The following is a 53,732-nucleotide window of genomic DNA, read 5'->3' as shown; positions in this document are numbered from 1 at the left end:
CTCGACCGGCGACAGCGCCTTGCCGCGCGGCCTGCTCCTTCCGCCGCCGAGCCGCAGCGCCCCGGCGAGCAACACCAGGCACCACGCCACGCCGGTCGCCACTCCACCCGTCAACGCCATGCGAACCACCCCCTGCCCTTACCTTCCCCGCCCCTGCGCGTCAGACGCCGCTAGCGGCCAGCCGCTGCGGCCAGGAGCGCCTCAGCGGCCCCGGTGCGTGTGTAGAGCACGTAGCGGCCGGCCCGGTGGCCGTCGACCAGCCCGGCGGAGCGCAGCGCGGTCAGGTGCTGGGAGACGCCACCCGGGGTCATGGCGGTGCGGCGGGCCAGCTCGATGGTGGAGGCGGGAGTGTCGAGTTCGGCCAGGAGCCTGGCCCTGGTGCGGCCGATGACCGCGGCCAGCGGCTCGGTGACCGTCGTCCGCCGCTCCCAGAGCGTGGCCACTCCGAGAGGCGGGTAGCGCAGCGTCGGCTGCCATCCGGGCGTGGTGATCGTGAAAACGTGCGGCCAGGCGAAGACCGACGGTACGAGCAGCAGTCCGCGTCCGTGGAGGCGTCGTGTTCCCCGGGCGTAGTGGTGCCCGACGCGCAGCGTGTCCTCGTCCCAGCCGACCGCGGGGTCCAGATCACCGAGCAGTCGGTCCGCGCCCCCTTCGGCGAGCAGACGTGCCCGGCGCAGTACGTCGCCTTCGAGCAGCGAGCGCATCCGCGGCCAGTACGGGGCGAGCGCGATCTCCCAGTAGGCCCCGATCAGTTCGGCGAGTCGTCCCAGCCCTCGTTCCGGGTCCTCGCGCAGTGCGTCCAGGCGTGCGGAACGCGGCGCGAGCCTGCCGTCGAGGCCCGCGCGGACCTGTTCGGCGGGCGTGGCACGGAGCACCGCCAGCTCCGTCCCGAGATCGGCCAGCGGAGTCGTGGGCGGGGGAGCGACGAAGAGCGGGATGCCGCGCGGCGGGTCAGGAACGAGGTCGGCCAGCAGCGACCAGTCCAGCCGCTCCGCCGCGAGCCGTCGTCCCGTCGGCTCGGACCACGGCCGGAAGACCGCGTGCCTGCCGGGATCCCGCAGGATCCGGACACTGGCCACGACCTCCCACAGCGGGGACAGCGCGAACCGGGTCCGGGCGAGGTCCCGGGCCGTGAACCGCAGCTCCAGCACGCCGCCCGCCGCCCTTCCCGTACATCCGATGCCCCCATGGATTCAGTCCACCCTAAATCCATTCCGGGATGCGGGGTGCGCTGGCCAAGCTCACCCCCATGACCACGACCCACTTCGGCGAGCCCCGTAGCGCGCCCACACGCCACCCGCTGCACCACGCCGGCTACCGGCATCTGCTCGCCGCCACGGCGGTGAGCAAGCTGGGCAGTTCGATCAGCGCCCTGGCGATTCCTCTGGTTGCCATCGTGGCACTGCGGAGCAGCGCGGGCGAGGTCGGCCTGCTGGCGATGCTCGGCACACTGGCGTTCCTGCTCGTCGGACTTCCCTGCGGTGCCTGGGTGGACCGGATGAGGCGGCGCCCGGTGATGATCGCGGCCGATCTGTTCCGGGCCGCCCTGCTGCTTTCCGTTCCGGTCACCTGGGCCTTCGGCGCCCTGACGATCGGGCAGCTGTATGCCGTGGTCCTGCTGGCGGGCACGGCCACCGTCTTCTACGACGTCGCCGCGCAGAGCCACTTGCCGGAACTGGCCGGCCGTGACGGGCTCACCCGCGCCAACTCGCTGCTGGTGACGATCGACGCCGTGGCTCAGATCGGCGGCCGGAGCGCGGCCGGATTCCTCATCGCCCTGTTGTCGGCACCGGCGGCGATCCTGCTCGATGCGGTCAGCTACCTCGGCTCGGCGCTGTGCCTGGCGCGGATACGCCGGCCGGAGCCGGCGCCCGGGGCCGCCGAGCGCGGCCGTCTGCTCGCGGACGTGCGCGAAGGCGTACGGTTCGTCTTCGGCCATCCGCTGCTGCGGGCGGTTGCGGCCGCGGGCGCCTGCACCAACGTGTCGATCCAGGTGTGCCAGACCGTACTTCCCCTCGTGCTGGTCCGGGAGCTGGCTCTTCCCGGCTTCGCCGTCGGCTTGTTCCTCGCCACGGGCGGAGTGGGGATACTGCTCGGCTCGCTCGCGGCCCGCCCGCTGTGCGGACGGCTCGGCCCCGGGCGCGTCCTCGGCTTCCTCGGGCTGGCCATCGCCCCCGCAGGGGTGACGATCGCGCTGGTCGACCGGGGGCCGGCCCTCTGGGTGGCCGCCGTCGGCTGGCTGCTCACCACGTTCAAGGTGGGCGTCGACAACGTGCTCAAGGTCAGTCTGCGCCAAAGCCTCACCCCCGACCGGCTGCTCGGCCGGATGAACGCCACCCTGCGCATGGTCCTGACCGGCTCCCTGGCCGTCGGAGCCGCCCTGGCCGGCGTGCTCGGCGAACTGGTCTCCACCCGCGCCGCCCTGTGGGCCGGGGCCGTCGGTCTTGCTCTCGCCTGGCTGCCGATCATGTGCTCGCCCGTGCGCAGACTGCGCGAGATGCCGGCGCCGCTACCGCAATGAACGACCGCCCCGGCCGCTCCCACCGCCCCGCGACGACGTGCGGAGCGCCTCACTCCGCCGTTCCGGCGACTGCGTCATCATGAAATCCCGTCAGCACCTGCGGAAAGGACCGGACATGTCGAGGCCGCGGATGGGAGAGGGCGTACTGCGCCGCAAGCCGATCGAGCACATCGACGAGACCGAGGGCGCCCCCAGCGAGCAGCTCACGCGGACCCTCGGCCTGTGGCAGCTCACCGCGATCGGCGTCGGCGGCATCATCGGCGCAGGCATCTTCACGCTCGCCGGCACGGTCGCCAACGGCATCGCGGGGCCGGCCGTACTGGTCTCCTTCCTCATCGCCGGCGTGGCCAGCGCCGCGGCCGCCTTCTCGTACGCGGAGTTCGCCGGCCTGATCCCGAAGGCAGGCTCCGCCTACACCTACGGGTACGCGGTTCTCGGTGAGCTGGCGGGCTGGTTCATCGGCTGGGACCTGCTGCTGGAATACACGGCCATCGTCGCCGTCGTCGCCATCGGCATCTCCGGCTACTTCAACTTCCTCCTCACGGACACCGGCGCGGGCCTGCCGACCTGGATGCTCGGCGCACCGGGGACGGGGGAGGGCCACCGCTTCGACCTCATCGCCGCCGCGCTCTGTCTGTTCACCGCCTACCTGCTCAACCTCGGCATGAAGAACGCCGCGCGCTTCGAGACGGTCGTCGTCGTGCTCAAGGTGCTGGTCGTCCTGCTCGTCATCATCGTCGGCTTCTTCCACATCAACACCGACAACTACACCCCCTTCTTCCCGTTCGGAGTGGGAGGCGCCTTCACCGGGGCGGCCACCGTCTTCTTCGCCGTCTTCGGATACGACGCGATGAGCACGGCGGCGGAGGAGTCCAAGGACGCGCAGCGCCACATGCCCAGGGCGATCATCTACTCGCTCGCCATCGCCATGGTGCTGTACGTCCTCGCGTGCCTGGTCCTGACAGGTATGCAGCACTACACGGAGATCGACCCGGAGAGCGGGTTCTCCAGCGCCTTCAAGTCCGTGGGGCTCGGCGCGTTCGCCGATGTGATCGCCGTCGGGGCGATCATCGGCATCCTCACGGTGATGTTCACGTTCATGCTCGGTGTCACGCGCGTGTGGTTCTCCATGAGCCGCGACGGACTGCTGCCCCACTGGTTCGCCAAGACGCACCCGACCCGGCACGTCCCGACCCGCGTCACCTGGATCGTAGGCGCAGCATCGGCCGCCATCGCGGGCTTCGTGCCGATCGGCGCGGCCGCGGAGCTGACCAACATCGGCATCCTGCTCGCTTTCGCGGTCGTGTGCACTGCCGTCATCGTGCTCCGGTACCGCCGTCCCGACCTGCCGCGGCAGTTCCGCGCACCCTTCATGCCCGTCACGCCCGCCATCGGTGTGGTCGCCTCCATCTGGCTCATCACCTATCTCCAGGTGCAGACGTGGATCCGGTTCGTGGTCTGGTTCCTGATCGGGCTGGTCATCTACTTCGGCTATTCCTACCGGAACTCGGGCCTCGCCAAGGCCGCCCGCGAGGGCTCTGCGAACGGGCCGGCCGGCACCGTCTGAACCCAGGGAGGCGGCACGTCCGCGCCGGACACGCGCACGGCGCCACCCGGAGGACCGGGCGGCGCCGTGCGCGACGGCGGTGAGCCGTCCGGTGGTCAGTAGTGTCGGCTCTCCCGCGCCAGGGCCGGCACGAAGCGTGCGGCGTCGATGGTGCCGAGACCGGTCGCCATGTCGTAGCCGTTGACCGCGGTGTAGCCGGTCACGCCCGCATAGCTGTTGTTCGTGCCGTCGTTGACGTCGACGAGGCCGCTCGACGGCTTGTAGCGCTCGTCCTTGTAGAGGGAGTACAGGGCTTCGTTGAGGTTTCCGATCCGGCGGCCGGCCGCCTGGTCGGCGAGGGCGACGATGCCGGAGAACAGCGGCGCGGCCTCGCTGGTGCCGCCGGACACGTCCCAGCCGACCGCGGTCGGGTCGTAGCTGGAGTACACCCACGCCCCGCCGTTGACGGCGGCGGCCATCGAGATGTCGGGGGTGCCGCGCCGATTGCCGACGACGCCGCGGACGCCGTTTTGGAACGCGGGCCGCTCGAAGACGTGCGACTGGCCGCCGCCGCCCGCTCCGTTGTCGTTGTAGACGCTCTCGGGGCTGAGGCGGTTGCCCTTGTCGTCGAGGTGCAGCTGGGTGCCGCCGATCGAGGTGACCAGCGGGTCGGAGGAGGGCCAGGAGTTGACGCGCTCGTGGTAGTAGCCGCTGCCGTCCGCCGTGCTGTCCGTGGCGCCGCCGTCGCCGGAGGAAGCCAGCACGGTGACCCCGTGCGCCGCTGCGGCCTTGAAGGCGTACCGCAGGTCCTTCAGGCTGGAGAAGTCACCCTTGTCGAAGCCCGGGAAGGTGTTCTCGGTCGCGCCGAAGCTCTGGGTGATGACGTCGCCGATGCCCCGGTCGATCAGGGACTTCTCGGCCGACATCATCTCGGGGAAGCCGGTGACGCCCTCGGTCTCCGCCACCGCCGTCTCCACCAGCACGATCTTGGCGTCCGGCGCCATGGCGTGGGCCATTTCGACGTCGAGCGTGGACTCGCCGGCCCAGCCGGTCATGTCGGCGTTCTTCGGGTCCCAGGCCGGGACGTTGCCCCACTTGACCACCTGGACCTTGCTGCTGGGTATGCCGAACTGCTTGCTGTACACGTCGAGGTCGTGCTGGATCGTCGGTGAGCCGAACGAGTCCACGATCACGATGGTCCGGCCCTTGCCGGTGATGCCGGCCTTGTAGAGCGGGTCCAGGTGGTACGCCTGGCGGTACTGCAGCGGTCCGTAGCAGGCGATCTTCCACTTCGCCTGGCACTGCTCCGTGGACAGCGGGCTGCCGACGGCGCGGACCAACTGGTGTCCGGCCACGGCCGGAACGGGCTTGACCTGCCGGCCGGCGACGGGGGCGGCCGAGGCGGCCCCGCTCACAGGAGTGGCGACCAGGGCCGCGGAGGCGAGGGCGGTGGCCCCTGCCGCGGCGGCCACGGCGCGGAGCCGGGGGCGAGGTATGCGCATGAGTGCTCCTTGTGTGGGGTGGAGCCGCATTGACGGCTCCCGTGATCCCATCGGGAGGTCATGCACAGGACAAGGAGCTTTGTCGCTTGATGCCGAACGCTTTGCCTGCCCGGCAATCCTTTGTCGCTTCCTGACCGAATCATGGGCGGTGTCCCACGACGGATCTGCGACGGGGGCACCGCCTGCCGCCATTCCGACGCGTGCGCCCCACTCGACGACAGCCCCCGCTAGCCGGGCCTCACGCAGAACTCGTTGCCGTCGGGGTCGAGCATCAGTACCCGGGCGCCGTCGTCCTCACCGGTGTGCCTCGCGCCGAGGGAGATCAGACGGTCGACCTCCGCCGCCCGGTCCGCGCCGGCGGGGAGCGCCAGTTCGAAGAACAGCCTGTTCGTGCCCGCCTTCGGTGCGACCGGCGGGCCACCCCAGGTGATCTTGCTACCGCCGTCCGGCGATTGGATCGCGGTCTCCTGGTCCTGGTCCCAGACCAGCGGCCACCCCAGCGCCTCGCTCCAGAAGTAACCGACCTCTTGCGTACCGTCGCAGGCCAGCGCTCCGATGAAGCCGGTTCCGGCGAGGAACTTGTTGCCCGCCGCGATGACGCAGAACTCGTTGCCGTCCGGGTCCGCGAGCACGACGTGCCCCTCTTCCGGGAGTTGGCCCACGTCGACGTGTTTCCCGCCGAGCTCCAGCGCCCTGGCCACCGTCTGCCCCTGATCCTCCGGGGAGGTGCTCGTCAGGTCGAAGTGGGCCCGGTTCCGGACGGTCTTCGGCTCCTCGCTCGGCAGGAAACGGATGCGGAACCCGGTGGCGTCGGGGGGCAGGATCGTGACGCCGCCGTCCGGACCGTGGGCCGGCTCCCAGCCGAGGACCCCGGACCAGAACCGAGCCAGGTCCGACGGGCGGGTCGCATGGAAACAGATCGCGAACAGCTGACTGGTCATACCCCGTGCATCTCCGATCCACTGACGGTCGCCACGGGACCTCGCCCCCGCGGCGACCGCAGCCTAGGGGTGGCCGTGCGGCGCCCGCATCCGAATTCCCGGCGCCGGGCGGTGCGCCCGGCGGGAGGAATGAACACGCTCGGACGTGGGCAGCCGCCGACCGTGACCTCGAAACCCGGGCCGCCCACCACCCGCGACGGGCACTACGTCGTCATCGACGGCCGCCGCTGGCGAGCCACCGACCCCGCCGTCCCCGCCGAGGCCGGTGCACGCCTGCGCGCCCACCTGATGGACGCCCGGCGCGCGGTCGCCGCCGCCCGTCGTGCCGAAGACCCCCGGGCCGAGCGCGCCGCCCGGGACCGGGTCCAGGTGGCGAAGACGGCGCTGGGGGAGCGTGGCGTCCCGTGGTGGGAGCAGAGCGACGAGGAACGGCGTGCCCGATGGGAGCAGGGCTTGGCCTCGCTCGACGCGTGAACCGGGGTCCGACGTGGCACACGCCGTGTTGCGGGCCGGGCGGCGCCCGGCCATGGCGTGAGGTGGAAAGCCCGCTCTACGTGTTGAGCCACCAGATGGCCGCATTGAGCGCCGCGGCGAAGGCCACCCATGCCACGTACGGGCCGAGCAGGAGCGCCGCCGCGCGATCGAGCCGGTGGAAGAGCACCGACGTGACCCCGACCGCGCCCAGCAGCAGCCCGATGTCCAGGAGGGCGAGCCCGAACTGCCCGGCGCCGAAGAAGAGCGGGGTCCAGGCAAGGTTCAGAACCAACTGCACCCACCACCAGACGAGTGCCGATCGCACCCTCGGGCGGTTGGGGTGGCGCCAGACCAGCCAGGCCCCCACCGCGATCAAGGCGTACAAGAGCGTCCACACCGGACCGAAGAGCCACGCCGGCGGTGCCCACGAGGGCTTCTCCAGCGACGAGTAGACCTGACCCGCGTCGGCCGCGGCGAGCGCGCCGAGGGCCGCCACGCCGTACGTCACGACGAGGAAGGCGGCGAGCGCCCCCCAGCTGCCGGCGCCCCTTCCTCGTTTCGGTGTCGCGGTTGCTGCCACGGCTTACTCCCCGACGGTCTCGACGGCCTCTGGCGTGCGGAACGGCAGGGCGGACGGGCCCACCGCACCGCTCGTGTCCCACGCCTTGTCTTCCGTTCCCCCACGGCCTTCGGATGCACCGTCGTCCTTCGTCCCGCAGCCCTGGTGCGGCCGGGGTGGTGCTCAGGGCATCAGCGTGGCCGTGCCCAGCGCGAGGAGGGTGAGGGCCTTGGCCACCTCGCAGGCCACGTAGAGCAGGTGTGCCCGCGAAAGGGGGACCTCTTCCCCGGCCAGCACCCGGTCGGAACGGCGGTCGAGGGCGGGCCTGACACCGGCCAGCTGGACCACCAGCAGTGCGGCGGCGAGAGAAGTCAGGACCACCACGGCCGTCGACGGGGCGCCGACGGTGACCGCCGCGATAACGACCACGGCCAGCACGGCCTCGACCCGGTTGAGCGCACGGAAGACGAGACGGCCGATGCCGAGGCCGATGCGCACGCTCACGTCGGGGGCCCGGAATTTGAGCGGCGCCTCAAGGAAGGAGATGGCCAGCACCATCCCGAGCCAGACGAAGACGGCCGCGGCGGCCACGGCCGCCCAAGCGGTGTTCACGCGTTCCTCCTTCTCGGTCCGGCCCCGTCAGGGGTGCGAGCCCCTTCCACGGCAACGGTCGCGGTTCTCACCGACCCAGCCAGAGGTCCGGGCCGAAGACCTCGTAGTGGATCCGCTCCGCAGGCACACCTCGCCGCAGGAGGTCACCACGTACCGCACGCATGAACGGCAGCGGCCCGCACAGGTAGGCGGTCACGTCCCCGGGAAGTTCCAGCCCGCTCACGTCGGCGTGGCCGGCCGTCGCCTCGGGTGCCCGGTCACCGGGGACCTCGTACCACAGGTGCAGGCGGGCGTCCGGCAGCGCCCGCAACAGGCGGAGCTGCTCCTCGCGGTGCGCGTGGTCGGCGGGGGAGCGGTCGGCGTGGACCGCGATGACGCGGCGGCCGGAACCGGTGGAGGCCAGGTGGCCGAGTACCGCCAGCATGGGTGTGTTGCCGATCCCCGCCGACGCCAGCAGCAGGGGGCCGTCGCCTTCCGGCAGGGTCATGTCGCCGAACGGCGCCGACACGGTCAGCGCGTCGCCCGGCCGGGCGTGCGCGTGGAGCCGGGACGAGACCTCGCCGTCCGGCCCCGCCCCGCCGCGGACGCGCTTGACGCTGATCCGCCAGAGGGGCCGTCCGGGGGCGGCGGAGAGGCTGTACTGGCGTATCTGCCGGGCCCCGTCGGGGAGTTCGGTCCGGACGCTGACGTACTGCCCGGGCTTGAACGGTGCGGCCGGCCGGCCGTCCCCGGGGCGGAGGAGGAAGGAGACGACATCGGGCGTCTCCTGCCGCCGCTCGGCGATCTCCATGCGCTGCCAGACCTCGCCCTCAGCGGTGCCGGCCTCCTGGTAGAGGCGGGCCTCGACGGCGATCAGCGCGTTGGCCATCAGCCAGTAGACCTCGTCCCATGCCGAGGCGACCTCGTCGGTGACCGCGTCACCGAGCACCTCGGCGATCGCCGCGAAGAGGTGCCGGTGGACGGTCTTGTACTGGTCGGAGGCGATGCCCAGCGAGGCGTGCTTGTGCGCGATCCGGGCGAGCATCGCGTCGGGGCGGGCGTCCGGCTCCTCCAGCAGCATGCCCGCGAACGCCGCGATGGAGCCGGCCAGCGCCTTCTGCTGCTCCCCGCTCGCCTGGTTGCCCCGGTTGAACACGTCGTGCAGGAGCTCGGGACGGGCGGCGAAGAGGTTCCGGTAGAACAGCTCGGTGATGTCACCGATCGCGGCTCCGACCGCCGGGAGGGTGGCCCGGACGACGGGGGTGGACTGCGCGGAGAGCACTGCGACTCCTCAGTGGTATTTCATCTTCGTGTTTACGGGTGCGACTCGCCCCGGCCGCGGCGGGTGCTTGAGGGCGGGGCTACTTCGGCGGCGGTCCGACCAGGGCCATCAGTACCGGCCCGGTGGGCGAGGTGACGAGCTCGGCCACGGTGATCGGGTCGAGCGCGGCGTAGAACGCCTTCTGGGCCTCGCGCAGCGCGTGCCGCAGCCGGCAGGCCCCGCGCAGGGGGCAGGGCGGGTCGTCGCAGGACACCACCTCGTCCTCCCCTTCGAGCTGCCGCACCAGCCAGCCCACCGATGCGTGCCGGCCCATGGCGGTCAGGGCGAGCCCTCCGCCCCGGCCGCGCCGGGCCTCGACCACACCGAGGTGCTGCAGGCGTGTGATCGCCTTCGCCGCGTGCGTGTGCCGCACGTCCATGGCCTCGGCCACCTCGCGGGTGGTGAGCACCTCATCGGTGGCACAGACCGCCAGACGCATCACGGATCGCAGCGCCAGGTCGGTGAACTTCGTCAGTCGCACACCGGGACGCTAACAAACTCGCATCTTGGAGTCGTATTTGGGGGGTAGGTGGGGGCGCCCGGGCGGGGTTCCCAAGGGCGGGGCAAGGCGACCGGGCCTTCGGCGGGGGTCAGAGGGTCTCGCTCAGCGAGTCCGCCGGCCTTCGCCGAGCCGTCCGCGTGGCCGGCAGGGTCGCCGCCGCCACCGCACCCAGCACCGCTGCGACGATCACGGCCAGCAGCACCGGCAGTGACGGCGGATGGGCGATTCCGGCGCCGATCCCGCTCGATGCGCCTTGCGCGTCCACGAGCCAGCTGCCGGACAGTGCGCCCACCACTGTTGCGGCCACGGCGGAGACCAGCGCCGTCAGTCCGGCGGCCGCCACGATCATCGAGCCGATCTGCCGGGGCGTCAGCCCCATCGCCTTGAGTGCGAGCAGGTCCCGGCCCCGTTCGCGCACCCCCGCACTGATCAGCGTCAGCAGCTCGATCAGGCCGATCAGCGCCAGAACCGCGACCAGGGCGGCGATCACCGCGCGGGCCGGTTCGAGCCGGTCGGCGGGGTTGGGCGTCTCCCGGATCTCCAGCGCGCCCCCGGCTGTCGCGGCGAGCGCGCTCCTCACGGCCCGGACGTCCGCACCCTCGCGCAGCACCAGGGCGTGGAAGTCGGGCCGCAGCTGCGGATCACGCTCGCGCAGCGCGTCGAGGGTGGTGGTGATGACGCGGCCACCGGACTCGGGCTCGATCGTGCGTCCGACGAGGTGCAGTATCTGCGGCCGTCCCTCGACGGTCATGCGTACCCAGTCACCGACCCGCACGCCGAGGAGGTCCAGCAGTCCCTGCCCGGCGACCGCCTCGTCCGGGCCGCCGACCGCTCGCCCCTCCACCACCGCGGAGGGGTACGGGCGTGCGGTCGTGCCGAGGCCCCGGAGGGTGATGGTGCCGGTCTGCCCCGGCACCAGGGCCGCCATCTCCGCACCGGGATGCACCGCGGTGATGCCGGGGACCGCCGCCAGGCTCTTCTCCAGCTCCGCGTCCGAGGGCCCGGCGGACCGTTCGGCCCGTACGGTCAGGGCCGCGGGCAGCCCCATCAGCGCGGGCCGGCTGCGGAACTGGTCCAGCGTCGACCACGCGACGAGCGCGACCGTGATCAGCAGGAGCGGCAGGGCCAGCCTGCCCACCGACACCAGCGTCCGGGCGCGGCGCGGGAACGCGGCGCGCCACCCGAGCACCAGGGCGGCAGGCACCCGTATCCCCAGCGCCCGCCTGCCCAGTGCGGTCATCGGCGCGGCGGTCGGCAACGCCGCGCGGGCCGCGGGCACCGGTGGCACCCGCCCGGCGCGCCAGGCCGAGATGCCCGTGGCCGCCGCGATCAGCAGCACTGCGCCGCAGGGGACGCCGATCATCAGCGCCGTGTGGCCGGGCAGGTCCTGCCAGACCGCCGCCGCTTCCCCGATGCGTCCCGGTATCCGGCCGCCCAGCAGGGCGATCGCCGCCGTGCCGAGGGTCACCCCGAGCAGCGCGAAGGCCAGGTGCTGTACGAGGAAGCCGCGGGCCACCTGGCCGGGAGTGAAGCCGACGGCCTTGAGGATGGCGATGTCCCGAAGCTGGCCCCGCACCCGCGCGCCGATCGCTCCGGAAGCGGCGAGCGCCGCCGCGAGCAGCGCACCGAGACCGAACACGGCGAACATCTGTCCGAGGAGCCGGTCGTCACCGCCGGCCTCCGCCCGCGCCTGCTGCCACTTCGTCACCTGGGCGACCCGGTCGGCGCCGAGGACGGTCACGGCGCGCTGGACCATGAAGTCGGTGTCCGCCGGGTCCTTGAGGCGCAGCCCCACGCTCTGCCCGGTGCCCGTGGGGGCGATCGTGTCGAGGGTGGGGGAGAGCACCCAGCCGATGCCCGGTGCGCCGCCCGGTTGGTAGCGGGGCTCGGCCGCCTCGGCGATGCCGGCCACCCGCAGTTCGCGCGCAGTGCCGTCCGGTCCGGTGACCCGCACGGTCTCGCCCGGCTCCGCCCACAGGGCCCGCGCGACGGAAGTCTCCAGTACGACGGTCCCGTCCCCGCCGCCGGCCCCGCTGTCCGCCGCGGTGAGCCAGCTGCCCGCGGTGAGGAGCGGCCGCCCGGTCTCGGGTGGCTGCGCCGAGGTCGCCCGTAGTGTCACTCCGGCCCGCGCGCCGCGCGACTCGACCGTCGTCGCCGCGGTGCGGTAGGGGCCGGAGAGGGCCGCGACCCCGTCCAGGCGGCCCAGGGCGTCCACGTCGGCGGCCCCGGCACGGGTGTGCAGCCAGATGTGCGCGCCATGGGACTGGTTGAAGATCCGCTGCCACGGGTTCGCGGCGTAGCTGAACATCGCGCCGGCGAGCAGGAGCGAGGCGATGATCCCGGCGCTGGCCAGGACGACGAAGAGGGCTTCTCCGCGGTGTGCGCGGAAATCGGCGTGCGCCCAGCGCAGAGTGGCCCGCACCCTCACTCCTTCAGTTCGAGTACGCGGGACACGCCGCCGGCCGGTCCGCGGCGTCCGTCACCGAGCCGGGCGTCGTCGGCGATGCGGCCGTCGAAGAAGCTGATGACCCGGTCGGCGGCGCTGGCCATCCGGGCGTCGTGGGTGACCATCATGATCGTCTGGCCGCGCTGGTGGAAGCGGGAGAGCAGCCGCAGCACCTCCCGCGTGCCCTTGCTGTCGAGGCTGCCGGCCGGCTCGTCGGCGAGCAGCAACGCGGGATGGTTGACCAGGGCCCGCGCGAGCGCGACCCGCTGCTGTTCGCCGCCCGAGAGCTCACCGGGCATCGAGCGTTCGCGGCCTTCGAGCCCCAGTTCGGCGAGCAGTTCGGCGCGGGAGGCGCGCGCGGACTTCGGGGAGGCGCCGGCGAGCAGGGCGGGCAGTTCGACGTTGTCGGCGACGGTGAGGTTCGAGACCAGGTTGAAGAACTGGAAGACGACTCCGATGCTGCGGCGGCGGAGCACCGCCCAGCGGGCCTCCCGGTACTCGTCGACGCGCTCCCCGCCGATCCACAGCTTCCCGCCGTCGGGCCGCTGGAGGCCGCCGATCAGATGCAGCAGTGTGGACTTCCCGGCTCCCGAGGGCCCGGTCACCGCGACGAACTCGCCGGGCTGGACCATCAGGTCCACCCCGCGCACGGCGTGCACCGGCGTGCCCTCGCCGTGGTGGGTCTTGGTCAGGCCCTCGGCCCGCACGATGGGCACGGCAGGAGCGGTCGCGGCGTCCTCGCTCATTCCAGCTCCTCCTGACAGCGTTCCAGCCAGTCGAGGTCGGCCTGCAGGTGCAGCATGGCGCCCTCGATCAGCAGTTGGGAGATCTTGTTGTCGCGGTCCTCGGCCGCGGCCAGCTTCGACAGGTCCCGCATGGTGTTGAGGTACTGCCGCCGCTGCTTGTTGATCAATGCGATCGGGTCGGCCAGACCCGACTGGGGCGCGAGGGCGAGTTTCATGAAGAACTCGTCCCGTACCCGGGGCTCCTCGGCGGTGTCGTCGAACCAGGCCAGCACGGCCTCGCGTCCGGCGTCGGTCAGCCTGTACGTGCGCTTGTTGGGCCGGCCCGACTGCTCGACGTCCTCGCCCTCGATCAGACCGCTCTTCTCCAGCCGGCCGAGGGTGACGTAGATCTGGCCCACGTTGGGCTGAGGGTACGCGGCGCCCAAGAGCTTCTCAAGGTCCTGCTTGAGCTCGTATCCATGGGCGGGGCCACGGGTGAGGAGTGCCAGGAGCGGCAGCCGCACTCGCTCCTCCTCCCTCCCGCTCGGTAGTCACCTGTTCACCTGGCAACGGGCCGGGTGGCGCCGCCATCCCGCCCGTCTGCCTGGACGTCTAGTATCGCCCATGCCTAACGGGTATATATAGGCCCCGATGGTCGGCGGCGCAGCCGGATCGTGCACTGGGAGGAACCTATGCGGTGGACGCGTGCCGCGGGTAGGGCTCTCCTGGTCGTGGCGGTGGTGCTGGCGGGGTACGCCGGGTTCGGTGTCGGTGCGCCCGACGGCGTGGCCTCCGGCGGCCGCGGTCCCATGACGCTCGCCACTGCGGGCGACCTCACCGGTTACCTCTCCCCGCTGCTCGACGACTGGAACGCCGGGCACCCCGGCGAGCGCGTCACGCTGGTCGAACTGCCCGACTCGGCCGACGAGACGCGCGCCCAGATGATCAGCGAACTGCGGTCGGGCGGCAACCGCTTCGACCTGCTGAACATCGACGTCGCCTGGACGTCCGAGTTCGCCGCGGCCGGATGGATCTCCCCGCTCGACCGCGCCCGCTTCCCGCTGGACGCGTTCTTGCGGCCGGTGGTCGACACCGCCACCTTCGACGGCAGGCTGTACGCGGTCCCGTACGTCACCAACGCGGGACTGCTCTACTACCGCAAGGACGTGCTGGACGAGGAAGGCGAACAGCCACCGCGCACCTGGGCCGACCTGATCCGCCAGGCGCGCACGATCGCCCCGAAGCACGGACTGGACGGGTACGCCGGCCAGTTCCTGCCGTACGAGGGGCTCACCGTCAACGTCACCGAGGCGGTCAACTCGGCGGGCGGTTCGATCCTGCGCGACGACGGGGCCCGCGTAACGGTCGACTCCGGCGCGGCACGCGTCGGGCTGCGGTTCCTCGCGGACGGCGTCCGGGACGGCTGGATCTCCCGGGACGCGCTCGGCTACAAGGAGGAGGAGTCCCGGCAGGCGTTCCAGGACGGCCGTCTGCTCTTCCTGCGGAACTGGCCCTACGTCTACGCCGACGCCGGCGCGGCGGGGTCGAAGGTCGCGGGCAGGTTCGGCGTGGTGCCGCTGCCCGGGCCGGACGGGCCCGGCTCCAGTGTGCTGGGCGGCTCCAACCTGGCCGTCAGCAGCCGCTCCCGGCATCCGGCCTCGGCGGCCGATCTGATCTCCTACCTGACGAGCGAACGGGTCCAGCGCAAGGTGCTGACCGAGGGCTCGCTCCCACCGGTGCGCGCCGCGCTCTACGAGGACCCCGAGCTGCTCCGCGCCTATCCCTACCTGGCCACGCTCCGCCAGAGCGTGCTGTCGGCGGTGCCGCGCCCGAAGAGCGCCCGCTACGACCAGGTGAGCCTGGCCGTACAGGCCGTGGCGCAGGACCTGATGGCGCGGCGCGAGACGCCTGACCAGGCGGCGGCGAGGCTTGCGCGCGAGCTCGACGGCGTTTCCCGGACCGGCTGATCCCGCACGACCGTCTCTCAGGGCGCCTACTTACATGTTAAGTAGGCGCCTTCTTTGCGTGTTGTGCTCATTCGTGGACATATCACCCCAACTTCCTGCAGTTTTCGGACACATCGTTGACATCTTCCGGTCGCTCCTACTTAACATGCATGCATAACAGCGCACCTGAACCAGGGCGCTCTCGCATTCAGCAGAAACAGGTCGACGCGAGATGCTCAGCACCCTTCCGGCCGACACCGGCCGCCCCTCCCGCACTGCCACCACCCCCGACTCCTGGTGGCGCGACGCGGTGATCTACCAGGTCTACGTCCGCAGCTTCCTCGACAGCACCGGGGACGGGATCGGCGACCTGGCCGGCGTACGGGCCGGACTTCCCTACCTCCGGAAGCTCGGTGTCGACGGCATCTGGCTCAGCCCCTTCTACCCGTCGCCGCAGCACGACCACGGCTACGACGTGGCCGACTACTGCGGCGTCGACCCCGTGTACGGCGACCTCGCCGAATTCGACCGGCTGGTGGCCGATGCCCGCCGCCTCGGCCTCAAGCTCCTGCTCGACATCGTCCCCAACCACTGCTCCAGCGAGCACCCGTGGTTCCGCGAGGCCCTCGCCGCGGAACCCGGCAGCCCCATGCGTTCGCGTTTCCACTTCGCGCCCGGCCGCGGCCCGGACGGTGAGCGGCCGCCCAACAACTGGCGCGCCATGTTCGGAGGCCCCGCCTGGAGCCGGACCACCGGGCGCGACGGCACCCCGGGGGAGTGGTACCTGCACCTGTTCACCCCCGAGCAGCCCGACTGGAACTGGCGCGACCCGGCCGTGGGCGACGAGTTCGAGCGCGTGCTGCGCTTCTGGCTGGACCGCGGTGTCGACGGCTTCCGCATCGACGTCGCCGCAGGGCTGTTCAAGCACCCCGACCTGCCCGACTCGGACGACCCCGGGGCCGACGAGCGGGCCCGCGACTCCGTCAACCAGCTCGCCTGGAACCGGCCCGAGGTCCACGGCGTGTGGCGCCGCTGGCGCTCGGTGTGCGAGGAGTACACCGCCTTGGACGGCCGCGAGCGGCTGCTGGTCGGCGAGGTGTCCGTCCCGACGGCGCGCGAACACGCCGAGTACGTCCGGCCCGACGAACTCCACCAGGCGTTCTTCTTCGACCTGCTCAGCGCCCCGTGGGACGCGGACGCCTTCCGTTCGACGATCACCGAGGCGATGCGCGACATCGCCGGCACCGGCTCCACCGTCACCTGGGTGCTCAACAACCACGACCAGGTCCGCACCGTCACCCGCTACGCGGGCGAGCCCGGGGTGGAAGGCAGTGGGCTGGGAGCCGCCCGTGCCCGCGCCGCCGCCCTGCTGATGCTCGCCCTGCCCGGCGCGGCCTACGTCTACCAGGGGGAGGAGCTCGGCCTGCCCGAGGTCCTCGACCTGCCCGACGAGGTCCTGACCGACCCGATCTGGCGCCGTACCGGCAGCCGCAAGCGGGTCCGGGACGGCTGCCGGGTGCCACTGCCCTGGTCGGGTCACGCCTCCCCGTTCGGCTTCAGCCAGGGTGCGGCCGGCGCCAAGCCGTGGCTGCCGCAACCGGAGTGGTTCGCCGAGCACGCCACCGACCGCGCCCTGGCGGACACCCGTTCCTTCTGGCACCTCTACCGCGACGGCCTCCAGCTGCGGCGCAGCCTGCCGCAGCTCGGCGACGGCACCCTGCGCTGGCTCGACACGCCCCCGCAGATGCTGGCCATCGCCCGGGGCGACGGCCTGGTCTGCGCGGTCAACTTCGGCACGCAGGCGATGCCCGCCCCCGTCCCGGGGACCCCGTTGCTCGCCAGCGGACCCTGCCCGGACGGAGTGCTCCCGGCGGCGACGGCCGCCTGGTGGACGTCGGAGTGCCCAGCCCCGTGAACCCGCCCGGCAACCCGTGAACCGCCGTAACAGCCCCAGCGGTGACGGCGGATGCGAGCCCGCAGCCCCGGACCGACCTCCTCGAAAGGACCCTGTCATGCGACGACCCGGCAAGACGACCCGACGGACCGCCGCCACCGCGTCGGCGGCCCTCGCCCTCGCCCTCGGAGCCACCGCCTGCGGCGGCACCACCGCACCCGCGAGCGGCGGCGAACTCAGCGGCCAGACCGTGACCGTGGCGGGTGTCTGGACGGGCAGCGAACAGAAGAACTTCAAGAAGGTCCTGGACGCCTTCACCGAGAAGACGGGCGCCAAGACGGTCTTCGTCCCCTCCGGCGACAACGTCTCCACCTTCGTCGGAAGCAAGATCGAGGGCGGAAACGCGCCCGACGTGGTGATGATCCCCCAGGTGGGCGTGCTCCAGCAGTTCGCGAAGGCCGGCTGGCTCCAGCCCTTGTCCGACCAGGCCGCCCGGACGGCCGGCTCCACCCTTCCCCCGGTCTGGAAGGACTACGGAACCGTCGACGGCACGTACTACGGCCTCTACTTCAAGGCCGCCCACAAGTCCACCGTCTGGTACGCCCCCGACGCCTTCACCCAGGCCGGAGTCAGTGAGCCCAAGAGCTACGCCGATCTGCTGAAGGCCGGCCGTACCCTCGCCGACTCCGGCCGCCCGGCCTTCGCCGTGGCAGGCGAGGACGGATGGACCCTCACCGACTGGTTCGAGAACATATACCTCTCCCAGGCAGGTCCGGAGAAGTACGACCAGCTCGCCCAGCACAAGCTCAAGTGGACCGACGACAGCGTCGTGAAGGCCCTCACCACCCTCGGCGAACTGTTCAAGGACAAGCAACTCGTCGCCGGCGGCGCCGAGACGGCGCTGCGCACCGACTTCCCCTCCTCGGTCGAGCAGGTATTCGGGCCCCAGCCCAAGGCCGGCATGGTGTACGAGGGCGACTTCGTCGGGGGCGTGGCCAAGGACCAGTTCGGCAAGAAGCCGGGGCAGGACGCCAAGTTCTTCCCGTTCCCGGCGGTCGACGGAGGCAAGGCACCCGTCGTCAGCGGCGGTGACGCCGCAGTCGTCCTCAAGGCGGGGAAGAACGGCAAGGCGGGCATGAGCCTGCTCGAGTTCCTGGCGGGCCCCGAGGCCGCCGAGGTCTGGGCCGGCGCGGGCGGCTTCCTGTCCCCCAACACCAAGGTCGACTTCGGCGCGTACGGCGACGACACCACCCGCAGCACCGCCCGGTCGCTCGTCGCGGCGGGCAACACGGTCCGCTTCGACATGTCCGACCAGGCCCCGGCGGCGTTCGGCGGCACCAAGGGGGCGGGCGAGTGGAAGCTCCTCCAGGACTTCCTGCGCGACCCTTCCGACCCGCAGGGCACGGCCGCGAAGCTCGAGACCGAAGCCGCCAAGGCGTACGGGAACTGAGGCCGCCCCCCATGGCTGACACCCTGACCGCCCGCGCCGCGGCCGATCCCCGGCGCCGGGCCCACAACAGGAGGCGCCGCCTCGCGGTCGTCTTCGTACTGCCGGCCCTGCTCCTGCTCGGCGCGCTGGTCGTCTACCCGGTCGTCTTCTCCTTCTGCCGCAGTCTCTTCGACGCCAGCGGCAACCATTTCGTCGGAGCCGGGAACTACGTGGCGATCGTCCACGATCCGGCCACCCTCAAAGCGATCCGCAACAGCGCCCTATGGGTCGTCGTCGCTCCGACCCTGCTGACCGGACTCGGTCTGATGCTCGCCGTGCTCACCGAGAAGGTGCGCTGGGCGACCGCGTTCAAACTGACGCTCTTCCTGCCGATGGCCGTCTCCTTCCTCGCCGCGGGCATCGTCTTCAGGCTCGCCTACGAGCAGGATCCGGGCCGGGGTGTGCTCAACGCGGTCGTCGTCGGCGTACACGACACCTTCGAGGACCCCGCCGCCTATCCGACGGCCCGTGTACGCGAGGGCCAGGCCCTGACGGGGAACGCGGGCGGCCCCTACAGCACGGCGAGAGCGGTGCGCCCCGGAGGCTCGGTCAACCTCGGCCTCGTCGGTGTGGCACCCGACGCGGTGCCCGCCGCAGCGGAGCCGGCTGCTGCCGCGGCGCCCGGCCCCGACGGCATCGGGGGCGTGGTCTACCTCGACTTCGCCCCCGGCGGCTCCGGAGCGCCGGGCCAGGTGGACCCGGGCGAGAAGGGCCTGCCCGGCGTGACGGTCGAGGCTGTACGGGACGGCCGCACGGCCGCGACCGCCACCTCCGCCGCCGACGGCTCCTTCCGCTTCACCGGGCTGGCCGACGGCGAGTACGTCCTGCGCCTGCCCGCGGCCAATTTCGCGGCCCCGTACCAAGGAGTGAACTGGCTCGGGCCGGCGCTGGTGACGCCGGCCATCATCGGCTCCTACCTATGGGTGTGGACCGGTTTCGCCATGGTTCTGATCGGGGCCGGGCTCGCCGCCATCCCGCGCGACGCGCTGGAGGCCGCGCGGATGGACGGCGCCACGGAGGGCCAGATCTTCCGCAAGATCACCGTGCCGCTCCTCGCGCCGGTGCTCACCGTCGTCTTCGTCACGCTCGTGATCAACGTGATGAAGGTCTTCGACCTCGTGTACATCATCGCGCCCGGACCCGTGCAGGAAGAAGCGAACGTGCTGGCCACGCGCATGTGGCTGGTCTCCTTCGGCGGTGGCAACAACCAGGGCCTCGGAAGCGCGCTCAGCGTGGTGCTCCTCCTGCTGGTCGTCCCGGCGATGGTCTTCAACATCCGGCGCTTCCGAAGGAGTGCGGCATGAGCAGTCACGGCACGATCGAACGCCGGTCCCCCGGGCGTACGACCGGGGCCCGGCCCGCCCCTGCCACGCCCGCCCGCAGACCGCCCCGCAAGAGCCGGCTGTCGCGCCTCATGAGCAGCTCGGCCGTCCAGGTAGTGCTGCTCCTGGTCGCCCTGGTGTGGATCACCCCGCTGGCCGGTCTGTTCCTGTCCTCGCTGCGCTCGGAACGTGACAACGCCTCCGACGGCTGGTGGAACGTGTTCGCCGACCCGTCCCAGCTGTCCCTGGACAACTACACCGCCCTGTTGCGGGACTCCGGCATCGCGGCGGCCTTCGGGAACACCGTCCTGATCTCGGTACCCACCACCGTCCTGGTGGTGGCCGTCGCGGCCCTCGCCGGGTACGCGTTCGCGTGGCTGGACTTCCCCGGCCGGGACGGCATCTTCCTCGTCGTCGTCGGACTGCTGGTGGTACCCGTGCAGATCGGGCTGCTGCCCGTGGCCAAACTCTTCGGCGCGGTGGGCCTGTTCGGCACCATCCCGGGAGTCGTCCTCTTCCACGTGGCCTACGGGCTGCCGTTCGCGGTGTTCCTGCTGCGCAACTACTTCGCCGAGATCCCGCGCGAAATGCTGGAGGCCGCCCGGATGGACGGCGGCACCGAATGGCGGATCTTCTCCCGGCTCGTGCTGCCGCTCGGCCGCCCGGCCATCGCGAGCCTGGCCATCTTCCAGTTCCTGTGGGTCTGGAACGACATGCTCGTGGCGCTGCTCTTCGCGGACAGCGGGTCCCAGCCCCTGACGGTCGCCCTCCAGTCGCAGATGCGGCAGTTCGGGAGCAACATCGGCGTCCTCGCCCCGGGCGCGTTCCTGTCCCTGGTGGTCCCGCTGATCGTCTTCTTCGCCTTCCAGCGGCACTTCGTCCAGGGAGTGATGGCGGGCTCGGTGAAGTAGGGCTCCCGCGCGGTCGGGCCGTCGGCCGCGGTTCACTTCTCCGTGAAGATGATGTCCCTGACCGGGCGGGTCATCTTCACGGTGTTGTCGGCGGTGACCTCGACGATGTGGTGCAGGCCGCTGAAGAGCGTGTCGGTGTCCGGCAGGAGGCGGTATTCGTCGGCGGCGCCGGCCAGGTACGCCCGGAAGCGGTCCAACGACGGATCGTCCGGGGTGAAGTCCAGGTAGTCCTTGAGGCGGCGGAACAGCTTCGGCAGGATCACCTGTCCGGTGTGGTCGTTCGTGATCGACGGCATTCCGGTCACGGTGGCCCCGTCGGTGGTCTTGTCGACACCGGCGGCCCACAGGCCCGCCCCGACCGCCCGTGCCTGTTCCGAGGCGTCGGTGAGCAGCTCGCGCAGGTACCCGGGCAGGCCGGCGTAGTACGTCGGGTAGACCAAGCCGAGCCGGAGCAACTGGTAGTTGGCGGTCTTCCTCAGCAGATCGTCGTCGAGGGCCGTCCCGTAGCCGCTGTACACGGGCGGTGTGGTCTTGCCGACGAAGGCCACGCACCGGCCGTGGACGTCACTGCCCCGGGTGAGGATCCAGCCGGGCACGCTCTGGGGCACGGTGACGACGGTCTCGTCGTCCTCGTCGCGGATGACGGATTCGAAGCCGACGAGGGTCAGCAGCCGGTCCGCGGCCTGGTGCGCCAGGTCGCGCGGCTGGTGCTCCTCGTGCGGCTTCTGGCCGTAGTGGGTCTCCAGCGCGTCGATGGCTTCGAGCCGGATGCTGACGCGGCCGTCGGCCTTGGGCACGATCGGTGCGCAGCCGGGTACGAGCTTCCAGTCGGCCACGTCGTCAGCGACGAACGGGAGGGTGTCCCCGTCCGGCCGGGCGCGGTCCGTCATCTTGAACGAACCCCTGATCAGCAGCATGGACATGGCGACTCCCACAGTGGGAACGGGCGAGGTCGGTGTGCGGCGCGGGAGTCACTGTACGTGATCGACCGTCACGAAGGGTGCAGGTGCGGGTGGCTCGGCGCTGTCTGCGCCGAGCCGGCCGGCGACGGACCCGACGGGACGTCAGCCGGCCGAGGGCCTTAAGGGCACGTCAACCACACCTTAATGCCGCCTTTGGTCCCCTCCGCCGCGCGTCGGCCGAGGCCGTCGGTGCGAGCGCCGCACGCACCCCTCGCTCCTGCGGGTGCCGGGTACGTGACCTGCTCCTTCGCACCCGCTCCGAGAGCGACGGGTCCGCGGGCGCAGTGCCGCGCCGCGCCTCCGAGCCTCGGCAGCGACGTATTTGTGACGTGGTGACAAGACTGCGCCCACGGGGGATTCCGGCCCGTAAGAAGGACAAGGACAGCGCCCATCGGATCGAGGAGTGTCCATGTCCCGGAAGCGGACCATGAGTTCCACGAAGAAGGCCGTGTTCTGTGTCGTCGCGGGAGCACTGGTGGCCGGAGGGTTCGTCGCCACCATGGCGACCGGCAATGCCGCCGTCCCCGACACCGTGTGTCAGGGGTCGACGGTGACGTTGTCAGGTGAGGCGGGTCCGCCGGCGGCGAGCAGTGGGACGTTCCCGGTGGGGACGAAGTTGCGGGTGACGAATCTGGACAACGGTCAGGGGACGACGGTGTCGGTGAACGGTCCGTCGGGCAGTTGTGTCCTGCTGAACAACGCGGCGTTCGACAAGGTCCGCGAGCCGGGCAAGAACCTGATCCGGCGCGCGCGCATCGAGCGCATAGCGGCGGGGAGCGGAGGAGCCGCGGCCGGTACGGCAGGTGCGAAGGTGCCGCCGGCCACCGGACAGGTGGTGTGTCAGGGGTCGACGGTGACGTTGTCGGGTGAGGCGGGTCCGCCGGCGGCGAGCAGTGGGACGTTCCCGGTGGGGACGAAGTTGCGGGTGACGAATCTGGACAACGGTCAGGCGACGACGGTGTCGGTGAACGGTCCGTCGGGCAGTTGTGTCCTGCTGAACAACGCGGCGTTCGACAAGGTCCGCGAGCCGGGCAAGAACCTGATCCGGCGCGCGCGCATCGAACGCGTGCGCTGAGCGGCCCAGCCGTCCGCGGGGGCGCCGGTCCAGGCGTAGCGGTGTTCGGGGAACTCCTCGACGAACCCGGGGCCCGCCGCGAGCAGGCGGGCATCGCCCGGTACCAGCAGCACGGCCGCCCGCAGCCCGGGCCGGAAGCGCGCCGCCGCGGCTCCCGCCGGCCCGCTCCGCGAGGCGGCGCGCACCTCCCGGGCCGGGTGCTCCAAGAAGCACCCGGTCCACCAGGCGGCGGGCGGCACCGACTGGCACCCCGCCCCGGCCGGGGCGCTCCGGCACGAGGGCTCGGTGGGGCTGTCCGGTGCTCGTGGCCGCGATCACCGGCTTCGCCGTCCTGACGTATCCCTCGTCGACCCCGCCCACCACGAAGCCGGGGTCGAACCTCGGCACACCGGTGAACTGCGGCCTCCGGGCGGCACTGCCGGGCGCCGTGGCGTCGGGTGGTTACCGTTTGGGGCCGGGGGCGTCGTGGAGCAGCAATTCGACCGCCGCGTCGATGTAGCCGTCGAGCCGGTCCTCCGTGCCGAGGGGGAGCAGCCCGGGTAGCCGCACGGCCAGCTGGCTGTGCCCGACATGGGCCGTGAGCCCCAGAACGGCCCGTTGGAGGGCCACCTCGGGCGGGAAGCCGACCTCTTCGAAGAGGCCGATGACGTAGGACATCCGCCGTTCCATCACGCGCCGCACGACGGGCCCGACGAGTTCATGGCCGGCCGAGGCGAGCACGCTGACGGAGACGGGGCTGTGTTCCGCATCCCTGCTCACACGGGTGAAGAGCATCCGCAGCCGGGCTGCCGGATCGGGTTCGGCTGCGACGGCGGAGATGGTCGCCTCGGTGAAGCGCTGTTCCCACAGGGAAAGCGCCGCCTCGAGGAGCGCCTCTCGATTCGCGAAGTGCCAGTAGAAGCTGCCCTTGGTGGTGCCGAGGCGGGCCGCGAGCGGCTCCACCGCGACGGCGGGGACCCCGCCTTCACCGAGGGCGGTCAGCGCGGCTTCCGTCCAGTCGTTCGCGGACAACCGTCGACGATCTTGTCTCATCACCATACGGTAGCGTACGGTCGTTCCATACGCACCCGTATGGAGTGCGTTCGGAGGAGGCATGGCATGCGCAATATCCAGCGCCGCACCATCGAGGCACCAGCATCCGCGGTGGGGCTGCTTCTCGACCGCCTCGGCAGCGCGCAGGACCGCCTGTGGCCGGCGCGCACCTGGTCGCCACTGCGGCTCGACGCCGGACTGACCGTCGGCTCGGCCGGGGGACACGGCAGGATCCGCTACGAGGTCAGCGAGTACGAGCCCGGCAGCCGGGTCCGCTTCACCTTCGCCCCTGGGCGTGGTCTGGACGGTCACCACGAATTCGTCGTCATCCCCGAGGGGCCGGCACGCTGCCAGGTCGTCCACACGGCATCCGGGCGCCTGGCCGGGGGAATGCGCCTGGTCTGGCCGCTCGCGATCCGCTGGCTCCACGAGGCCCTCCTCGCCGACCTGTTCGACAACATCGAGCGGGAGGCCACGGGCCGCCTCGTCCGGCCCGCCCGCTGGTCCCCCTGGGTCCGTCTGCTCCGCCGCTTCTTCCCTCCGACCTCAGCCTCGACCAGCCGCCGCGGCTCTGATCCGGCGTCCGGGCCGAGTGACGAACGCCCGAGCGAGTCATGATTCCCGCGTAGCGAAGCGTTCCATGGGGGCTGCTGCGACTCCTCGCCGAACAGGCACGCGTCGGCACGCGCACGAACCGCCTCCCGGCCGAGTGGCGGGCGGACCCTGGGCCTTGGCGGCCAGGTCCGGCAGCCCCGACGACCGCACCGGGCGGTCCGGTGCCACAGCCGGGAACGCGAACGCCCCGTGACGTCGGCGGACCGATGTCACGGGGCGTCGCGGGGCCGGTCGTCGGGGCGACGGCCGGCCCCCGGTGAGCCGGACAGACCGCCGGGTACCGGTTAGCGGCTGAGCGACTTGAGCGCCGCCGCGTCGTACGGCTGCAGCTCGTCGAAGCGGTTTCCGAGGACCTTCGCCGCCCACTGCGGGTCCTGGAGCAGCGCCCGGCCGACGGCGACCATGTCGAACTCGTCGCGTTCCATGCGGTCCAGGAGGTTGTCGATGTCGCCGAGGGCCGCCCCCTCGCCGGCGAAGGAGCGGATGAAGTCGCCGTCGAGGCCGACCGAGCCGACGGTGATGGTCGGCCGGCCGGTGAGCTTCTTGGTCCAGCCCGCCAGGTTCAGGTCCGAGCCCTCGAACTCCGGGACCCAGTAGCGCCGGGTGGAGGCGTGGAACGCGTCGACGCCCGCCGCCGTCAGCGGGGCCAGGATCGCCTCCAGCTCCTGCGGGGTCTGCGCGAGCCGGGCGTCGTAGGCCTCCTGCTTCCACTGCGAGTAGCGGAAGATCACCGGGAAGTCGGCCCGGACGCGCTCGCGGACCGCCGCCACGATCTCCGCGGCGAACGTCGTACGGGCCACCGCGTCGCCGCCGTACGCGTCGGTGCGGCGGTTGGTCCGCTCCCACAGGAACTGGTCGAGCAGGTAGCCGTGGGCGCCGTGCAGTTCGACGCCGTCGAAGCCGATCCGCTCGGCCTCCGCGGCGGCGTCGGCGAACGCGCCGATGACGTCGTCGAGGTCGGCGCGGGTCATCGCCTTACCGGTCCCCTCGGTGCCGTCGACGCGGATGCCGGAGGGGCCGACGGCAGGCGCGTCGGCGTACGGGGCCTCGCCCTGCTTGCGCACCATGCCTATGTGCCACAGCTGGGGCACGATCGTGCCGCCGGCCTCGTGCACGGCCGCGGCGACCTTCGCCCACCCCGCCAGCTGGTCCTCGCCGTGGAACCGCGGCACCCGGTCGCTCTGTCCGGCGGACTCGTGACCGACGTAGGTGCCCTCGGTGACGATCAGACCCACACCCGCGGCGGCCCGGCTGGCGTAGTACGCCTGCACGTCCTCGCCGGGCACACCGCCGGGGGAGAACATCCGCGTCATCGGAGCCATCGCGATGCGGTTGGGGACGGTCAGGCCGTTCAGCGTGACGGGCCGGGACAGGATCTCGGCAGCGCGGGAGGGGGTGGACGTGGTGGGGGTCATGCGGGTCCTCCGTGTTGAGGCTGTGGCTCGTCGGGCTGACAACGAGGAGTGCATAGTACACATGTTGTGTATCGTGCATATTGCAGCCCTCACCCCACGCGGGGCGACCCGGACCACACCCGCCGGGTCTGGAGGGCGACGGGTCCGCGATAATGGAACGCCGGAAGGAGCGGGAGGCGCAGTGCTGGAAAAACTGGAGCGGGAACTGATGCTGCTCTCGCGGCACCAGGTGCTGGTCCGGCGCGAGCGCGATCCCGAACGCCTGGAGCGGTCGGCGTACCTGCTCCTCAGCCGGATCGACACCCAAGGCCCCATGTCGATCGGAGAGCTGGCAGAGGCGTTCGGGCTCGATACCTCCACCGTGAACCGCCAGACGGCCGCACTGCTGCGCTGCGGACTGGCCGAACGCGTCGCGGACCCGGGCGGCGGCATGGCCCGCAAGCTGCGCATCACCGCCGAAGGTGCGCGCCGGCTCGCCGGGGACCGCGAAGTCAACCGGTCCTGCCTGGCCCGGGTGGTCGCCGACTGGTCCCCTGAGGAGGTGCGGGAGCTGGAGGACGTCCTGGTCCGGCTCAACCGCAGCGCCGAGGCACTCGAAGGACGGCACTGGCCCCGCGCGGAGGAGGCGGGGGAAGGCGGCGCCCTGACCGCGTGCCCCCAGCAGGCGGCCCCGCCGGATTCCGCGCCGCGAGCCACGTAGGAACCCGTGACTCCCCGCCCGGCAGCGCCGCCCCGGTATGTGAGGGCAGCGCGCAGTCGGCCGTTGGCCCGCCCGCTCCCGGAGCGGTCGTGTCGCGGTGGCTGACGTGGGCGCCGCAGGCGGCGGCGCGGGCCGCCGCCCGGCGGTCAGCCCTGGTTGCGGTGCCGGCCGCGGCGGTGGGGCTCGCCGGTCGCCAGCAGGACGAGAGCCAGTGCGATGGGGAAGAGGAACAGCAGGGTGACTGTCATGACATACGCATGCCCCCGCATGTAGCGGTCACGCCCATCGGCGAGCTCGCGCCGGTTGCATCCGGCGAAGGCCGTCCGCGCCCCTCTCCCCGTCAGTGGCCGCGGCTTCCAGGCAGCAGGCGCGCCGAGGCTCAATTTGCCTCGACGTGCCAGGTGTTGATGATCTAGTGCTGTCCCCACGCACGCTGTCCCATGCACAAAGACCGAGGAGCACCATGCGCGCCAGCGCCATACGCCGCGTTTCCACTCTCGCCGCCGGGGTCGCACTGACCCTCTCGGCGGCCGTCTCCGTCGCCACCCCCGCCACGGCGTCCACCGTGACGTGCCAGGCCGCGGGCGGAGACCTCTACGTCACGGCAACGTCCGCTCCCGTACGTACGGCCTACTACGAGACCGGGCGGGTAGTCGACACCGTCCACCGGGCTGACCGGCTCCACTTCACCCAGTCGTGCAAGAACTCCAAGGGCAACCTGTGGTACTGGGTCGACAAGACCTACGGAGTGAAGGACGGCTGGATCTACTCGGGCAACGTGGCCCGGATCTGACCCCGGCTTGAGGAGCCGCCGTCCGCGACTGCGACGGCGGCTCCCCGCCCCGACGCGGCATCGCCGCCGTGCTCCACCGCTACGCACGCGAGCGGCGCCGCCGCCCGAGGTCATGAACCGACGCCGAGGCCGTCGCACCCGCGAGGGGCGCGACGGCCTCGGCTCGCACACGGGCGGCACGCGTCAGCCGGGCGGGCGGCGAGTCAGCGCGTCCACGGCTTCCACACCGGCTCGTGGCGCTCCACCCACTTGCGGGCGGCCTGTTCCGGCGTCAGCTTGTCCTCGGCGATCATCAACGCCACCTCGTTCTGGTCCGCGACGGTCCAGTGGAACTTCTTCAGGAACGAGGCCGCCTTCCCACCGTGCTCCGCGAACCGCGTGTTCAGGTACTTCTGCAGCGGTGTCCGCGGGTAGGCGCAGTCCACCTTCTCGGGATCGGCGTCGCAGCCCTCCCGGTACTCGGGCAGCTTCACCTCCGTCATGGGAACCCGCTCGAACAGCCACTGCGGCTCGTACCAGTAGGTCAGGAACGGCTTGTGCTCCTTGGCGAACTGCCTGATCTGGGTGATCTGCGCGGCCTCCGACCCGGCGAAGACGACCTCGAAGTCGAGGCCGAGGTTCTTCACCAGCGCCTTGTCGTTCGTGACGTACGAGGGCGAGCCGTCCATTAGCTGGCCCTTGCCGCGGCTCTCGGCGGTCCGCAACTGGTCGGCGTACTTGCCGAGGTTCTTCCAGTCGGTGACGTCCGGATGCTCCTGGGCGAAGTACGTGGGGACGAACCAGCCGATGTGGCCGGTCACGCCCAGGTCGCCGCCCGGCGTGATGGTCTTCTTGCCCTCGACGTACCGCTTCTCCTGCTCCGGGTGTCCCCAGTCCTCCAGGATCGCGTCGACCCTGCCCTGGCTGAGCGCGTCCCAGGCGGGTACCTCGTCCACCTGGACGGTGTCGACGCGGTAGCCGAGCTCGTGTTCGAGCAGATAGGCGGCGACAGCGGTGTTCGCCTGCGCGCCGACCCACGACTGGACGGAGAGGGTCACGGTCTTCGCGCCCCGCGCGGCGGCGTAGGGGGAGGACTGGCGGGTCATGTCGGCCGCCCCGCAGGCGGTGAGCGCGAGGAGGGAGGACGTGGCCGCGAGCGCTGCGACCACGCGCCGGCCGCGGACCGGTCCTCGGTGGTGGTGGGGGAAGATCCGCATGTCAGGCCTCCTTCGCGGGCTGGGTGACGCGGTCGAGCACCAGACCCAGGCAGACGATCGCGGCGCCGGCCACCAGGCCGGTGGCCAGGTCGCCCTGGGCCAGGCCGAGGACGACGTCATAACCCAGCGCGCCACCGCCGACCAGGCCACCGATGATCACGACGGCGAGGACCAGCACCACCGCCTGGTTCACGGCGAGCAGCAAAGCGGGCCGCGCCAACGGGAGTTGCACGTGACGCAGCTGCTGGGTGCCCGTTGCGCCGAGGGAGCGGGTCGATTCGAGGGCCGCCGGGTCCACCCCGCGCAGGCCTTCGGTGGTGATGCGCACCACGGCGGGAAGCGCGTACACGACCGCGGCTGCCGCGGCGGGCGCCCGCCCGACACCGAACAGCGCGACCACCGGGATCAGGTAGACGAACTGGGGCATGGTCTGGCACACGTCGAGCACCGGGCGCAGCAGGCGCTGTGCCCGGGCACTGCGGGCGGCGCCGACGGCGACGGCGAAACCGAGTACGAGGGTCACCGCCACGGCGGCCAGCACCTGGGAGAGGGTGTCGAGGGACGGCTCCCACACGCCGAGGACCCCGATGGCGGCCAGCGCGAGGACGGCGGTCAACGCCGTGCGCCAGGTACCGACCAGCAGACCGAGGGCGCCGACCAGGGCCAGGAGCAGCCACCAGGGGGTGGCCTGCAGACCGGAGCGCAGCGGGTCGAGCACCCAGCCGGTGAAGCGGGCCGCCCAGTCGGCGGTGCCACCGACCACGGGCACTCCGGAGTAGAGGTGGTCGGTCATCCAGGCGACCGCGCGGTTCACGGGCTCCGCGATCGGCACGGTCCAGGACCCGGGCCACAGGGCGGAGCCCGCCATCCGGCCAGCGACGGCCACGGCGACCGCGGCGAGGAGGGTGAGCAGCCACCCGTACCAGCCCGCGAAAACGCGTCCCAGGGGATGCCGCTCCGACGGTGGGGCCGGGGCGGCGCCCAGGCGGTCGCCCGCCGCGTCGGCCGTCCGGTCGAGGACCACGGCGAGGAGAACGATGGGGACGCCGGCGGCGAGCGCCGCACCGACATCGACCGAGGCGAGCGCCTGGTAGACCCGGTCGCCGAGGCCGCCGGCGCCGATCACGGAGGCGATGACGGCCATCGACAGCGCCATCATGACGGCCTGGTTGACTCCCAGCATCAGCTGTCGGCGGGCCAGGGGGATGCGCGCGGTGAGGAGGCGCTGGCGCCCCGTCGCGCCGAGCGAGGCCGCGGCCTCCAGCACCCCGGCGTCGGCCTCCCGCAGGCCGAGCGCGGTCAGCCGCGCCATCGGCGGGGCGGCGTACACCACGGTGGCCAGGACGGCGGCGGGCACGCCGATGCCGAAGACCAGCACCATCGGCAGCAGGTACGCGAAGGCGGGCAGCACCTGCATGGTGTCGAGTACGGGGCGCAGCGCGCGGTCGGCCCGGTCCGACATCCCGGCGGCGAGGCCGAGCAGGGCGCCGAACACGACCGAGGCCGCGACCGCGACGACCATCAGGGCCAGCGTCTGCATGGTCGGCACCCACATGCCGAGCAGCCCGCACGCGGCGAACGCCGCGACGCAGGTCAGCGCCAGCCGGACGCCCGCGAGGCGCAGGGCCACCAGGCCGGCGAGGGCGGTGACGCCCGTCCAGCCGGCGGCGAGGAGCACGACGTACACCGCGCGGACCGACACCACCACGGCGTTGCTGACGTGCCCGAAGAAGTACAGGAAGAGTGGATGGTGGTCCCGGTTGTCGATGATCCAGTCACCGGCCCGGCCGAGCGGCCCGGACAGGTCGACGGCCAGCGAACCGGGCCAGCCGGCGGCTCCGGGCAGCAGGAAGGCGGCGGGCACGAGGACCAGGGCGACGACGGCGAGGGGCCAGACCCTGCGGTCGGCGCGGTGGCGGAGCAGCAGGGCCCGCAGCCGGGCGCGGGGCGAGGCGGGAGCGGGGGGCCTGCGGTCCGGCCGTCTGCTCCCGTCGGGTCCCGTGGGTCCGTCGGACGCGAGGGGCGGGCGCGAGGGGCCCTGCTCGCGCACGGATGTGGTGGTCGCGGTCATCCGCACCACCGCCCGTCACCGGGGGCGGGGGCAGCGCAACGGGCGCGGGGCGTCATGCCGCCACCCCCCGGCCGTCGGGCGTCGGCAGGCCGGCCACCACGGCGAGCAGCCCGGCGTCGTCGACGACGCCGAGACAGCGGCCGTGGTCGACGACCCGGGCCGGGCCGCCGCTGCGCGCCACGGCCTCGATGGCTTCCACCACGGTGGCGGCGGGGGCGAGCGCGGGCCCGTGGTCGGCCTCGTCGGCCACCGCGGGGCGCATCGCGCTGCGTACGGTGATCACCTGCTCGCGCGGTACGTCGCGGACGAAGTCCCGTACGTAGTCGTCGGCGGGCGAGCCCACGATCTCCTCGGGCGTGCCCAGCTGCACGATCTTGCCGTCGCGCATCAGCGCGATCCGGTCGCCCAGGCGCAGCGCCTCCGTCAGGTCGTGGGTGATGAAGACCATCGTGCGGCCCTCCTCGTGGTGCAGCCTCGCGACCTCGTCCTGCATCTCCCGGCGGATCAGCGGGTCGAGCGCGCTGAACGGCTCGTCGAAGAGGAGGACCTCCGGGTCGGCGGCCAGGGCCCGGGCCAGGCCGACGCGCTGCTGCTGGCCGCCGGACAGCTGACCGGGCCGGCGTTCCTCAAGGCCTTCGAGGCCGACCTTGACCACCATCTCGGCTGCCTTGGCCCGCCGGTCGATGCGGCTCACGCCCTGGATCTCCAGGCCGTAGGCGACGTTGTCGAGCACGGTGCGGTGCGGCAGCAGGCCGAAGTGCTGGAAGACCATGGCGGCGCGGTGCCGGCGCAGCTCGCGCAGGCGGGCGGCGTCCATGGCGAGGACGTCCTCGCCATCGATGGAGAGCGACCCCGCGGTGGGCTCGATCAGCCGGGTCATGCAGCGCACGAGGGTGGACTTGCCGGAGCCGGACAGGCCCATGACGACGAACACCTCGCCCTTGCGGACGTCGAAGGTGACGTCACGGACGGCGGCGGTGCAGCCCGTCCGCTCGCGGAGTTCGGCCGCGGGCAGCGAGGCGTACTCGGAGTCCGGGACCCGCACGGCCTTGCGCTGCGGACCGAAGACCTTCCACAGCCCGTCGACCGAGAAGACGGGGGAGCCGGTGCCGGGCACGGCGGCACCGGTCGAGGGCGCGTTCACCGGGTCTCACCGCCCCGCAGCAGATCAGCGGCTTTCTCGCCCACCATGAGTACTCCGATCATCGGGTTGACGGCGGGCATCGTCGGGAAGACCGAGGCGTCCGCGATGCGCAGGCCGTCGAGGCCACGTACCTTCAAGTCAGGTTCCACAACGGCCTGTTCGTCGTCGGCGGCGCCCATCTTGCAGGTGCCGGCCGGGTGGTAGACGGTGTGGGCCACGGAGCGGGCGTACGCGCTCAGGGCCTCGTCATCGGTGATCTCGGGACCCGGGCAGACTTCGCGCCGCAGCCAGCCCGCCAGCGGCTCGGTCGCGGCTATCTCGCGGGCCAGCTTGATCCCGTCCACCAGGGTGCGTGCGTCGTAGTCGTCCTCGTCTGTGAAGTAGCGGAAGTCCAGGGCCGGCTTGACCTCGGGGTCCGCACTCGTCAGGTAGAGACGTCCGCGGCTGCGCGGCTTGGGGATGTTGGGAGTCAACGACACCCCGTGCGCGGGGCGTTGGTAGCCGATCCGCTCAGGGTTGTCGGTGAAGGGGATCTGGTAGAAGTGGAACATCAGGTCGGGACCGGGGGAGTCCGGGTCGCGCCGGACGAACAGACCCGCGTCGCTGTCCATCGCCGAGTTCTCGGGGATGGGCCCTTCGGTCTCCCAGACGATCACCGATTCGGGGTGGTCGAGCAGGTTCTCGCCGACTCCGGGCAGGTCGTGGACGACGGGTATGCCGAGCGCCTCCAGGTCACGGCGCGGACCGATGCCGGAGTGCAGCAGCAGCCGAGGGGTGTCGACCGCGCCCGCGCACACCAGCACCTCCCTGCGGGCCGTGATCAACGACCGGCTGCCGTCCTTGGCGCGGACGTGGACGCCGCGCGCCCGGGTGCCCTCCAGCTCCAGCCGGTACGCCCAGGTCTCCAGCAGCAGCCGCAGGTTCGGCCGGTCGTCCATGACGGGGTGCAGGTAGGCGACCGACGCCGACGAGCGCTTGTTGTCCTCGGGGTGGTAGGCCAGGTCGAAGAAGCCCACGCCCTCGTGGAACGGCTTCCGGTTGAAGCCCTCGACGCGCGGCACCGCCAGCGCGTCCTGGGCGGCGTCCACGAAGTCGCGGGCGATGGCGTTGCGGTCCGCCTCGCCGACCGGCACGATGTTGTTCAGGAGCCGGTCGAAGTACGGGTCCATCGCGGCCGCGTGCCACCCCTCGGCTCCGGCCTCCGCCCACTCGTCCCAGTCGGACGGCAGCGGCTTGAAGGCGATGAGGGTGTTGTGCGAGGAGCAGCCGCCCAGGACCCGGGCCCGGCTGTGCCTGATGTGCGAGTTGCCGCGCGGCTGCTCCGTGGTCGGGTAGTCGTAGTCGAGTTCCCCGCCGAGCAGCCCCATCCAGCGGCGCAGGGTCAGGACGTCGGGGCGGTCGACATCGCTCGGACCGCCCTCGATGACGGCGACGGTGACGCTCGGGTCCTCGGTGAGCCGGGAGGCGATCACCGAACCGGCGGTACCGCCGCCGACCACGACGTAGTCGTACTCGTGTCCGTCTTCGTGCCCGTGGTGGTCATGAGGGTGCGTGGTGCTGGTCATCTCTCTCCTGCCCCCGTCAGCCCGCGAACCAGCGCACGGGGCGCGGCGCGAGGTTCTGGTACACGTGCTTGGTCTCGCGGTACTCGGCCAGTCCCGACGGGCCGAGCTCGCGCCCGATCCCGGACTTCCCGAATCCGCCCCACTCCGCCTGCGGAAGGTAGGGGTGGAAGTCGTTGATCCACACGGTGCCGTGGCGCAGCCGCCCGGCCACCCGGCGGGCGCGGCCCTGGTCCGACGTCCAGACTCCGCCGGCGAGGCCGTACTCGGTGTCGTTGGCGAGCGCGACGGCCTCGTCCTCGGTGCGGAACGTCTCGACGGTCAGGACCGGCCCGAAGACCTCTTCGCGCACGACGCGCATGCGCCGGTTGCAGCGGTCGAGGACGGTCGGGCGGTAGAAGTACCCGGGCCCCTCGGGCCGTTCGCCTCCGGCGCGCAGGACCGCCCCCTCGGCGAGCGCGGAGGCGACGTACGACCGGGTCCGCTCCAGCTGCGCCGCCGAGACGAGCGGGCCGCACTCGACCCCCGGGTCCGTGCCGCGACCCAGGCGGATCTTCTCTGCCCGGCGCGCGAGTTCCGCGACGAACCGCTCGCGCAGCGACTCCTCGACGATCAGCCGGGAGCCGGCCGAGCACACCTGACCGCTGTGGATGAAGGCGGCGTTGAGGGCCTGGTCGACGGCGGTGTCGAAACCTTCCTCCGTGGCGCAGGCGTCGGCGAACACGACGTTGGGGTTCTTGCCGCCCAGTTCGAGCGCGACCTTCTTGACGGTGTCGGAGGCCGCCCGCATGACCTTCGTACCGCTGGTGAGACCGCCGGTGAAGGAGATCAGGTCGACGTCGGGGTGGGCCGCGAGGCGGGCGCCCACCGGGTCGCCTGGTCCGGTGACCAGATTGGCGACCCCGGCGGGCAGGCCCGCCTCCACCAGCAGCTCGATCAGGACCACCGTGGTCAGCGGGGTCAGCTCGCTCGGCTTGACGACGAAGGTGTTGCCCGCTGCCAGGGCCGGGGCGATCTTCCAGCTCGCCTGGAGCAGCGGATAGTTCCACGGCGTGATCAGGGCGCACACCCCGACCGGCTCGTGCACGACCACGCTGTGGATGTCGGGCGAGCCGGCGTCGACCACCCGGCCGGCGCCCTCCCCGATCACGAGGTCCGCGAAGTAGCGGAACGCGTCAGTGACGCAGTCCACATCCACGCGGCCCTCTTCGAGCGTCTTGCCGGCGTCCCGGCTCTCCAGGAGGGCGATCCGCTCACGGTCACGCTGGAGCAGGTCGGCGGTGCGGCGCAGCAGCGCCGCCCGCTCCGCGACCGGGGTGCCCGGCCACTCCCCGCCGTCGAAGGCGGCCCGGGCGGCGCCGACGGCCGCGTCCGTGTCGGCGGCGTCACCCTCGGCGACCACGGCGAGGACGGTGGCGTCCGCCGGGTCCAGGACCTCCCTGGTGGCTCCCGATGCCGCTGACCGCCACGTCCCGGCCGTGTGAATCGTCTGTTGCTCCGACACTGCGCGCTGTACCTCCGGTTCCGGCGCCGCGGCGGGCCCGCGGCGACCTGGAGTAGGCGCGCCTGCCCAGTGCCCGGGACGGCATGTCCCATCCGTCACTCAAGTGACCGGAGTCACGCCAGACACAGAAACGGGGCCGTGTGAGCCGGGTGACCGGCCGGCGCCGGATCAGCGCACCCCGTCACCGCCTGGTCCGCACGGGCGGACCACCCGGGCAGGGGGCCACCCGCAGAGGGGACCGGTCGGACAGGGGGACCGGCCGGCGTCCGACACGGGCGGGGCACTCGTCATCCCCGGCTCCCGGGCGGGTCGTTGCTCCAAAGCACCCAAAAGCGACATGTCAACTCGCCTTGTTCCGCACACCGTTTGAGGCCTGCCCAGTCGGTCATACGCGGCAGGGAGGAAGTCATGGCCAACACATCTGACAACGACACACAGAAGAAGGCGGACGGAGGGAAGCCTCCGCGCCCGGCAGCGGTGATCCTTTCGGCGATGCAGCAGCTGTCCCAGCTGCTCGGTCTGCCGGCCGAGGCGGTGAGCTCCTGTGAGCGCGCCGAGGACGGCACCTGGAAGCTGAAGGTCGAGATCGTCGAACTGCCCCGCGTCCCGGACACGATGACACTGCTCGCCTCGTACGACGTCGAAGTCGACGGCGACGGCGAACTCATCGGCTACCGGCGTACCCGCCGCTACGAAAGGGGTCGTGCGGACCGTCGCTGACCCGGCGGCACCCCCCCGGCCCCACCCTAGAGAAGGGAACCGGAAACTATGACTGTCGTTCCTGCCCAGCCCGCGCCCGCCGCCTCCGGTGGCGGCGGCTCCAGCGGCCTGTACGACGTACTCGAACTCATCCTGGACCGCGGTCTGGTCATCGACGCGTTCGTCCGCGTGTCCCTGGTCGGCATCGAGATCCTCAAGATCGACATACGCGTGGTCGTGGCCAGTGTGGACACCTACCTGCGGTTCGCCGAGGCGTGTAACCGACTCGACCTGGAAGCGGGCCCCCGCAAGAGCCCGGGCCTGCCCGACCTCGTCGGCGAGATGACCGAATCGGGGGCGCGGGGCAAGACCAAGGGAGCCCTGAGCGGCGCCGCCCAGACCATCTCCGACGCCTTCAGCCAGGCCCGCGACGAAAGCTCCGAGGAAAAGACCGAGAGCCGGCCGCGTCGGCGTACCACCACCCGCCGGGAGGAGAAGGAATGAGCACCTACGTCTACGGCATCACGCGTGCCTCACAGAGCCTGCCCGACAGCATCGAGGGGATAGGCGAGCCGCCCCTGCCGGTCCGGACCGTCCGGGCCGGAGAGCTGGTCGCCCTGGTCAGCGACGCTCCCGCGGAACTGAAGGCGAAGCGGCGTGACCTCCTCGCCCACCAGCGGGTGGTGATCCAGGCGCAGGTGAGCGGGCCCGTCCTGCCCATGCGTTTCGGCGGCGTCTCTCCCGATGACGAGGCCGTGGGCGCGGTCCTCAGTGAGCACCACGACGCCTATCTGGAACGTCTGGGCGTCCTGGCGGGGCGCGACGAGTACAACGTCAAGGCCAACCACCACGAGGAAGCCGTCCTGTACGCCGTACTGGCCGCCGACCCCGAACTCCGCGCCCGCCACCAGGCGAACCGCGCGGCGGGGGGCGGCACCCACGACGAGAAGCTGGCCTTCGGCGAACTCGTCGCCCGGGCCGTCTCCGAGCGGGAGCGAACCGACGCCGCACTGATCGAGGAGACCCTCGCGCCACTCGCCGAGGGCGTGCGCCGAGGCCCCGAGAGCACCGGCTGGCTGGCCAACTACTCGTTCCTCGTCGACCGCGAGCGCCGGGAGGACTTCCTCGCCGCCGTCCGGAGCCTGCACGAGCAGCATGAGCACCTCCAGGTACAGGCGACCGGACCGCTGCCCCCCTACAGCTTCGCCGAGGCGGGCTGAGCGCCGTGGGCCTGCTCAAGGAAGTGCTGCTGCTCCCCGCCGCCCCGGTGCGCGGGACCGGATGGGTGCTGCGCCAGGTCGTCGCGGAAGCGGAGCGGCAGTACTACGACCCCGCCGTGGTCCAGCGTGAGCTCGCCCGGCTCGTCGAGGCCTTCGAGGCAGGCGGTATGGACGAGGCCGAATTCGACCGCCGGGAGGACGAGCTCCTGGCCCGACTGGAAAACAGGATGCGACGGCAATGAACAACCGCATGGCAATGGGACTGGCGGTGAGCGCCGGCTACGTGCTGGGCCGCACCAAGAAGGCCAAGCTCGCCTTCGGTCTGACCACCCTCGTGCTCGGCCGGAAGCTCGCCCCCGACGGGGCATCGGTCGCGTCCTTCATCGGCAGCCGCCTCGGCGACAGCCCTCAGCTCAAGGAGATACGCGAGCAGCTCCGCACGGACCTGCGCGGGGTGGGCTCGGCGGCCGCGAGCGCCCTGGTCGACCGCCGACTGGAGGCGGTCGCCGACCGGCTCCACGATCGCACGCTGGACGTACAGGACCGCCTCGCGGGCCTGACGGGTCGCGACGACAAGGACCACGCCGACGACGAGACCGACGAGGACCGGGTCACCGACGAAGACCGGGCCGGCGATCACTCCGACGAGGCTGACGAGGCCGACAAGTCCGAGGAGGCCGACCAGGCGGACAAGGACGGCGCCGGTGGGCGGCCGGCCCGCAAGCGACCGGCCCGCAAGCAGACGGCCGCCCGCACCGCCGGCCGCCGCACCGCGACCTCCGCGGCCAAGAGCGAGGCCAAGAGCGCGGGCGGGACGAAGCGCAAGAGCGCCGACACCGACAGCGGCTCGGACGAGCGGCCGGCCCGGCGCACCGCCGCGAAGCGGTCCGCAGGCCGCGGCCGGGGCGGTGACGGCGATGCCTGAGACAGCACTGGCACGACTCAAGGACAGCCCCGCCGCCGACCGGGCCAAGCAGGAACTGGAGGCCTACCTCCTCGCCCAGGCCGAACGCCTGCTGGCCGGCGCCGGCCGGGCCATGGGCCGCTCCACCGCACACCTGAACGCCCTGGCCGACGGGAGCAGTCCCGGGCTGAAGGCCATGGCCCTGGACGGCGCCCGCAGGATCCGCAAGGGGCGCGGCCCCCTCCGGGCGGTGCTGGAGGCCGGGGCGAAGCAGGCCAAGGACAAGACGGCGGGCGCGGTACGCGACCGGCTGGGCCGACGGAGCGGCCGGCCCGGCCGCGGTCGCCCCACCGTCATCCTCGAATCGGTGGACGTCGGCGTACCCGTCAAGGACGCCTACAACCAGTGGACGCGGTACCGGGAGTTCCCGGACTTCGCGCGAGCCGTCACCAGCGCCGAGGCCCAGGACGAGACCACCAGCAACTGGAACGCCAAGATCTTCTGGTCCCGGCGCAGTTGGACGGCCCACATCACCGAACAGGTGCCCGACGAGCGCATCGCCTGGACCTCCGAAGGCGACAAGGGCACCACGCGCGGCGTGGTCACCTTCCACGAGCTGACGGTCGATCTCACCCGCGTCCTGCTGGTCATCGAGTACCACCCGCGAGGCCTCGCGGAGAAGACCGCCAACCTCTGGCGCGCCCAGGGCCGACGGGTGCGTCTGGACCTGAAGAACTACGCCCGCTACCTCACCGTCAAGGGCGGCGAGTCCGACGGCCGGCGCGACGAGATCCGCGAAGGCGAACTGGTCGAGAACGACCGGGGCCACGAGGAGGATCCCGAGGGCCGTCACGACCGCTCCGACACCTCGGAGGCCGAGGAGCCGGACGAGATCGATGCCGAGGACACGGCCGGCGGCTACGACGAGGAAGCCGCGGTCCCCGAGGAAGACGAGGCGGACGACGCCGCGTACGACGACGCCTACGACGGGGAGGACGAGGAAGAGGTCGAGGAGAGGGAGGAGCCGGGCGCCTACGAGGACGACGCGTACGAGGACGAGGACTACGAGGACGAAGCGGCCGCCGACGCCGAGGCGGAACCGGAAGCGGAGCCCGAGGACGAGCCCGAGCCCGAGGACGAGCCGGAGGCCGCCCAGCCGCGCGCCCGCCGGGAAAACCGACGACGCGCATGAGCATGCCCTCGGGTCTGCCCCGGTCCTACGACGACAACTCCAGCGCCAACCTCGCCGACATCCTCGAACGGGTCCTCGACAAGGGCGTGGTCATCGCCGGCGACATCCGCATCAACCTGCTCGACATCGAACTGCTCACCATCAAACTCCGCCTGGTGGTCGCATCCGTCGACCGGGCCAAGGAGATGGGGATCGACTGGTGGGAGCAGGACCCCGCCCTGTCCTCCAAGGCCCGGCACCGCGAACTGGGCAAGGAGAACGAAGAGCTGAGGCGACGCGTAGCGGAGCTGGAAGCACGCCAGGAGGAACTCCCGTGACGGACGAACTGCTGTACGTCTACACCGTCCTGCGGAGCACCGCACCGCCGTCCGCGCCCCTGGTCCTCGACCCCCGCGCCCGGCTGGGCGGCGGCCTTCGACTGGTCGAGCACCAGGGGCTCACGGCGGTCGCCGAGCCGGTGGAGGCGGCCGACTTCGACGAGGAGCCGTTGCGCGCACACCTGGAAGACCTGGACTGGCTCGCCGACGTGGCGCGGGCCCACCACGACGTGGTCGCCCACGTCGGTGGCCAGACCACCACGGTGCCGCTGCGGTTGGCGACCCTGTGCCGGGGCCAGGCCGGCGTCCGGCGGATGCTGGCCGACGCCCACCTGGCCCTCACCGAAGCCCTGGAACGGGTGACGGACGCTGAGGAGTGGGGCATCAAGCTCTACGCACAGCCCGCCCCGGACGGCCGACCGCCCGCCGACCCCGGTACGGCGGCGGCCCCGGCCCCCTCCGGGCGGGACTACCTCCGCCGCCGGCTCGCGGACCGTCGCGCCGAGGCCGACCGCACCGACGAGGCCCGGCGAGCGGCCGAATCCCTCCACCAAAGGCTCGCCCACGAGGCCACCGGCGCGGTACTGCACCCGCCCCAGCAGCAGCAACTCTCCCAGGCTCCCGGACAGAACGTCCTCAACGCCGCCTACCTCGTGCCCACGGCACGCCGGCAGGCCTTCCTGGACAACGTCCCCACGGCCGACGACCTGCCGCCGGGCGTCCGGGGGGAGATCACCGGCCCTTGGGTGCCCTACTCGTTCACCCATACCAACGCGCCCGCCCCGTCGGCCGAGCCCGCATGATCGGGAATCAGGACGTCGCCCTCGTCGACCTCCTCGACCGCCTGTTGGCGGGCGGCGTGGTCCTCGCGGGTGACATCACCTTGCGCATCGCCGATGTCGATCTCGTACGGATCGATCTCAAGGCGCTGATCAGCTCGGTGAACGACACCGTGCCCGCACCCTGGATGGAGGGAACGCCATGAGCCGTCCGCAGCGGGTGGAGCTCGACCCGGACACCGTCGAACGCGACCTCGCCCGCCTGGTCCTGACCGTCATCGAACTGCTGCGGCAGTTGATGGAGCGTCAAGCACTGCGCCGGGTGGAGACGGGAGGCCTGTCGGAGGAGCAGGAGGAGCGCCTCGGCCTGACCCTGATGCTCCTCGAAGACCGGATGGAACTGCTGCGCAGCCGTTTCGGGCTGCGGCCCGAGGACCTCAACATCGACCTCGGCCCCTTGGGGAAACTCCTGTGAACGACACCCGTGATTTCCGCCGTACGGAGGGTTTACCGTACAGACTTCCGGTCACACGCTGGACATGACCGAATCGGGAAAGACCACCAACAACAGTTCCTCGTCCGGTAGTTCCTCCAACGGGACCAAGGCCCGCTCGCAGGCCGCCGGAGCGGCGCGCCAGGGCGCGAAGGCGGCCTCCGACGCGGCGAACGGCACCGCGGGAGTCTTCACCGCTCTCCCCGCCCCGCTGGCGGAGAAGACCGCGGCCGCAGCCCAGGCGCTGCGCGGCAGTGTCGGCCGGGCCGGCTGGATCTGGACCGCGATCCGGGCCCGCAAGGCCATCGCGGCCGGGGCCGCCACCGCCGGTGCGGCCGCCGTGACCACCGCATACACCCTGGGCCGCCGGTCGGGCCTGCGCCGCCGCGGTCCGCTCACACGGCTCACCGGCGGCCGCATCTGAGCCGGTGCGCACGCCCCGGGGGCCGGGGCGCGGTCTCCCGTTTCGACGGGCCGCGCCCCGGCCCCCTCCGGGCGGCGGCTGCCTCGTAGGTCCGCCCCGAGGGGCGAGCTACGCGCGGACCTGTCCCTCCTCGGCCAGGGCCACCCCGAGGAGGTCCTCGAGCCGGGCGATCGTTTCCTCGGGCTCCTTCGCGTGGACCGTCGCGAAGCCGAGGGCGGCTGCGGGCGCGAGGTAGCTTTCGGTGTCGTCGACGAAGACGCACTGTTCGGCGGGCAGCCCCAGAGCATCCAGCGCGACCTGGAAGAACTGCGGGTCGGGCTTGCGCATCCGGTGGTGCTCGGAGATCGCCACGGCGTCGTAGAGAGTGTCGAGGTCGTATCCGTCGTAGAGGTTCCACGGCGTGAGCCCGACGCTGTTGGACAGGATCCCCACCTTGACTCCGGCGCGCCGTGCGGCGGCCGCAGCGTTGATCACCAGCGGCTCGGGACGAAGGTCCGCGAACATCCTGTGCATCAGACCGTCCGGGGAAACCCCGAGCAGGAGTGCCGCAGCCTCGTTCCATTGGGTCTGGGTGAGCGCGCCGCGCTCCAGCTCGTGGGTGAGCCGGACGCCTTCCTCGTTCAGGTACAGCGCGGTGATGCACGCGCCCTCTTCCAGGCCCTCGCGCTTTTCGAAACCGAGCACGGCGGGAAGCAGCGGCGTGGTGAGCACCCCGCCGAAGTCGAGGACGAGGCCGGTACGGTGCGGCATGGGGAAGGCTCCAGCGGTGAGGCGCGTGTTGATCATGTACATCGCCCTCGTACCGTACCAATCGATCTTGCCGACCTCGGTGGCTGCCCAGGGCGGCCGAAGCAAGGGCGAGGGCGTGCACAGCCGAGGCACCCTGCCGCACATGTCCGAATCATCCCGTAATGCGTATGGATTTTCGCGGTGGGTAGGGGAGGGGTCAGGACCATATTGCTCCGCGCTGACCGGGGCGGAGGTGAGAGACATGAGTGCAGGCAAGAAGGCCAAGAACGCGGCGAAGACGACCAAGGGGAAGTTGAAGGAGACCACGGGCAAGGCCGTGGGGAACGAGAGTCTGGAGATGAAGGGGCGGGGTGAGCAGGCGGCGGGTGACGCCAAGCAGGCCGCTCAGAAGGCGAAGGACGCGCTCAAGCACTGACGTGAGGGGTGCGGACCGAACGGCGGGGGTGAGGGCCGACAGGATCTTCCTGTCGGCCCTCACCCCCGCCGGGGGTGTCATCAGGTGTTTCGGCGTCGGCGCCTGCGGGGCGGAGACGTCTCGTACTGCTCCTCTTCCTCGTCTTCCTCCTCCTCGGGCTCTTCCTCGGGCTCTTCCTCGGCCTCGTCGGCGTACTCCTCGTCCTCGTCGTAGTCCTCGGCGCCTTCTTCCTGGCCTTGGTCCTCCTCCTCGTCCGCGTACTCTTCCCCGTCCTCAGTGCCTTCCTCCGCTCCGTTCTCGTCCTCCTCCTCGTCGTATTCGTCCTGGTCGGCGCCCTCGGCTTGCTCTTCTTCCTCCAGTGCCTCCTCGTGGGTCCGGACGACTTCGCCGTCGCGGATCTCGCCGCGCCAGCCTTCGGGCTCGTCGGTGGAGAGCATGGTGTAGCGCAGGAAGTGCTTGAGGTCCAGGCGCAGGCGGCGGCCTTGGGCGCGCCACAGGTTGCCGGTCTTCTCGAACAGTCCGGAGGGGTGGTATTCGACGACGATGACGATGCGGGTGAGTGACGGGGCGAGTTCGTGGAAGGTGACGCAGCCGCGGGTGGTGCCCTTGGCGCCTTGGGAGGTCCACACGATGCGGTCGTCGGGTACCTGTTCCTGGACCGTTGCCTTCCAGCTGCGGCTGGAGGGCCCGACCTTGACCTTCCAGTCGCTGTTCGTCTCGTCGTCGCGGGAGACGTCGCGGACGCCCTTGGCGAAGCCGCTGAAATCCTCGTACTGCGTCCAGTGGTCGTAGACCCTGCGCAGGGGGAGGCCGACGTCGATGGCCTCGACGATGTTGACGACCTTGCCGCCGCCGCTCTTGCGGCCCTTGCCCTTCCCGAAGGCCTGGGAGACGGTGTCGGTCACCTTGTCCTTGAGGTCTCCGAGCTTCTGGCCCGCGATCGCCTTGATGGGGGAGTCGCCTTGGAGGAGGCGGCCGCCGATGCCCGCGACGTCGGAGAGCGTGCCGCCGTTGTCGGCGACGTCGTAGAGCTGGTCGGTGAGGTCGGAGACCTTGTCGGTCGCCTTGTCGGCCAGCTGGTCGGCCTGCGCGGCGAGGAACCCGGTCAGTTCCTTGAGCAGCTGGTCCAGCCCGCTGCCGGACTCGTTTCCGCTGGAGCGGTCTGAGGTTGCCATGGCCTACCTCCGCGTGGACGGCTTGCGGGCCGCGGTCTTCTTCGCGGCCGTCTTGCGTGCAGGGCTACGGCTGGCGGTCTTCTTGGCGGGTGCGCGTGCCGTGCTGCTCTTGCGCGGCGCGCTGCTGCTGGCCTTCTTCGCCGCCGTCTTGGACGGCGCTCTCGTGGCTGCGTTCTTCCTGGCGGGCGCGGCCTTCGCCGCCGGCCTGCCGCTGGAGGTCTTCTTCGCCGCGCTCTTCTTGGCCGCGCTCTTCTTGGCGGGCGCTGCGTGCTTGGCGGGCGCGGCGCTCTTGGCGGGTGCCTTCTTCGCCGGAGCCTTCTTCGCCGGTGCGTTCCTTGCGGGGGCGTTCCTTGTCGGGGCCGCCGCCTTCCTGGCCGGGGCGGCCTTCTTGGCGGGCGCCGGCTTCTGTTCGGGGGCGGTCTTCTTCGTGGTCCTCGACCGCTGACCGGCGTCGCGGTCGGCAGCGGCGCTCTTGGCGGCTCGTGCCGGGGTCCGCTTCCGCCGTGGCGGCGGAGGCTCTTCCTCTTCCTCTTCCGCTTCCTCTTCTTCGCCCTCCTCCTCTTCCGCTTCCTCCGGCGCACCCGCTTCTTCTTCCTCCTCTTCCTCTTCCTCCTCCGGCTCCTCCTCGCTCTCTTCTTCCTCTTCGGGCTCGTAGCCCTCTTCGTCCTCGTCTTCTTCCTCCGTGTAGTCCTCGCCCTCGTCCTCGTAGGGCTCCTCGCCCTCGTCTTCGTCCTCGTCTTCGCGGGACCGGCCGCGGCCGCCCCCACCGCCGCCGCTGCGGGTCAGTTCGAGGGTGCGCTCGTGGAGGGAGCCCGCGAGGTCGGCGAGCTTGCGGTTGGCCGCGGTGGCCAGCGCCTGCCGGCCGGCGTCGAGGGCCTCACCCCGCAGCTGTTCGCCGAGGTCGGCGAACTGCGGCATTTCCTTGAGCCGCGAGGCGCCTTCCTTGAGCAGCTGCCCGGGTTCGAGCCCGAAGCGGCGGCCGGCGAGGTAGGTCGCCATGGTGAACGCCAGGCGGCCCTTCTTCGTCCGGCCGAGTAGGTAGCCCCCAGCCACAGCGGCTGCGAGCGCGATCTTGTTGGTGTCCTCCATGATCATCCCCTACCGAGGGCGCTGGAAATTCTTCGTATCGCCGTCCGCAGTCGGCGGACCCCGTGCGCGCTGCCGGCCGGCGAAGCGGGCCCTGCTCGGGCGGGGCCGACGAGCGGGGCCTTACTCGGGCGGTCTTTCAAGCTCCTGCCCCGGGTGCAAGACTTATGCGCAGATTTAGTGACATTCTAGTTTCTGTGAGTCCTTCTCCCCAAGGGAGTGGTAAATGGCCGCAGCGGAACCTGCGCGCCCCCGGCGGCCCTCTTCCCGGGCCGGCGGCGAGGGCGGACAGCGGGACAGGCAGCCGCCCGAGCGGGCCGCATCCCGGCGGCGTTCCGGTGTGCCCGGAGCCGCGTCGGCGATGCGGGCCGCGGCCGGACAACTCGCCGAACTACTGGGCCGCCCCCCGGAATCCGTCTCCTCGCTGAAGCCGACCGATGACGGCTGGGTGGCGCAGGTGGAGGTGGTGGAGCTGGAACGCATCCCGGAGACGACCAGCGTGATGGCCAGCTACCGGGTCGCGCTCGACGAGGACGGCGAGCTGATCTCCTACGAACGCACCCGCCGCTACAGCCGCGGCACGATCGACCGGCCGGCCTGAGAGCAGGTACGGGCCGGCGGAAGGAGGCGCCATGACCATGGTGCCGCAGGGCGGAAGCCCGGTCGCCCGAGGGCAGGGAGGCGGCACGAGCAGCCTCTACGACGTCCTGGAGCTCATCCTCGACCGTGGTCTGGTCATCGACGTCTTCGTCCGCGTTTCCCTGGTGGGCATCGAACTCATCAAGATCGACGCGCGGATCGTGGTGGCCAGCGTGGACACCTACCTGCGTTTCGCCGAGGCGTGCAACCGCCTCGACCTCGAAGCCGGCCGCAAGGCTCCCGCCCAGCTCCCCGACGTCATGAGCAACATGCTGGAGGGAGGCGCCCGTGGGAAGAGCAAGGGGGCGCTCAGCGGGGCCGTCGAGGCGGTCACCGACTCCCTGACCGGCAAATCCTCCAAGTCCAGGGAGCCCGAGGAGGAAGAGGAAGAAGAGGAAGAAGAGGTCGAGGCGCCCAGGCGCCGCCGTCCCGCTCGGCGCCCCGTACGGCGGGAGAAGGAGTGACAGATGGCGCTCTACGTGTACTCGATCACCGCCAAGGACCATCCCCGCCGCCTGGACGGCGTCAACGGCGTCGGCTCCGAGCCCGCACCGCTGCGCACGGTCACGGCCGGACCGCTGTGCGCGGTGGTCAGCGACGTCAGCGAGGAGATCCGGCCCAAACGCCGTGATCTGGCCGCGCACCAAGAGGTGCAGGAACGGCTGATGGCCGACGGGACGGTCCTGCCTCTGCAGTTCGGCTACGTCGCCGCAGATGACCTCGCGGTCTCCCAGGCACTGGAGTCCGACGCAGAGGGCTATCTCAGTGCTCTCGAACGCCTGGAGGGCTGCGCCGAGTACCACGTGCGGGCCTCGCAGGCCGATGAGACACCGTTGCTGCAACAGGTTCTCGAGGACCTGCCGGAGGCGAGGGACCTCAACGACCGCATCCGCGGCGGAGACCAGGATCCGGGGCTGCCGCTCGCCCTGGGCGAACTCGTGGCGGGCGAGGTACGGGCACGGCAGGAGGCGCTGGCAGCCGGACTGACCGAGGCGCTCCTTCCCTTCTCCCGGGACCACGTCGTTCGCCCCGCGTCGGGAAGCGACTTCCTCAACCTCTCCCTCCTCGTGCCCGAAGAGCACACGCAGGAGTTCCACACCGCACAGGCCAACCTGGCCCGCGAGATCGGCAGCGGCATCGACCTGCGGTTCTCCGGCCCCCTGCCGCCCTACAGCTTCGTCTGACGCATCCGCCCGCACCCCGAACACGAGGGGAGGAAGACCATGGGACTGCTGACCCACCTGCTGACGCTCCCCATGGCGCCGGTACGCGCCGTCACCTGGGTCGCCCAGCGCGTCGTCGATCAGGCGGAACAGGAGTACTACGACCCCGCCCCCATCTGGCGCAGCCTCGGCGAGCTGGAGCAGCGACTGCTCCTCGGAGAGATCGACCAAGAGACCTTCGACCGGCAGGAGGACGAACTCATCGACCGCCTGTCGGAGATCTCCCAGTACCGCCGCCCGCCGTCCTGAGAGTCGAAGGGGGAGCGCCACCGTGACCGAATCCCTGCCCGGCCGCCCCGGAACCTTCGCCTCCCGTGCGCCGACGCCCTACGGCCAGACCTCCACCTCGAGCCTCGCCGACATCCTCGAGCGGGTCCTGGACAAGGGCATCGTCATCGCCGGCGACATCCGCATCAACCTCCTCGACATCGAGCTGTTGACCATCAAACTCCGGATCCTCATCGCCTCCGTCGACAAGGCCAAGGAAATGGGCATCGACTGGTGGGAGCACGACCCCTCCCTCTCCAGCCGGCACACCGGCAGCCCCCTGGAACAGGAGAACCGCCGCCTGCGCGCGGAACTCGAAGCCCTCCGCGGCCAGATCGGCCAGGCCCCGCCAGAAGAGGAAGAAGAGGCCCTCGGTGAGGAACCGGACGGCGGGCGGACGGCCCGGCGACGTCGGGGGAGCCAGCAGTGAACACGTACGCCACCCTCACCTACGTCTACGCCGTCACCCGGCCCACCCCCCGACTGGCCGAGGCCCTCGCCTCCCTTGAGGGCATCGGCCGGGCACCTGTCCGCCTCCTGCTCCCCGGCCCGCCCGTCGACGTCGCAGCGCACCCGGACGCTTGCGGTGCGGACCACGCCTTTTCGGGCGCAGGACCCGCCCCGCTCGCCTTCGCGGCCAGCGAAGTACCGGAATCCGACTTCAACGAGCAGGCCCTCAAGAACCACTTCGAAGACCTGGAATGGCTCGAGTACGTGGCCCGCACCCACCACGACGTCGTACAGGCCATCGCCGCCCACGCCACCGTTCTGCCCCTGCGCATGGCCACCGTCTACCAGGACGAGGGCCGGGCCCGCCAAGCGCTCACCGCCCAGCGCCGTACCTTCACCCGGCGCCTGGACGAGCTGGGCGCCCACACCGAGTACGGCGTCAAGATCTACCTCACCAGCCCCTCGACCACGGAGGGCACCCGGGCCGACGACGGCGCCGCGGCCACGCATGCTGCTCCCGCCAGTCCCGGCAAGGCCTACCTGCACGCACGCCGCGCCCAGCACCACGCCCGTGAAGCCGTCTACCAGCAAGCCCGGCAAGCCGCCGCCGCCATCGAAGCCATCGCCGACCGCCACGCCACCCGCCGCGTACGCCACGCACCCCAGAGCGGCGCACTCACCGGCCCGCAGGAGAACGTACTCAACGACGCCTACCTCGTCCCCGACGACCAAGCCGAACCGTTCCGGAGCGCCATCGCCGGTGCCGCCGGTGATTTCCCCGACCTGCGCATCGAGGTCACCGGCCCCTGGGCCCCGTACTCCTTCGCCATGCCCGCGCCGGACGGCCCGCCCGACCCGCAAGAGCCACCGTCATGACCCTCATGGAGCGCGGCGAACCCCTGCCCGGCCGCCAAGTCGCCCTCGTCGACCTCCTCGACCGGCTCCTGAGCGGCGGGGTCGTCCTCACCGGCGACATCGTCCTGTCGATCGCGGACATCGACCTCGTCCGGATCTCCCTGCGCGCCCTCATCGTCTCCGTCAGCTCCGAGACCAGCAGGACCCGGGCCCAGGACGGCAGCCGCGATGGCCCCTGACCAGCCCCCGCCCCCGTACCCCCGCCCGCTTCAAGACGTCGGGGACAGCCTGACCCAGGCCTTCCGACTCGTCCAGGCGCCCCCCACCCCCCACGACCAGCAACCCCGACCCGCCCGCCGCCTCCACACCGACCCCGATACGGTCGGCGAAGACCTCCTCAAACTCGTCCTCACCGTCATCGAACTCCTGCGTCAGCTCATCGAACGCCAGGCCCTGCGCCGCGTCGATGCCGGCGACCTCACCGACGACCAGGAAGAAGAACTCGGCTCCACCCTCCTCGCACTCCACGACAGCCTCTCCGACCTGTGCGCCGAACACGGCTACGCCCTCGAAGACCTCAACCTCGACCTCGGCCCTCTGGGCCCCCTCCTGCCACCCCGCGACTGAAGCGGCCGGCCCGCCCCGGCCGCCGGCACCAGCCCCCTCCCCGGCACCCCACGAAGAAAGCGGGGGAAGAGATGAGCGCGTCAGAGAAGATGAAAGCGGCCGCCGAGCAGGTGATCGGCCGGATCGTGCAGAAGACGGCACACACCATCGGAAACAGGACCACGGAAGCCAAGGGCGCAGCCCTGGTGGCCCGCGGGAAGGCCAGGCACGTGAAGGAAAGGGCCAAGGACAAGATCACGGGATGACCCGCGGCCGCCGCGCGGGCCGCTGTTCCCCTGTGCCCGCACCACGAGGTGAGACCGACCAGAACGGCGCGAGGTCCGCGGGCGGACGGCAAACACGGCGATCCCCGCGAGCGATAGGGTGTAACACGCGAGGAGGAGGCTGCCATGAGCGACGCAGCTGCCACGACAACCCCCCGCGAGCGGTACCGGCAGCAAGTGCGTGCCGAGATCAAAGCGCGGGCACGGGAGCAGATCGCCGCCGCCGGGACGTCCGCCCTCTCCCTCAACGGCATCGCCAAACACATGGGTCTCAGCGGCGCCGCGCTCTACCGGTATTTCACCGGCCGCGACGAACTGCTCACCGAACTGGTCCGGGACGCCTACCAGAGCCTGGTCGGCTCGTTCCGAGCGGCAGCCGCCCGCAAGGAGCGCGACCTCACCACATTGGCGCACGCCCTGCGCACCTGGGCACTCGACGATCCCCAGCGCTACTTCCTCGTCTACGGCCCACCCGTGCCCAGATACCGCGGCCCTGCCGACGTCACGGCGATGGCCTCGGAAATCATGAGCATCGTCCTCGATGTATGTGCCACCACAGCCATGGGCGGCGGCACGGCCAGGTCGGCCGAAGCCCGCCCGACCGACCGCGCCCACGCGCTCGCGGCAGATCCGGCATCAGCCTCGGCCCTGCGCCTGGCCGGCTCCTTCTGGACCCGCCTGCACGGAATCCTCTCCCTGGAGCTCAGCGGCCATTTCGCCGGGATGGGCCTCGACCCCGCCCTGCTCTACGAAGCCGAGCTGGACCTCCTGCGCCTCGCCGAGCGGATCTCCCACCCCCCTGCCGGTCCTGCAACCCTCTGTACGCACCGCTGACGAACTGCGCCGTGCCTCGCTGGAGGCAGATTCCGGGCGATCAAGCCGTGCTGTACGCGTTCGACGGTGAGCGCTGGATGGATTACACCGTCAACCGGAGTCCACGGGGCACCACCGCGCGGCACATGTGGCGCAGCGCCCGTCGTAGAGCGATTCCCGTGCCCCAGGCCAGCAGCCGTGCACCCCACACCGTGAACCGCCGGTACATCCGCCACCTGAGAGCCGCCCCCAGTGGCGGGCGGATGATCGAAAAGCGGCGGCTCCGCTTGCGTCGGTGTCGTGCCGACGCGCCCTTCACGAACGTCTCCGACCGGCGCCGGGCCGGTAGAGCCCCGAGACGATAAGAAAGTCGACGATGATGCCCATAATGTCCTCTTATTGGCACACAAACTCATCTTAGAATTGATATACACCTTCTGTCGGCATCCAAACCTCGAGGAAGACAGCGCGTGCTGCGGTGAGGTGGCGCGGCGATGGGAACGGGAGAAACGGAGATCATGATGTTCGAGGCCAGTGACATCCGGGAGTGGCGCGGCCACGAGGTGATCGACTCCGACCGGCACAAGATCGGCACCCTGGAGTCGGTGTACGTCGACACGGCCACCGACCAGCCGGCCTTCGCCACCGTCACCGTCGGCCTGCCCACCCGCCGCCGCCTGGTGTTCGTACCCTTGGACGGAGCTACCGTCGGGCCCGGCTATGTGAAGGTCGCGCACTCCAAGAACGTGGTCAAGGACGCCCCCTCCATGGGCACGGACGACGTCCTGCCGGCCGAGGGGGAGCCGGCGGTCTACACCCACTACGAACTGCCCTACCAGCCGGGGGCGGGCGGCGAGCGTCGCCTGGCCCGCCGCTGACCCCATCCCCAGGAGGCCGGCATGGTGCTGTTCCTGCTCCTGCTCCTCGTGGCGGTCGTCCTCGGATTCATCGGGGTACTCGCCGAGGGCCTGTTCTACCTGCTGATCATCGGCGTGGTCATCCTGATCGTCGACATCGTCATCATCGTCTTCCGCCTCCGCAGCGGCGGCAAGCACCACGTCCGCTAGCGAGAGGAGGCCGGCACCCGGTGGGGTGCCGGCCTTTGCCGTCCGGAACGAGGAGCTCGGAATTCCGGATCTGCCGGACGTTCTAGTTGTACCAAGCGCTGCCGACCTGTTGGACCCCGTTGGAGATGGAGATGGCGACCTGGTGCGTGCTGTCGTGGTAGTACGGCCGGTCCGTGGAGCCGCTCGAGTACGGGGTGACGCTGATGCTTTGGGCGACCGGCTGATTACCGGTTGCGGTGTTGCGCTGCCAGAACGACATCCAGCACGTGTTGGGGCCGGTGGACTGCAGCGTGGCGGTGGCCCAGTTGGAAGAACCGCCGCCGTCCAGGTGCAGCTTGCCCACGCACCCGGGAACAGTGAGGGTCACCGTACCGGTCGAACCCGCGTAGGCCGTTCCCCCCGTTCCCATCACGGCCAACAGGCCGGCGCCGATGGACATTGCCGCAGCTCGTCGCAGTGAACGAGTCATGAATTCCCCTCCAGAATTGAATTTTCCGGTTCCTCTTCGTTCCCGGCATCGTCGTGCCGTGGTGCACACGCATCGTTTCGGTTGCGCGCGGCCACGGGTAGCTTTCGTCATGCACGCGCAAAAGCCCTGATGGGAATGTCAAGTGCGCAGGAGGCACACCGTGATACGGATTCATCTCGGATCCGAGGGCCTGGGTCAGGTCCGGATATGTGCCCACCCGGACTTCGACGCCGAACTGACAGCGGCCGGGAGGGCCTACGCCCGCCAGGGGCGGCCCCAGGACCTGCTGATGCAGCTTTACGCGCGCAGCATGTCGCCGGATCTCGCCGAGGGCGTCAGCCCCCTCTACCTCTCCCACTTGTTCGCCTGCCGCAGTCCCACCCCCTTCACCAAGGCGCTCGCCGAGGGTGAGCAGCGGGCCCGCGGCGTCCTGGCCGACGCCATCGACCACCTGCGCAGCACCGCCGTCGAGGCACAGCGCTCGGGCATCCGGTCTGCGGTCGCCACCAGGTCCGTCGACCTGTCCCACCGCTACGTCACCGGCGGCGCCTCCGCGATGCTCCGGCAACTCGGACACGGCATCAGGCTCCGTCGCGGCATCCTGGAACTGCCGACGTCCTTCGACGCGGACCTCGCACTCGACCGGCGCTCGCTGCAGATCCAGGCAGTCGCCCTCAGCCCACGGGTCACCCTGGCCGAGCCGGCCGACGATCACCTGACCATCCGGATCCCCGCCGGACCCGCTCCGCGAACCGGGCCGGCCCAGGAAGCGGCGCTCCGATCCCTGCTGGGCGCCGGCAGAGCGGCAGCGCTGGGGTGCATCGTCACGTCCGGCGGAGTCACCGGGCGGCAACTGGCCTCACTGCTCGGCGTGTCGAACGCGGCAGCGAGCAGGCACGCTGCGGTGTTACGGCGCGCAGGCCTGATCCGCACCCTGCGCAGGGGGCAAGCGGTCGAGCACGTCGCAACCTCCTTGGGTTACCACCTGGCACGACCGGAAACGCCGACGGCGCAGTAACCGCAAGCCCCGCTCGGGAGACGGGGCACCGCCGTGCCGGTCGGGAACCCGACGTCCGGATTGCCCGTCGGGCGTACGGGTCACCCGTGTGGTCCGCGCCGACAGGCGCATCCCGCACACGTGGCCATAGCGTCGGTGAAGGCTGCTGTTCCGGCTGCAACGGGAGGGTTCCACCATGCAACAGACGGGCCGTCTGTGATGAAGGCCGTGGTCCGGGGTCTCCTCGGGGGAGCCGCCGCCGGTGCCGCGGGGACCACCGCGCTCAACGTGGTCACCTACCTCGACATGGTGGTCCGGGGGCGTGGTGCGAGCAGTGTGCCCGAGCACAGCGTCGAGGTCCTGGCCGCCAAAGCGGGAGTGCCCATTCCCGGCGACGAGGACCAGCACGCGAACCGGCTCGCGGGCCTGGGGGCGCTGAGCGGCTTGTTCGTCGGGATCGGGATCGGTGCGGCTGTGGGAGTGGCCCGCGGTCTCGGCTGGCGGCCGGGCACGCTGCGGGCCTCTGCGGTCGTGGGCCTCGGGGCCATGGCTCTCGTCGACGGACCGGTCGTCGCCCTGGGCATCTCCGATCCCCGCGCCTGGGCAGCGGTGGACTGGGCCGCCGACGTGGTTCCCCACCTCGTCTACGGAGCCGTCACCGCGGCCGTCGCCCAGGGCCTGGACCGTGACGGAGCCCGCGACTGAGGGGGAGGGGGAGCGAGAGCCGGCCACGAAAGCCCCTGGTGTCGGCGCGTCAGTTCGGACAAGCTGCGGCCCATGGACTGGATGCCCCTGCTCTCCACACTGACAGGTGCCGTCATCGGCATCGCAGCCACTCTGATCGCCGACCGTAACCGTTGGCGCCGGGAGGCAGCCCGGCACGCTCTCGAAGTACGGCGCGAGGTGTACACGGAGTACGTTTCCGCCCTCAAGGCCGCAGGCGAGGAGATACGCGCCGTCGCTCTGGGCGACCACATGTCCGAGTCGGCGCGCGACGCGGCGGTACGGGAGGCCGTGCGCAGCACCGGGATCTACACGGCGAGCGAACGCCTCTGGCTCGTGGGGCCGCCACAGGTCGTGGAGAAGGGGAACGAGGCGTTCCACTGCATGCGTGCCCTCCGCGACGCCTACGCCCGTGGCGTCGCCGTCGGCTCGGCCGGCGACGCGCCCCTGATAGAGCGGCGGCGCAAGGCCATGGCGCAGATGCGTCGCCTCATGCGTGAGGACCTCGGCATCGGACCCCTCGGGATCGAGTGAGGTGTCCCGAGCCCCGAGCTCCGTCGTCGGTGGCGCCGGCCCGGCCGTGTTCCTGCGCCGGATCGTCCTCCTCCTCCCCCCTCCGAAGCGCTCACGATCGTCTTCAGCCGGTCCGGGCGAAGCCGCCCCACACCGAGGCCTTGCCCGCAGAGGTGGCGGCCTCGGCGCGGTAGCCGTCGTCCTTGGCGTCGCGGCCGCCGGTGGCGTGGTCGTACTGACCGGCGAAGACGTGCTGCCCCGCCGGGACCGTCCTTCCGGGCTTGAGGGTCCACCGGTACACGAGGAAGCGGCCCTCCTCGCGGACGGAGACGTCGAAGTCGGCGGCGGGGCGGGTCAGCCAGCTGCCGGTGGTCTTCACTCCGGCGCCGAGGGCGACCCGCAGTTCGACCGTGAGCGCCGACAACGTACTGCGCGTCTTGAGGGTGACGTTGCTCTGCGCCCAGTAGGCGTTGCTGTGGGGGTCGACGGAGCCGTCGGCCCACAGCGGACCGTCCGAGGAACGGGCGCCGGCCCCCGACGGCGTGGGGCGCGGACCGGCCGGGGCGGGGCCGGAAGCGGACGGACCGCCGGAGGGGGATCCTCCGGGGAGCCG

63 protein-coding genes (2 of these 63 running past the window's edge) are annotated in these 53,732 nt (G+C 71.4%); 39 read left to right on the top strand and 24 right to left on the bottom strand.

The features are described from left to right. Together OHA81_RS02500 and OHA81_RS02495 are read right to left on the bottom strand one after the other, a co-directional pair. Positions 1-120 carry the 5' end (the start) of a TIGR04222 domain-containing membrane protein gene (locus OHA81_RS02500; protein ID WP_329192287.1) on the bottom strand. The gene continues 678 nt to the left of window position 1, outside the view, so the window shows 120 of its 798 coding nt (coding positions 1-120); its start codon is at positions 118-120; its stop codon lies beyond the left edge, outside the window. A 50-nt stretch (positions 121-170) separates the two neighbouring features. After that, positions 171-1,151: an ArsR/SmtB family transcription factor gene (locus tag OHA81_RS02495; RefSeq protein WP_329192285.1), complete on the bottom strand. Its 981-nt coding sequence runs from the start codon at positions 1,149-1,151 to the stop codon at positions 171-173. A gap of 98 nt (positions 1,152-1,249) precedes the next feature. Here OHA81_RS02495 and OHA81_RS02490 point away from each other — a divergent pair, with 98 nt between their 5' ends. Both OHA81_RS02490 and OHA81_RS02485 read left to right on the top strand, forming a co-directional pair. Further along, the gene (locus OHA81_RS02490; protein WP_329192283.1) at positions 1,250-2,521 is read left to right on the top strand and encodes an MFS transporter; all 1,272 of its coding nucleotides are present in this window, start codon (positions 1,250-1,252) and stop codon (positions 2,519-2,521) included. Positions 2,522-2,636: 115 nt separating this feature from the next. After that, complete coding sequence (locus OHA81_RS02485; protein ID WP_329192280.1) at positions 2,637-4,088, top strand: amino acid permease; 1,452 nt, start codon at positions 2,637-2,639, stop codon at positions 4,086-4,088. A 95-nt stretch (positions 4,089-4,183) separates the two neighbouring features. On the opposite strand, the gene OHA81_RS02480 is transcribed toward OHA81_RS02485, so the two are convergent. Then, positions 4,184-5,569: a S53 family peptidase gene (locus OHA81_RS02480; RefSeq protein WP_329192279.1), complete on the bottom strand. Its 1,386-nt coding sequence runs from the start codon at positions 5,567-5,569 to the stop codon at positions 4,184-4,186. Positions 5,570-5,796: 227 nt separating this feature from the next. Continuing rightward, positions 5,797-6,510 (bottom strand): VOC family protein, encoded by a 714-nt coding sequence (locus OHA81_RS02475; RefSeq protein WP_329192277.1) that lies wholly within the window; start codon positions 6,508-6,510, stop codon positions 5,797-5,799. Positions 6,511-6,672: 162 nt separating this feature from the next. On the opposite strand from OHA81_RS02475, the gene OHA81_RS02470 reads away from it, so the two are divergent. Continuing rightward, positions 6,673-6,984, top strand: a complete 312-nt coding sequence (locus tag OHA81_RS02470; RefSeq protein WP_329192275.1) for a hypothetical protein — start codon at positions 6,673-6,675, stop codon at positions 6,982-6,984. Between the two features lie 76 nt (positions 6,985-7,060). Here the strand turns inward: OHA81_RS02470 and OHA81_RS02465 are convergent, their stop codons facing one another. The 7 genes from OHA81_RS02465 to OHA81_RS02435 all read right to left on the bottom strand — a co-directional run bounded on the left by OHA81_RS02465 (position 7,061) and on the right by OHA81_RS02435 (position 13,652). Further along, positions 7,061-7,564 (bottom strand): TspO/MBR family protein, encoded by a 504-nt coding sequence (locus OHA81_RS02465; RefSeq protein WP_329192273.1) that lies wholly within the window; start codon positions 7,562-7,564, stop codon positions 7,061-7,063. Between the two features lie 162 nt (positions 7,565-7,726). Next, positions 7,727-8,155, bottom strand: a complete 429-nt coding sequence (locus OHA81_RS02460) for a hypothetical protein (RefSeq protein WP_329192271.1) — start codon at positions 8,153-8,155, stop codon at positions 7,727-7,729. A 67-nt stretch (positions 8,156-8,222) separates the two neighbouring features. Next, positions 8,223-9,416 carry a globin domain-containing protein gene (locus OHA81_RS02455; protein ID WP_329192269.1) on the bottom strand — a complete coding sequence of 398 codons (1,194 nt, stop codon included), beginning with the start codon at positions 9,414-9,416 and terminating at the stop codon, positions 8,223-8,225. 79 nt (positions 9,417-9,495) lie between these two features. Next, positions 9,496-9,936: an RrF2 family transcriptional regulator gene (locus OHA81_RS02450; RefSeq protein WP_329192267.1), complete on the bottom strand. Its 441-nt coding sequence runs from the start codon at positions 9,934-9,936 to the stop codon at positions 9,496-9,498. A 109-nt stretch (positions 9,937-10,045) separates the two neighbouring features. Further along, on the bottom strand, positions 10,046-12,379 hold the full coding sequence (locus tag OHA81_RS02445) for an ABC transporter permease (protein ID WP_329192266.1): 2,334 nt from the start codon (positions 12,377-12,379) through the stop codon (positions 10,046-10,048). 2 nt (positions 12,380-12,381) lie between these two features. Then, entirely contained in the window at positions 12,382-13,149 is a 768-nt protein-coding gene (locus OHA81_RS02440) for an ABC transporter ATP-binding protein (protein ID WP_329192264.1), read from the bottom strand. Further along, positions 13,146-13,652 carry a PadR family transcriptional regulator gene (locus OHA81_RS02435; RefSeq protein ID WP_329192262.1) on the bottom strand — a complete coding sequence of 169 codons (507 nt, stop codon included), beginning with the start codon at positions 13,650-13,652 and terminating at the stop codon, positions 13,146-13,148. The genes OHA81_RS02440 and OHA81_RS02435 overlap by 4 nt, the downstream gene beginning before the upstream one ends. A gap of 168 nt (positions 13,653-13,820) precedes the next feature. Between OHA81_RS02435 and OHA81_RS02430 the strand changes: the two genes are divergently transcribed. The 5 genes from OHA81_RS02430 (at position 13,821) to OHA81_RS02410 (ending at position 20,690) form a co-directional block, all read left to right on the top strand. Continuing rightward, entirely contained in the window at positions 13,821-15,095 is a 1,275-nt protein-coding gene (locus tag OHA81_RS02430; protein ID WP_329192259.1) for an ABC transporter substrate-binding protein, read from the top strand. 211 nt (positions 15,096-15,306) lie between these two features. Next, positions 15,307-16,989 (top strand): glycoside hydrolase family 13 protein, encoded by a 1,683-nt coding sequence (locus OHA81_RS02425; protein ID WP_329192258.1) that lies wholly within the window; start codon positions 15,307-15,309, stop codon positions 16,987-16,989. 97 nt (positions 16,990-17,086) lie between these two features. Further along, a complete protein-coding gene (locus OHA81_RS02420) occupies positions 17,087-18,418 on the top strand; it encodes an ABC transporter substrate-binding protein (RefSeq protein ID WP_329192257.1) in 1,332 nt (443 codons plus the stop codon). A gap of 11 nt (positions 18,419-18,429) precedes the next feature. Next, positions 18,430-19,761, top strand: a complete 1,332-nt coding sequence (locus tag OHA81_RS02415) for an ABC transporter permease (RefSeq protein WP_329192256.1) — start codon at positions 18,430-18,432, stop codon at positions 19,759-19,761. Positions 19,762-19,871: 110 nt separating this feature from the next. Next, a complete protein-coding gene (locus tag OHA81_RS02410; protein WP_329201954.1) occupies positions 19,872-20,690 on the top strand; it encodes a carbohydrate ABC transporter permease in 819 nt (272 codons plus the stop codon). Between the two features lie 32 nt (positions 20,691-20,722). Here OHA81_RS02410 and OHA81_RS02405 read toward each other — a convergent pair whose 3' ends face one another. Beyond that, complete coding sequence (locus OHA81_RS02405) at positions 20,723-21,613, bottom strand: thermonuclease family protein (protein WP_329192253.1); 891 nt, start codon at positions 21,611-21,613, stop codon at positions 20,723-20,725. 442 nt (positions 21,614-22,055) lie between these two features. Between OHA81_RS02405 and OHA81_RS02400 the strand changes: the two genes are divergently transcribed. Next, complete coding sequence (locus OHA81_RS02400; protein WP_443056403.1) at positions 22,056-22,727, top strand: hypothetical protein; 672 nt, start codon at positions 22,056-22,058, stop codon at positions 22,725-22,727. A gap of 441 nt (positions 22,728-23,168) precedes the next feature. Here OHA81_RS02400 and OHA81_RS02395 read toward each other — a convergent pair whose 3' ends face one another. Beyond that, entirely contained in the window at positions 23,169-23,759 is a 591-nt protein-coding gene (locus OHA81_RS02395) for a TetR/AcrR family transcriptional regulator (protein WP_329192249.1), read from the bottom strand. 66 nt (positions 23,760-23,825) lie between these two features. On the opposite strand from OHA81_RS02395, the gene OHA81_RS02390 reads away from it, so the two are divergent. Further along, on the top strand, positions 23,826-24,377 hold the full coding sequence (locus OHA81_RS02390) for an SRPBCC family protein (protein WP_329192247.1): 552 nt from the start codon (positions 23,826-23,828) through the stop codon (positions 24,375-24,377). Positions 24,378-24,658: 281 nt separating this feature from the next. Here the strand turns inward: OHA81_RS02390 and OHA81_RS02385 are convergent, their stop codons facing one another. Continuing rightward, on the bottom strand, positions 24,659-25,789 hold the full coding sequence (locus OHA81_RS02385; RefSeq protein WP_329192245.1) for an NADH:flavin oxidoreductase: 1,131 nt from the start codon (positions 25,787-25,789) through the stop codon (positions 24,659-24,661). Between the two features lie 208 nt (positions 25,790-25,997). On the opposite strand from OHA81_RS02385, the gene OHA81_RS02380 reads away from it, so the two are divergent. Together OHA81_RS02380 and OHA81_RS02375 are read left to right on the top strand one after the other, a co-directional pair. Further along, positions 25,998-26,489: a MarR family winged helix-turn-helix transcriptional regulator gene (locus OHA81_RS02380; RefSeq protein ID WP_329201952.1), complete on the top strand. Its 492-nt coding sequence runs from the start codon at positions 25,998-26,000 to the stop codon at positions 26,487-26,489. A gap of 463 nt (positions 26,490-26,952) precedes the next feature. Further along, the gene (locus OHA81_RS02375; RefSeq protein WP_329192244.1) at positions 26,953-27,282 is read left to right on the top strand and encodes a hypothetical protein; all 330 of its coding nucleotides are present in this window, start codon (positions 26,953-26,955) and stop codon (positions 27,280-27,282) included. Positions 27,283-27,485: 203 nt separating this feature from the next. On the opposite strand, the gene OHA81_RS02370 is transcribed toward OHA81_RS02375, so the two are convergent. Genes OHA81_RS02370 through OHA81_RS02350 form a run of 5 tightly spaced genes read right to left on the bottom strand, consistent with a single transcriptional unit; the run spans position 27,486 to position 34,759 of the window. After that, positions 27,486-28,478 (bottom strand): ABC transporter substrate-binding protein, encoded by a 993-nt coding sequence (locus tag OHA81_RS02370; RefSeq protein WP_329192242.1) that lies wholly within the window; start codon positions 28,476-28,478, stop codon positions 27,486-27,488. Between the two features lies 1 nt (position 28,479). Continuing rightward, the gene (locus tag OHA81_RS02365) at positions 28,480-30,549 is read right to left on the bottom strand and encodes an ABC transporter permease subunit (protein ID WP_329192239.1); all 2,070 of its coding nucleotides are present in this window, start codon (positions 30,547-30,549) and stop codon (positions 28,480-28,482) included. Positions 30,550-30,601: 52 nt separating this feature from the next. Further along, complete coding sequence (locus tag OHA81_RS02360) at positions 30,602-31,693, bottom strand: quaternary amine ABC transporter ATP-binding protein (RefSeq protein ID WP_329192237.1); 1,092 nt, start codon at positions 31,691-31,693, stop codon at positions 30,602-30,604. Further along, positions 31,690-33,258, bottom strand: a complete 1,569-nt coding sequence (locus tag OHA81_RS02355; protein WP_329192235.1) for a GMC family oxidoreductase — start codon at positions 33,256-33,258, stop codon at positions 31,690-31,692. The genes OHA81_RS02360 and OHA81_RS02355 overlap by 4 nt, the downstream gene beginning before the upstream one ends. Before the next feature lie 16 nt (positions 33,259-33,274). After that, positions 33,275-34,759: an aldehyde dehydrogenase family protein gene (locus OHA81_RS02350; protein ID WP_329192233.1), complete on the bottom strand. Its 1,485-nt coding sequence runs from the start codon at positions 34,757-34,759 to the stop codon at positions 33,275-33,277. A gap of 408 nt (positions 34,760-35,167) precedes the next feature. On the opposite strand from OHA81_RS02350, the gene gvpO reads away from it, so the two are divergent. The 11 genes from gvpO to OHA81_RS02295 all read left to right on the top strand — a co-directional run bounded on the left by gvpO (position 35,168) and on the right by OHA81_RS02295 (position 40,787). After that, complete coding sequence (gvpO, locus tag OHA81_RS02345; protein ID WP_329192231.1) at positions 35,168-35,479, top strand: gas vesicle protein GvpO; 312 nt, start codon at positions 35,168-35,170, stop codon at positions 35,477-35,479. A 48-nt stretch (positions 35,480-35,527) separates the two neighbouring features. Next, positions 35,528-35,962 carry a gas vesicle structural protein GvpA gene (locus OHA81_RS02340; RefSeq protein ID WP_329192229.1) on the top strand — a complete coding sequence of 145 codons (435 nt, stop codon included), beginning with the start codon at positions 35,528-35,530 and terminating at the stop codon, positions 35,960-35,962. Further along, positions 35,959-36,678: a GvpL/GvpF family gas vesicle protein gene (locus OHA81_RS02335; RefSeq protein ID WP_329192227.1), complete on the top strand. Its 720-nt coding sequence runs from the start codon at positions 35,959-35,961 to the stop codon at positions 36,676-36,678. Before OHA81_RS02340 ends, OHA81_RS02335 begins: the two co-directional genes overlap by 4 nt. A gap of 5 nt (positions 36,679-36,683) precedes the next feature. Next, complete coding sequence (locus OHA81_RS02330) at positions 36,684-36,920, top strand: gas vesicle protein GvpG (protein WP_329192225.1); 237 nt, start codon at positions 36,684-36,686, stop codon at positions 36,918-36,920. Between the two features lie 8 nt (positions 36,921-36,928). After that, positions 36,929-37,603 (top strand): DNA primase, encoded by a 675-nt coding sequence (locus tag OHA81_RS02325; protein WP_329192224.1) that lies wholly within the window; start codon positions 36,929-36,931, stop codon positions 37,601-37,603. Beyond that, complete coding sequence (locus tag OHA81_RS02320; protein ID WP_329192222.1) at positions 37,596-38,774, top strand: SRPBCC family protein; 1,179 nt, start codon at positions 37,596-37,598, stop codon at positions 38,772-38,774. The genes OHA81_RS02325 and OHA81_RS02320 overlap by 8 nt, the downstream gene beginning before the upstream one ends. Next, positions 38,771-39,091 carry a gas vesicle protein gene (locus OHA81_RS02315; RefSeq protein WP_329192221.1) on the top strand — a complete coding sequence of 107 codons (321 nt, stop codon included), beginning with the start codon at positions 38,771-38,773 and terminating at the stop codon, positions 39,089-39,091. Before OHA81_RS02320 ends, OHA81_RS02315 begins: the two co-directional genes overlap by 4 nt. Next, positions 39,088-39,894, top strand: a complete 807-nt coding sequence (locus tag OHA81_RS02310; RefSeq protein ID WP_329192220.1) for a GvpL/GvpF family gas vesicle protein — start codon at positions 39,088-39,090, stop codon at positions 39,892-39,894. The genes OHA81_RS02315 and OHA81_RS02310 overlap by 4 nt, the downstream gene beginning before the upstream one ends. Continuing rightward, positions 39,891-40,076, top strand: coding sequence for a gas vesicle protein (locus OHA81_RS02305; RefSeq protein ID WP_329192218.1), 186 nt, complete (start codon positions 39,891-39,893; stop codon positions 40,074-40,076). Before OHA81_RS02310 ends, OHA81_RS02305 begins: the two co-directional genes overlap by 4 nt. Further along, the gene (locus OHA81_RS02300) at positions 40,073-40,345 is read left to right on the top strand and encodes a gas vesicle protein K (RefSeq protein ID WP_329192216.1); all 273 of its coding nucleotides are present in this window, start codon (positions 40,073-40,075) and stop codon (positions 40,343-40,345) included. Before OHA81_RS02305 ends, OHA81_RS02300 begins: the two co-directional genes overlap by 4 nt. A gap of 64 nt (positions 40,346-40,409) precedes the next feature. Then, entirely contained in the window at positions 40,410-40,787 is a 378-nt protein-coding gene (locus OHA81_RS02295; protein WP_329192214.1) for a hypothetical protein, read from the top strand. 108 nt (positions 40,788-40,895) lie between these two features. Here OHA81_RS02295 and OHA81_RS02290 read toward each other — a convergent pair whose 3' ends face one another. Continuing rightward, entirely contained in the window at positions 40,896-41,537 is a 642-nt protein-coding gene (locus OHA81_RS02290; protein ID WP_329192212.1) for an HAD-IA family hydrolase, read from the bottom strand. A 241-nt stretch (positions 41,538-41,778) separates the two neighbouring features. On the opposite strand from OHA81_RS02290, the gene OHA81_RS02285 reads away from it, so the two are divergent. Further along, a complete protein-coding gene (locus OHA81_RS02285; protein WP_329192210.1) occupies positions 41,779-41,952 on the top strand; it encodes a CsbD family protein in 174 nt (57 codons plus the stop codon). Between the two features lie 80 nt (positions 41,953-42,032). Here OHA81_RS02285 and OHA81_RS02280 read toward each other — a convergent pair whose 3' ends face one another. Next, entirely contained in the window at positions 42,033-43,127 is a 1,095-nt protein-coding gene (locus tag OHA81_RS02280) for an SRPBCC family protein (protein WP_329192208.1), read from the bottom strand. Between the two features lie 3 nt (positions 43,128-43,130). Then, positions 43,131-44,216, bottom strand: coding sequence for a histone protein (locus OHA81_RS02275; protein WP_329192206.1), 1,086 nt, complete (start codon positions 44,214-44,216; stop codon positions 43,131-43,133). Positions 44,217-44,439: 223 nt separating this feature from the next. Here OHA81_RS02275 and OHA81_RS02270 point away from each other — a divergent pair, with 223 nt between their 5' ends. The 12 genes from OHA81_RS02270 (at position 44,440) to OHA81_RS02215 (ending at position 50,417) form a co-directional block, all read left to right on the top strand. Next, positions 44,440-44,814, top strand: a complete 375-nt coding sequence (locus OHA81_RS02270) for a gas vesicle protein GvpO (RefSeq protein ID WP_329192204.1) — start codon at positions 44,440-44,442, stop codon at positions 44,812-44,814. Positions 44,815-44,845: 31 nt separating this feature from the next. After that, positions 44,846-45,316, top strand: coding sequence for a gas vesicle structural protein GvpA (locus tag OHA81_RS02265; RefSeq protein ID WP_329192202.1), 471 nt, complete (start codon positions 44,846-44,848; stop codon positions 45,314-45,316). 3 nt (positions 45,317-45,319) lie between these two features. Beyond that, positions 45,320-46,036 (top strand): GvpL/GvpF family gas vesicle protein, encoded by a 717-nt coding sequence (locus tag OHA81_RS02260; protein WP_329192200.1) that lies wholly within the window; start codon positions 45,320-45,322, stop codon positions 46,034-46,036. Between the two features lie 39 nt (positions 46,037-46,075). After that, positions 46,076-46,324: a gas vesicle protein GvpG gene (locus tag OHA81_RS02255; RefSeq protein WP_329192199.1), complete on the top strand. Its 249-nt coding sequence runs from the start codon at positions 46,076-46,078 to the stop codon at positions 46,322-46,324. A 22-nt stretch (positions 46,325-46,346) separates the two neighbouring features. Beyond that, on the top strand, positions 46,347-46,772 hold the full coding sequence (locus OHA81_RS02250; RefSeq protein WP_329192197.1) for a gas vesicle protein: 426 nt from the start codon (positions 46,347-46,349) through the stop codon (positions 46,770-46,772). Next, positions 46,769-47,668: a GvpL/GvpF family gas vesicle protein gene (locus OHA81_RS02245; protein ID WP_329192195.1), complete on the top strand. Its 900-nt coding sequence runs from the start codon at positions 46,769-46,771 to the stop codon at positions 47,666-47,668. Before OHA81_RS02250 ends, OHA81_RS02245 begins: the two co-directional genes overlap by 4 nt. Further along, positions 47,665-47,886 (top strand): gas vesicle protein, encoded by a 222-nt coding sequence (locus OHA81_RS02240; RefSeq protein ID WP_329192193.1) that lies wholly within the window; start codon positions 47,665-47,667, stop codon positions 47,884-47,886. The genes OHA81_RS02245 and OHA81_RS02240 overlap by 4 nt, the downstream gene beginning before the upstream one ends. Beyond that, complete coding sequence (locus OHA81_RS02235) at positions 47,876-48,274, top strand: gas vesicle protein K (RefSeq protein ID WP_329192191.1); 399 nt, start codon at positions 47,876-47,878, stop codon at positions 48,272-48,274. Before OHA81_RS02240 ends, OHA81_RS02235 begins: the two co-directional genes overlap by 11 nt. Before the next feature lie 71 nt (positions 48,275-48,345). Then, positions 48,346-48,519, top strand: a complete 174-nt coding sequence (locus tag OHA81_RS02230) for a hypothetical protein (protein WP_329192189.1) — start codon at positions 48,346-48,348, stop codon at positions 48,517-48,519. A 144-nt stretch (positions 48,520-48,663) separates the two neighbouring features. Further along, complete coding sequence (locus OHA81_RS02225; protein ID WP_329192187.1) at positions 48,664-49,371, top strand: TetR/AcrR family transcriptional regulator; 708 nt, start codon at positions 48,664-48,666, stop codon at positions 49,369-49,371. Positions 49,372-49,871: 500 nt separating this feature from the next. Beyond that, entirely contained in the window at positions 49,872-50,228 is a 357-nt protein-coding gene (locus OHA81_RS02220; protein WP_329201950.1) for a PRC-barrel domain-containing protein, read from the top strand. Positions 50,229-50,249: 21 nt separating this feature from the next. Beyond that, positions 50,250-50,417, top strand: coding sequence for a hypothetical protein (locus OHA81_RS02215; protein WP_329192185.1), 168 nt, complete (start codon positions 50,250-50,252; stop codon positions 50,415-50,417). 82 nt (positions 50,418-50,499) lie between these two features. Here OHA81_RS02215 and OHA81_RS02210 read toward each other — a convergent pair whose 3' ends face one another. Then, the gene (locus tag OHA81_RS02210; RefSeq protein WP_329192183.1) at positions 50,500-50,856 is read right to left on the bottom strand and encodes a hypothetical protein; all 357 of its coding nucleotides are present in this window, start codon (positions 50,854-50,856) and stop codon (positions 50,500-50,502) included. A 190-nt stretch (positions 50,857-51,046) separates the two neighbouring features. Between OHA81_RS02210 and OHA81_RS02205 the strand changes: the two genes are divergently transcribed. The 3 genes from OHA81_RS02205 to OHA81_RS02195 all read left to right on the top strand — a co-directional run bounded on the left by OHA81_RS02205 (position 51,047) and on the right by OHA81_RS02195 (position 53,140). Further along, on the top strand, positions 51,047-51,904 hold the full coding sequence (locus tag OHA81_RS02205) for an ArsR/SmtB family transcription factor (RefSeq protein ID WP_329192181.1): 858 nt from the start codon (positions 51,047-51,049) through the stop codon (positions 51,902-51,904). A gap of 207 nt (positions 51,905-52,111) precedes the next feature. Then, the gene (locus OHA81_RS02200; protein ID WP_329192178.1) at positions 52,112-52,588 is read left to right on the top strand and encodes a hypothetical protein; all 477 of its coding nucleotides are present in this window, start codon (positions 52,112-52,114) and stop codon (positions 52,586-52,588) included. 72 nt (positions 52,589-52,660) lie between these two features. Then, complete coding sequence (locus OHA81_RS02195) at positions 52,661-53,140, top strand: hypothetical protein (RefSeq protein ID WP_329192176.1); 480 nt, start codon at positions 52,661-52,663, stop codon at positions 53,138-53,140. Between the two features lie 103 nt (positions 53,141-53,243). Here the strand turns inward: OHA81_RS02195 and OHA81_RS02190 are convergent, their stop codons facing one another. Next, positions 53,244-53,732, bottom strand: partial view of a hypothetical protein gene (locus OHA81_RS02190; RefSeq protein ID WP_329192174.1) — the 3' portion only. It continues 354 nt past the right edge of the window; only the last 489 of its 843 coding nucleotides appear in the window; the start codon falls outside the window, past its right edge — the gene reads right to left on this strand; the stop codon is at positions 53,244-53,246.

Source organism: Streptomyces sp. NBC_00667 (assembly GCF_036226825.1).
Taxonomy (GTDB): domain Bacteria; phylum Actinomycetota; class Actinomycetes; order Streptomycetales; family Streptomycetaceae; genus Streptomyces.
The sequence above is the reverse complement of the archived record's forward strand: the minus strand, read 5'-3'. Positions and strand labels throughout refer to the sequence as shown.

What these genes read in the sequence shown, in the direction of transcription:
- OHA81_RS02220 (WP_329201950.1), top strand. Translation starts at nt 49,872, where the DNA reads ATGTTCGAGGCCAGTGACATCCGGGAGTGGCGCGGCCACGAGGTGATC.
- OHA81_RS02375 (WP_329192244.1), top strand. Translation starts at nt 26,953, where the DNA reads ATGCGCGCCAGCGCCATACGCCGCGTTTCCACTCTCGCCGCCGGGGTC.
- OHA81_RS02480 (WP_329192279.1), bottom strand. Translation starts at nt 5,569, where the DNA reads ATGCGCATACCTCGCCCCCGGCTCCGCGCCGTGGCCGCCGCGGCAGGG.
- OHA81_RS02320 (WP_329192222.1), top strand. Translation starts at nt 37,596, where the DNA reads ATGCCTGAGACAGCACTGGCACGACTCAAGGACAGCCCCGCCGCCGAC.
- OHA81_RS02240 (WP_329192193.1), top strand. Translation starts at nt 47,665, where the DNA reads ATGACCCTCATGGAGCGCGGCGAACCCCTGCCCGGCCGCCAAGTCGCC.
- OHA81_RS02265 (WP_329192202.1), top strand. Translation starts at nt 44,846, where the DNA reads ATGACCATGGTGCCGCAGGGCGGAAGCCCGGTCGCCCGAGGGCAGGGA.
- OHA81_RS02335 (WP_329192227.1), top strand. Translation starts at nt 35,959, where the DNA reads ATGAGCACCTACGTCTACGGCATCACGCGTGCCTCACAGAGCCTGCCC.
- OHA81_RS02355 (WP_329192235.1), bottom strand. Translation starts at nt 33,258, where the DNA reads ATGACCAGCACCACGCACCCTCATGACCACCACGGGCACGAAGACGGA.
- OHA81_RS02215 (WP_329192185.1), top strand. Translation starts at nt 50,250, where the DNA reads ATGGTGCTGTTCCTGCTCCTGCTCCTCGTGGCGGTCGTCCTCGGATTC.
- OHA81_RS02300 (WP_329192216.1), top strand. Translation starts at nt 40,073, where the DNA reads ATGAGCCGTCCGCAGCGGGTGGAGCTCGACCCGGACACCGTCGAACGC.
- OHA81_RS02280 (WP_329192208.1), bottom strand. Translation starts at nt 43,127, where the DNA reads ATGGCAACCTCAGACCGCTCCAGCGGAAACGAGTCCGGCAGCGGGCTG.
- OHA81_RS02340 (WP_329192229.1), top strand. Translation starts at nt 35,528, where the DNA reads ATGACTGTCGTTCCTGCCCAGCCCGCGCCCGCCGCCTCCGGTGGCGGC.
- OHA81_RS02385 (WP_329192245.1), bottom strand. Translation starts at nt 25,789, where the DNA reads ATGACCCCCACCACGTCCACCCCCTCCCGCGCTGCCGAGATCCTGTCC.
- OHA81_RS02390 (WP_329192247.1), top strand. Translation starts at nt 23,826, where the DNA reads ATGCGCAATATCCAGCGCCGCACCATCGAGGCACCAGCATCCGCGGTG.
- OHA81_RS02395 (WP_329192249.1), bottom strand. Translation starts at nt 23,759, where the DNA reads ATGAGACAAGATCGTCGACGGTTGTCCGCGAACGACTGGACGGAAGCC.
- OHA81_RS02260 (WP_329192200.1), top strand. Translation starts at nt 45,320, where the DNA reads ATGGCGCTCTACGTGTACTCGATCACCGCCAAGGACCATCCCCGCCGC.
- OHA81_RS02290 (WP_329192212.1), bottom strand. Translation starts at nt 41,537, where the DNA reads ATGCCGCACCGTACCGGCCTCGTCCTCGACTTCGGCGGGGTGCTCACC.
- OHA81_RS02370 (WP_329192242.1), bottom strand. Translation starts at nt 28,478, where the DNA reads ATGCGGATCTTCCCCCACCACCACCGAGGACCGGTCCGCGGCCGGCGC.
- OHA81_RS02235 (WP_329192191.1), top strand. Translation starts at nt 47,876, where the DNA reads ATGGCCCCTGACCAGCCCCCGCCCCCGTACCCCCGCCCGCTTCAAGAC.
- OHA81_RS02255 (WP_329192199.1), top strand. Translation starts at nt 46,076, where the DNA reads ATGGGACTGCTGACCCACCTGCTGACGCTCCCCATGGCGCCGGTACGC.
- OHA81_RS02425 (WP_329192258.1), top strand. Translation starts at nt 15,307, where the DNA reads ATGCTCAGCACCCTTCCGGCCGACACCGGCCGCCCCTCCCGCACTGCC.
- OHA81_RS02315 (WP_329192221.1), top strand. Translation starts at nt 38,771, where the DNA reads ATGAGCATGCCCTCGGGTCTGCCCCGGTCCTACGACGACAACTCCAGC.
- OHA81_RS02230 (WP_329192189.1), top strand. Translation starts at nt 48,346, where the DNA reads ATGAGCGCGTCAGAGAAGATGAAAGCGGCCGCCGAGCAGGTGATCGGC.
- OHA81_RS02295 (WP_329192214.1), top strand. Translation starts at nt 40,410, where the DNA reads ATGACCGAATCGGGAAAGACCACCAACAACAGTTCCTCGTCCGGTAGT.
- OHA81_RS02415 (WP_329192256.1), top strand. Translation starts at nt 18,430, where the DNA reads ATGGCTGACACCCTGACCGCCCGCGCCGCGGCCGATCCCCGGCGCCGG.
- OHA81_RS02195 (WP_329192176.1), top strand. Translation starts at nt 52,661, where the DNA reads ATGGACTGGATGCCCCTGCTCTCCACACTGACAGGTGCCGTCATCGGC.
- OHA81_RS02475 (WP_329192277.1), bottom strand. Translation starts at nt 6,510, where the DNA reads ATGACCAGTCAGCTGTTCGCGATCTGTTTCCATGCGACCCGCCCGTCG.
- OHA81_RS02285 (WP_329192210.1), top strand. Translation starts at nt 41,779, where the DNA reads ATGAGTGCAGGCAAGAAGGCCAAGAACGCGGCGAAGACGACCAAGGGG.
- OHA81_RS02410 (WP_329201954.1), top strand. Translation starts at nt 19,872, where the DNA reads ATGAGCAGCTCGGCCGTCCAGGTAGTGCTGCTCCTGGTCGCCCTGGTG.
- OHA81_RS02420 (WP_329192257.1), top strand. Translation starts at nt 17,087, where the DNA reads ATGCGACGACCCGGCAAGACGACCCGACGGACCGCCGCCACCGCGTCG.
- OHA81_RS02430 (WP_329192259.1), top strand. Translation starts at nt 13,821, where the DNA reads ATGCGGTGGACGCGTGCCGCGGGTAGGGCTCTCCTGGTCGTGGCGGTG.
- OHA81_RS02405 (WP_329192253.1), bottom strand. Translation starts at nt 21,613, where the DNA reads ATGTCCATGCTGCTGATCAGGGGTTCGTTCAAGATGACGGACCGCGCC.
- OHA81_RS02380 (WP_329201952.1), top strand. Translation starts at nt 25,998, where the DNA reads ATGCTGCTCTCGCGGCACCAGGTGCTGGTCCGGCGCGAGCGCGATCCC.
- OHA81_RS02440 (WP_329192264.1), bottom strand. Translation starts at nt 13,149, where the DNA reads ATGAGCGAGGACGCCGCGACCGCTCCTGCCGTGCCCATCGTGCGGGCC.
- OHA81_RS02305 (WP_329192218.1), top strand. Translation starts at nt 39,891, where the DNA reads ATGATCGGGAATCAGGACGTCGCCCTCGTCGACCTCCTCGACCGCCTG.
- OHA81_RS02490 (WP_329192283.1), top strand. Translation starts at nt 1,250, where the DNA reads ATGACCACGACCCACTTCGGCGAGCCCCGTAGCGCGCCCACACGCCAC.
- gvpO (WP_329192231.1), top strand. Translation starts at nt 35,168, where the DNA reads ATGGCCAACACATCTGACAACGACACACAGAAGAAGGCGGACGGAGGG.
- OHA81_RS02485 (WP_329192280.1), top strand. Translation starts at nt 2,637, where the DNA reads ATGTCGAGGCCGCGGATGGGAGAGGGCGTACTGCGCCGCAAGCCGATC.
- OHA81_RS02325 (WP_329192224.1), top strand. Translation starts at nt 36,929, where the DNA reads ATGGCAATGGGACTGGCGGTGAGCGCCGGCTACGTGCTGGGCCGCACC.
- OHA81_RS02225 (WP_329192187.1), top strand. Translation starts at nt 48,664, where the DNA reads ATGAGCGACGCAGCTGCCACGACAACCCCCCGCGAGCGGTACCGGCAG.
- OHA81_RS02365 (WP_329192239.1), bottom strand. Translation starts at nt 30,549, where the DNA reads ATGACCGCGACCACCACATCCGTGCGCGAGCAGGGCCCCTCGCGCCCG.
- OHA81_RS02210 (WP_329192183.1), bottom strand. Translation starts at nt 50,856, where the DNA reads ATGTCCATCGGCGCCGGCCTGTTGGCCGTGATGGGAACGGGGGGAACG.
- OHA81_RS02275 (WP_329192206.1), bottom strand. Translation starts at nt 44,216, where the DNA reads ATGGAGGACACCAACAAGATCGCGCTCGCAGCCGCTGTGGCTGGGGGC.
- OHA81_RS02270 (WP_329192204.1), top strand. Translation starts at nt 44,440, where the DNA reads ATGGCCGCAGCGGAACCTGCGCGCCCCCGGCGGCCCTCTTCCCGGGCC.